The sequence below is a fragment of the Photobacterium sagamiensis genome, from assembly GCF_050337085.1.
In the GTDB taxonomy this organism is placed as follows: Bacteria; Pseudomonadota; Gammaproteobacteria; order Enterobacterales; family Vibrionaceae; genus Photobacterium; species Photobacterium sagamiensis.
In genome coordinates this window covers 1-57,671 of sequence record NZ_JAKJSP010000013.1, presented here as the reverse complement: position 1 = coordinate 57,671, position 57,671 = coordinate 1, and the positions used below count along the sequence as shown (strand labels likewise).

Annotated in this window: 50 protein-coding genes and 1 pseudogene (1 of these 51 running past the window's edge); 22 read left to right on the top strand and 29 right to left on the bottom strand. The window is 46.2% G+C overall.

Going from position 1 to position 57,671, the window contains the following annotated elements; translation table 11 throughout:
* Both L4D76_RS03885 and L4D76_RS03880 read right to left on the bottom strand, forming a co-directional pair.
* On the bottom strand, positions 1-2,495 hold the 5' portion of the coding sequence (locus tag L4D76_RS03885) for an NADH-ubiquinone oxidoreductase-F iron-sulfur binding region domain-containing protein (protein WP_428439626.1). 643 nt of this gene lie to the left of the window's left edge; the window shows 2,495 of its 3,138 coding nt (coding positions 1-2,495); the start codon lies at positions 2,493-2,495; its stop codon lies off the left edge, out of view.
* Positions 2,492-3,046 (bottom strand): NADH-quinone oxidoreductase subunit NuoE family protein, encoded by a 555-nt coding sequence (locus tag L4D76_RS03880; protein ID WP_428439625.1) that lies wholly within the window; start codon positions 3,044-3,046, stop codon positions 2,492-2,494. Before L4D76_RS03880 ends, L4D76_RS03885 begins: the two co-directional genes overlap by 4 nt.
* A gap of 204 nt (positions 3,047-3,250) precedes the next feature.
* On the opposite strand from L4D76_RS03880, the gene L4D76_RS03875 reads away from it, so the two are divergent.
* Genes L4D76_RS03875 through L4D76_RS03865 form a run of 3 tightly spaced genes read left to right on the top strand, consistent with a single transcriptional unit; the run spans position 3,251 to position 5,679 of the window.
* Positions 3,251-4,252 carry an ABC transporter substrate-binding protein gene (locus L4D76_RS03875; protein ID WP_428439624.1) on the top strand — a complete coding sequence of 334 codons (1,002 nt, stop codon included), beginning with the start codon at positions 3,251-3,253 and terminating at the stop codon, positions 4,250-4,252.
* A complete protein-coding gene (locus L4D76_RS03870; RefSeq protein WP_428439623.1) occupies positions 4,227-4,982 on the top strand; it encodes an ABC transporter permease in 756 nt (251 codons plus the stop codon). Before L4D76_RS03875 ends, L4D76_RS03870 begins: the two co-directional genes overlap by 26 nt.
* Entirely contained in the window at positions 4,963-5,679 is a 717-nt protein-coding gene (locus L4D76_RS03865; protein ID WP_428439622.1) for an ABC transporter ATP-binding protein, read from the top strand. Before L4D76_RS03870 ends, L4D76_RS03865 begins: the two co-directional genes overlap by 20 nt.
* Positions 5,680-5,895: 216 nt before the next feature.
* Here the strand turns inward: L4D76_RS03865 and L4D76_RS03860 are convergent.
* Positions 5,896-6,027 (bottom strand): annotated as a pseudogene (locus L4D76_RS03860) (ISL3 family transposase); the annotation flags it as partial.
* A gap of 148 nt (positions 6,028-6,175) precedes the next feature.
* Here L4D76_RS03860 and L4D76_RS03855 point away from each other — a divergent pair.
* On the top strand, positions 6,176-6,667 hold the full coding sequence (locus L4D76_RS03855; protein WP_428439621.1) for an AraC family transcriptional regulator: 492 nt from the start codon (positions 6,176-6,178) through the stop codon (positions 6,665-6,667).
* 286 nt (positions 6,668-6,953) lie between these two features.
* On the opposite strand, the gene L4D76_RS03850 is transcribed toward L4D76_RS03855, so the two are convergent.
* Together L4D76_RS03850 and L4D76_RS03845 are read right to left on the bottom strand one after the other, a co-directional pair.
* A complete protein-coding gene (locus L4D76_RS03850; protein ID WP_428439620.1) occupies positions 6,954-7,652 on the bottom strand; it encodes a hypothetical protein in 699 nt (232 codons plus the stop codon).
* A 530-nt stretch (positions 7,653-8,182) separates the two neighbouring features.
* On the bottom strand, positions 8,183-9,082 hold the full coding sequence (locus tag L4D76_RS03845; protein WP_428439619.1) for a LysR substrate-binding domain-containing protein: 900 nt from the start codon (positions 9,080-9,082) through the stop codon (positions 8,183-8,185).
* A gap of 210 nt (positions 9,083-9,292) precedes the next feature.
* On the opposite strand from L4D76_RS03845, the gene L4D76_RS03840 reads away from it, so the two are divergent.
* Positions 9,293-9,799, top strand: a complete 507-nt coding sequence (locus tag L4D76_RS03840) for a YgjV family protein (protein WP_428439618.1) — start codon at positions 9,293-9,295, stop codon at positions 9,797-9,799.
* A gap of 171 nt (positions 9,800-9,970) precedes the next feature.
* Here L4D76_RS03840 and L4D76_RS03835 read toward each other — a convergent pair whose 3' ends face one another.
* The 3 genes from L4D76_RS03835 to L4D76_RS03825 all read right to left on the bottom strand — a co-directional run bounded on the left by L4D76_RS03835 (position 9,971) and on the right by L4D76_RS03825 (position 15,537).
* The gene (locus L4D76_RS03835) at positions 9,971-13,045 is read right to left on the bottom strand and encodes an efflux RND transporter permease subunit (RefSeq protein WP_428439617.1); all 3,075 of its coding nucleotides are present in this window, start codon (positions 13,043-13,045) and stop codon (positions 9,971-9,973) included.
* 79 nt (positions 13,046-13,124) lie between these two features.
* On the bottom strand, positions 13,125-14,255 hold the full coding sequence (locus L4D76_RS03830) for an efflux RND transporter periplasmic adaptor subunit (protein WP_428439616.1): 1,131 nt from the start codon (positions 14,253-14,255) through the stop codon (positions 13,125-13,127).
* A gap of 352 nt (positions 14,256-14,607) precedes the next feature.
* Positions 14,608-15,537, bottom strand: coding sequence for a LysR family transcriptional regulator (locus L4D76_RS03825; RefSeq protein ID WP_428439615.1), 930 nt, complete (start codon positions 15,535-15,537; stop codon positions 14,608-14,610).
* A gap of 242 nt (positions 15,538-15,779) precedes the next feature.
* Here L4D76_RS03825 and L4D76_RS03820 point away from each other — a divergent pair, with 242 nt between their 5' ends.
* From L4D76_RS03820 to L4D76_RS03805, 4 genes are read left to right on the top strand one after another with little or no spacing between them, the layout of a single operon-like run.
* Positions 15,780-16,271 carry a TlpA family protein disulfide reductase gene (locus tag L4D76_RS03820; RefSeq protein WP_428439614.1) on the top strand — a complete coding sequence of 164 codons (492 nt, stop codon included), beginning with the start codon at positions 15,780-15,782 and terminating at the stop codon, positions 16,269-16,271.
* A gap of 32 nt (positions 16,272-16,303) precedes the next feature.
* Positions 16,304-16,525: a DUF4266 domain-containing protein gene (locus L4D76_RS03815; protein WP_428439613.1), complete on the top strand. Its 222-nt coding sequence runs from the start codon at positions 16,304-16,306 to the stop codon at positions 16,523-16,525.
* On the top strand, positions 16,516-17,814 hold the full coding sequence (locus L4D76_RS03810) for a DUF3570 domain-containing protein (protein ID WP_428439612.1): 1,299 nt from the start codon (positions 16,516-16,518) through the stop codon (positions 17,812-17,814). The genes L4D76_RS03815 and L4D76_RS03810 overlap by 10 nt, the downstream gene beginning before the upstream one ends.
* 9 nt (positions 17,815-17,823) lie before the next feature.
* Entirely contained in the window at positions 17,824-18,714 is an 891-nt protein-coding gene (locus tag L4D76_RS03805; protein WP_428439611.1) for an FAD:protein FMN transferase, read from the top strand.
* 179 nt (positions 18,715-18,893) lie between these two features.
* On the opposite strand, the gene L4D76_RS03800 is transcribed toward L4D76_RS03805, so the two are convergent.
* Positions 18,894-19,415, bottom strand: a complete 522-nt coding sequence (locus tag L4D76_RS03800; protein WP_428439610.1) for a MerR family transcriptional regulator — start codon at positions 19,413-19,415, stop codon at positions 18,894-18,896.
* A 177-nt stretch (positions 19,416-19,592) separates the two neighbouring features.
* On the opposite strand from L4D76_RS03800, the gene L4D76_RS03795 reads away from it, so the two are divergent.
* Positions 19,593-20,171, top strand: a complete 579-nt coding sequence (locus L4D76_RS03795) for a class I SAM-dependent methyltransferase (protein ID WP_428439609.1) — start codon at positions 19,593-19,595, stop codon at positions 20,169-20,171.
* Between the two features lie 705 nt (positions 20,172-20,876).
* Here L4D76_RS03795 and L4D76_RS03790 read toward each other — a convergent pair.
* Positions 20,877-21,626, bottom strand: coding sequence for a PHP domain-containing protein (locus tag L4D76_RS03790; RefSeq protein WP_428439608.1), 750 nt, complete (start codon positions 21,624-21,626; stop codon positions 20,877-20,879).
* Positions 21,627-21,757: 131 nt separating this feature from the next.
* Here L4D76_RS03790 and L4D76_RS03785 point away from each other — a divergent pair, with 131 nt between their 5' ends.
* Complete coding sequence (locus L4D76_RS03785) at positions 21,758-24,250, top strand: Lon protease family protein (RefSeq protein WP_428439607.1); 2,493 nt, start codon at positions 21,758-21,760, stop codon at positions 24,248-24,250.
* A 24-nt stretch (positions 24,251-24,274) separates the two neighbouring features.
* Here L4D76_RS03785 and L4D76_RS03780 read toward each other — a convergent pair whose 3' ends face one another.
* The 5 genes from L4D76_RS03780 to L4D76_RS03760 form a co-directional block, all read right to left on the bottom strand.
* A complete protein-coding gene (locus tag L4D76_RS03780) occupies positions 24,275-24,820 on the bottom strand; it encodes a 4Fe-4S binding protein (protein WP_428439606.1) in 546 nt (181 codons plus the stop codon).
* A complete protein-coding gene (locus L4D76_RS03775; protein WP_428439605.1) occupies positions 24,820-25,410 on the bottom strand; it encodes a molecular chaperone TorD family protein in 591 nt (196 codons plus the stop codon). The genes L4D76_RS03780 and L4D76_RS03775 overlap by 1 nt, the downstream gene beginning before the upstream one ends.
* 93 nt (positions 25,411-25,503) lie before the next feature.
* Positions 25,504-26,280, bottom strand: coding sequence for a dimethyl sulfoxide reductase anchor subunit family protein (locus tag L4D76_RS03770; RefSeq protein ID WP_428439604.1), 777 nt, complete (start codon positions 26,278-26,280; stop codon positions 25,504-25,506).
* Between the two features lies 1 nt (position 26,281).
* On the bottom strand, positions 26,282-26,899 hold the full coding sequence (locus L4D76_RS03765) for a DMSO/selenate family reductase complex B subunit (RefSeq protein WP_428439603.1): 618 nt from the start codon (positions 26,897-26,899) through the stop codon (positions 26,282-26,284).
* A 13-nt stretch (positions 26,900-26,912) separates the two neighbouring features.
* A complete protein-coding gene (locus tag L4D76_RS03760) occupies positions 26,913-29,357 on the bottom strand; it encodes a DMSO/selenate family reductase complex A subunit (protein ID WP_428439602.1) in 2,445 nt (814 codons plus the stop codon).
* A 385-nt stretch (positions 29,358-29,742) separates the two neighbouring features.
* Here L4D76_RS03760 and L4D76_RS03755 point away from each other — a divergent pair, with 385 nt between their 5' ends.
* Positions 29,743-30,372, top strand: a complete 630-nt coding sequence (locus tag L4D76_RS03755; protein WP_428439601.1) for a 3'-5' exonuclease — start codon at positions 29,743-29,745, stop codon at positions 30,370-30,372.
* A gap of 16 nt (positions 30,373-30,388) precedes the next feature.
* Here L4D76_RS03755 and L4D76_RS03750 read toward each other — a convergent pair whose 3' ends face one another.
* On the bottom strand, positions 30,389-31,705 hold the full coding sequence (locus L4D76_RS03750; RefSeq protein WP_428439600.1) for an esterase/lipase family protein: 1,317 nt from the start codon (positions 31,703-31,705) through the stop codon (positions 30,389-30,391).
* A gap of 275 nt (positions 31,706-31,980) precedes the next feature.
* Between L4D76_RS03750 and L4D76_RS03745 the strand changes: the two genes are divergently transcribed.
* Complete coding sequence (locus L4D76_RS03745; RefSeq protein ID WP_428439599.1) at positions 31,981-33,156, top strand: endonuclease/exonuclease/phosphatase family protein; 1,176 nt, start codon at positions 31,981-31,983, stop codon at positions 33,154-33,156.
* 22 nt (positions 33,157-33,178) lie between these two features.
* Here the strand turns inward: L4D76_RS03745 and L4D76_RS03740 are convergent, their stop codons facing one another.
* From L4D76_RS03740 to L4D76_RS03705, 8 genes are all read right to left on the bottom strand, one after another.
* Positions 33,179-34,459 (bottom strand): hypothetical protein, encoded by a 1,281-nt coding sequence (locus tag L4D76_RS03740; RefSeq protein WP_428439598.1) that lies wholly within the window; start codon positions 34,457-34,459, stop codon positions 33,179-33,181.
* Complete coding sequence (locus tag L4D76_RS03735; protein WP_428439597.1) at positions 34,456-35,175, bottom strand: ABC transporter ATP-binding protein; 720 nt, start codon at positions 35,173-35,175, stop codon at positions 34,456-34,458. The genes L4D76_RS03740 and L4D76_RS03735 overlap by 4 nt, the downstream gene beginning before the upstream one ends.
* Positions 35,176-35,188: 13 nt before the next feature.
* On the bottom strand, positions 35,189-36,424 hold the full coding sequence (locus tag L4D76_RS03730; protein ID WP_428439596.1) for an ABC transporter permease: 1,236 nt from the start codon (positions 36,422-36,424) through the stop codon (positions 35,189-35,191).
* On the bottom strand, positions 36,421-37,650 hold the full coding sequence (locus L4D76_RS03725; RefSeq protein ID WP_428439595.1) for an ABC transporter permease: 1,230 nt from the start codon (positions 37,648-37,650) through the stop codon (positions 36,421-36,423). The genes L4D76_RS03730 and L4D76_RS03725 overlap by 4 nt, the downstream gene beginning before the upstream one ends.
* Positions 37,647-38,426 (bottom strand): outer membrane lipoprotein-sorting protein, encoded by a 780-nt coding sequence (locus L4D76_RS03720; RefSeq protein ID WP_428439594.1) that lies wholly within the window; start codon positions 38,424-38,426, stop codon positions 37,647-37,649. Before L4D76_RS03720 ends, L4D76_RS03725 begins: the two co-directional genes overlap by 4 nt.
* A gap of 140 nt (positions 38,427-38,566) precedes the next feature.
* Positions 38,567-39,616: an HlyD family secretion protein gene (locus tag L4D76_RS03715; RefSeq protein ID WP_428439593.1), complete on the bottom strand. Its 1,050-nt coding sequence runs from the start codon at positions 39,614-39,616 to the stop codon at positions 38,567-38,569.
* Positions 39,616-40,953: a glycosyltransferase family 2 protein gene (locus tag L4D76_RS03710; protein WP_428439592.1), complete on the bottom strand. Its 1,338-nt coding sequence runs from the start codon at positions 40,951-40,953 to the stop codon at positions 39,616-39,618. Before L4D76_RS03710 ends, L4D76_RS03715 begins: the two co-directional genes overlap by 1 nt.
* Positions 40,946-42,289, bottom strand: coding sequence for a TackOD1 domain-containing metal-binding protein (locus L4D76_RS03705; RefSeq protein ID WP_428439591.1), 1,344 nt, complete (start codon positions 42,287-42,289; stop codon positions 40,946-40,948). The genes L4D76_RS03710 and L4D76_RS03705 overlap by 8 nt, the downstream gene beginning before the upstream one ends.
* 160 nt (positions 42,290-42,449) lie before the next feature.
* Here L4D76_RS03705 and L4D76_RS03700 point away from each other — a divergent pair, with 160 nt between their 5' ends.
* The 3 genes from L4D76_RS03700 to L4D76_RS03690 all read left to right on the top strand — a co-directional run bounded on the left by L4D76_RS03700 (position 42,450) and on the right by L4D76_RS03690 (position 46,221).
* Entirely contained in the window at positions 42,450-43,205 is a 756-nt protein-coding gene (locus tag L4D76_RS03700; RefSeq protein ID WP_428439590.1) for a VIT1/CCC1 transporter family protein, read from the top strand.
* A gap of 206 nt (positions 43,206-43,411) precedes the next feature.
* Positions 43,412-44,941 carry a phytoene desaturase family protein gene (locus L4D76_RS03695; protein ID WP_428439589.1) on the top strand — a complete coding sequence of 510 codons (1,530 nt, stop codon included), beginning with the start codon at positions 43,412-43,414 and terminating at the stop codon, positions 44,939-44,941.
* Between the two features lie 50 nt (positions 44,942-44,991).
* Entirely contained in the window at positions 44,992-46,221 is a 1,230-nt protein-coding gene (locus L4D76_RS03690) for an FAD-dependent oxidoreductase (protein WP_428439588.1), read from the top strand.
* A gap of 136 nt (positions 46,222-46,357) precedes the next feature.
* Here the strand turns inward: L4D76_RS03690 and L4D76_RS03685 are convergent, their stop codons facing one another.
* Positions 46,358-47,170, bottom strand: a complete 813-nt coding sequence (locus tag L4D76_RS03685; RefSeq protein ID WP_428439587.1) for an AraC family transcriptional regulator — start codon at positions 47,168-47,170, stop codon at positions 46,358-46,360.
* Between the two features lie 83 nt (positions 47,171-47,253).
* Here L4D76_RS03685 and L4D76_RS03680 point away from each other — a divergent pair, with 83 nt between their 5' ends.
* Positions 47,254-48,441 (top strand): MFS transporter, encoded by a 1,188-nt coding sequence (locus L4D76_RS03680; protein WP_428439586.1) that lies wholly within the window; start codon positions 47,254-47,256, stop codon positions 48,439-48,441.
* 71 nt (positions 48,442-48,512) lie between these two features.
* Here the strand turns inward: L4D76_RS03680 and L4D76_RS03675 are convergent, their stop codons facing one another.
* Positions 48,513-49,871, bottom strand: a complete 1,359-nt coding sequence (locus L4D76_RS03675; RefSeq protein WP_428439585.1) for a DEAD/DEAH box helicase — start codon at positions 49,869-49,871, stop codon at positions 48,513-48,515.
* A gap of 209 nt (positions 49,872-50,080) precedes the next feature.
* Entirely contained in the window at positions 50,081-50,389 is a 309-nt protein-coding gene (locus tag L4D76_RS03670) for a DUF2986 domain-containing protein (protein ID WP_428439584.1), read from the bottom strand.
* Between the two features lie 355 nt (positions 50,390-50,744).
* Here L4D76_RS03670 and L4D76_RS03665 point away from each other — a divergent pair, with 355 nt between their 5' ends.
* The 5 genes from L4D76_RS03665 to L4D76_RS03645 all read left to right on the top strand — a co-directional run bounded on the left by L4D76_RS03665 (position 50,745) and on the right by L4D76_RS03645 (position 56,395).
* Positions 50,745-52,652 (top strand): bifunctional metallophosphatase/5'-nucleotidase, encoded by a 1,908-nt coding sequence (locus L4D76_RS03665; protein ID WP_428439583.1) that lies wholly within the window; start codon positions 50,745-50,747, stop codon positions 52,650-52,652.
* Positions 52,653-52,953: 301 nt separating this feature from the next.
* On the top strand, positions 52,954-54,183 hold the full coding sequence (gene gltS / locus L4D76_RS03660; RefSeq protein ID WP_428439582.1) for a sodium/glutamate symporter: 1,230 nt from the start codon (positions 52,954-52,956) through the stop codon (positions 54,181-54,183).
* Positions 54,184-54,540: 357 nt separating this feature from the next.
* Entirely contained in the window at positions 54,541-55,137 is a 597-nt protein-coding gene (trmY, locus tag L4D76_RS03655) for a tRNA (pseudouridine(54)-N(1))-methyltransferase TrmY (RefSeq protein WP_428439581.1), read from the top strand.
* A 347-nt stretch (positions 55,138-55,484) separates the two neighbouring features.
* Positions 55,485-55,814: an EF-hand domain-containing protein gene (locus tag L4D76_RS03650; protein WP_428439580.1), complete on the top strand. Its 330-nt coding sequence runs from the start codon at positions 55,485-55,487 to the stop codon at positions 55,812-55,814.
* A gap of 275 nt (positions 55,815-56,089) precedes the next feature.
* Entirely contained in the window at positions 56,090-56,395 is a 306-nt protein-coding gene (locus tag L4D76_RS03645) for a panthothenate synthetase (protein WP_428439579.1), read from the top strand.
* Positions 56,396-56,673: 278 nt separating this feature from the next.
* Here the strand turns inward: L4D76_RS03645 and L4D76_RS03640 are convergent, their stop codons facing one another.
* Positions 56,674-56,841, bottom strand: coding sequence for a hypothetical protein (locus L4D76_RS03640; protein ID WP_428439578.1), 168 nt, complete (start codon positions 56,839-56,841; stop codon positions 56,674-56,676).
* A 590-nt stretch (positions 56,842-57,431) separates the two neighbouring features.
* A partial coding sequence (locus tag L4D76_RS03635; protein WP_428439577.1) for a DDE-type integrase/transposase/recombinase occupies positions 57,432-57,671 on the bottom strand: 240 nt, incomplete at its 5' end.

Sequence of the window (57,671 nt, the reverse complement as noted above, 5' to 3'; positions counted from 1 at the left end):
TCGACCTCCTCGGCGTAGGCTGGCATCTCCTCGCGGGTACGACGATAGAGCACGGTGACAGTTTCCGCTCCCAGTCGAATCGCTGTACGAGCAGCATCAATGGCAGCATTCCCCCCACCGATAACTGCAACGTTCCGGCCAACCGGAACTGAACCACGAATGTTGTATTCACGCAGGAATGCCAACCCATCGACGACAAATTCAGCATCGCGACCAGCAAGCTCCACGGTCACTCCTTGTGGCGCACCAATGCCTATGAATACCGCATCTGCGCCCTCTTCTTTCAGTTGCTTGATGGTGAAATCTCGCCCCAATGCCAAGCCAGTTTTTATGGTGACGCCCATATTTTCAATCATTCGGATCTCACGGGCGATGGTTTCTCTGGGCAGTCGGTAGGCGGGAATGGCCTGCACCAGCATCCCGCCAGGACGCGGCTCTTTCTCATAGATAACCGGTTTATAACCCAGTCGGGCAAGGAAGAAGGCGCAGGAGATGCCAGCGGGGCCACCACCAACGATGGCGATATTGCGACGTGCATTTTCTTCGTTATGCCGGAGCTCTGGTAGTTGTGGTTCCAGCTCCTGATCGACCATGAATCGCTTTACGCCACGGATAGATACTGGCTGGTCCAACGAGGAGCGGCGACACTTCTCTTCACAGGTGTGGAAGCAGACCCGGGCGCACACGCTGGCAAACGGATTGCGGCTGCGATGCAGTTGCAGTGCTTCATCGTAGCGCTGCTCACCCACCAGCGACACAAATCCCGGGATATCGACCCCGGCGGGGCAAGCGGTCTGGCAGGGAGCACGCACCAGTGACGGGCAGACACCCGCCCGGCAGTGGCGGTCCCTTATATGCTCAACATATTCTTCGCGGAAATGGCGGATGGTCGATAACACAGGGTTGGGCGCAGTCTGCCCTAGTCCGCACAGCGAGGTTTCCTGGATCAGCTCACCCAACTCCACCAACTGGTCGATATCCTCCATCCGGCCACGGCCTTCGCAGATTCGGGTCAGGATCTCCAGCATCCGCTTGGTGCCGACCCGACAGGGAACACACTTACCACAGGACTCCTCTTGGACAAACTCCAGAAAGAAGCGGGCAATATCAACCATACAGGCATCATCATCCATCACAATCAGCCCGCCTGAACCCATGATGGCACCCAGTTCACTAAGCGACTCATAGTCCAGCGGCACATTGAGGTGCTGTTTCGGCACACATCCACCTGAGGGGCCCCCCAGCTGTGCAGCCTTGAACGTCTTGTTGTTGACTATCCCACCGCCGATGTCATAGATCAGCTCACCCAGGCTGGTGCCGATCGGCACCTCAACCAGCCCTGTGTTGCGTACCGCTCCGGCTAGTGCAAACACCTTGGTTCCCTTACTCTTGCCGGTACCGAAGGCGGCGTACCAGCCGGCTCCACGGTTGATGATTTCGGGTACACTGGCAAAGGTTTCGACGTTGTTCAGACAGGAGGGTTTATCCCACAGTCCCTTCTGCGCCGGGAATGGCGGACGCGGACGCGGCTCCCCCCTGCGCCCCTCGATGGAAGCCATCAGCGCAGTTTCCTCGCCACAAACAAAAGCACCGGAACCCATCCGGATCTCAAGATTGAAGGAGAAACCGGAACCGAGAATATTCTCACCCAGCAGGCCATATTGCCTGGCTTCATCGATCGCTTTCTGCAACCTGTATACAGCCAGAGGATATTCTGCCCGCACGTAAACATAGCCCTGTGAGGCGCCAATGGCATAGGCACCGATGATCACCCCCTCAATCAGGCTATGCGGGTCGCCCTCCAGCACGCTGCGATCCATGTAGGCCCCCGGATCCCCTTCGTCGGCGTTACACAGCATGTAACGCTGATCCGCCGGGCTATTGCGGGTGGAATTCCATTTCATCCAGGTCGGAAAACCGGCACCACCACGGCCGCGCTGCCCAGAGATTTTCATCTGCTCAATAACATCATCGGCAGTCATGCCATCGAGCACCTTTCCAAGCGCCTGATAGACACCCACATTTAGCGCTTCGGTAATGCTTTCCGGGTCGATTTGCCCGCAATGTCGCAACACAATCTTTGTCTGCTTGCTGAAGAAATCGATATCGGAAATAGAAGGAATAGCCTTGTCGCCACTGCCGTCACGGGCAACCAGACGTTCAATCACCTGCCCGCCCAGTAGGTGCTGATTAACGATTTCCGCAGCATCTTCCGGCTTAACGCGTTGATAGAAAGTCATATCGTCGAGCATCAGCATTACCGGACCTTCCACACACAGTCCCATGCAACCCACAGCAATCACGTTCGCCCGGTCATTAAGTTGCTGTGCGGCTATCTGCTCCCGGAGAGCGGCAATCACCTTGTCTGAGCCGGAGGCCAGACAGCCGCCGCCGGCACAAACCAGCATCTGGCTGACACCCTCGGCCCGGTTGAGTTGTTCAGGAAGTCGGCGAAGCTCTTCAAATGAAGAGATGCGTTTTATTGGCAGGTTCATCCGGCATCCTCCATCTCGTCCGTTGTACAAGGCTCTTCAATCTGCCCATCAGCATAGGCTTTTAACAGCTCGCCCAATCTGGTTGGCTTAATCCGTTGATGAACATCGTCATTAATCATAACTACTGGTGCGAGGCCACAGGCACCAAAACAGCGACCAACATCCAGAGAAAACTGCCGGTCTTCGGTGGTTTCTCCCACATCAATACCCAGTTCCTTTTTCAGTGACGACAGAACCTCTTTTCCTCCCCGCACATAACAGGCGGTTCCCAGACATACCCGGACCACATACCGCCCTCGCGGCACTGTAGAGAAGAAGGAGTAGAAGCCGACAACGCTGGCAACCTCGCTGTAGGATTTGTTGAACCGGGAGCTGATCTGCTTCAGAATACTCTCGGAAAGATAGCCAAACCGACTTTGCGCAATCTGCAATGCGGGGATCAATCCACCAGGTTTATCCAGGTAATCCGCAATGAGCCCATCCAGTTGCTCAAGCATCTCCTGTTCGGTCAGCTCCTCGCAACAGTTACAACCAGTCACATTTCCCGTCATCAGAAATCTCCGTATCTCAGACATGAGATGCATCAGGCGTATTGCCTTATTCCTGCCCGCCCTGATACCCATATAGAAATTATGGACTAACTGTAGTCAGTTAGTGTTCGAAAAACGGTCAGCAGTCACATTATTTACAACCAAAAGGCTGAAATATAGAACGATAATTTGAATTTCACGATTTGGTCACGGAAGAACAATGTCATGAATAAAATCTTATTTTCAACAATTGCATTGTTAGGGGCGATATTTAGCTTATCTGCGCAAGGTGAACAGGTACAGGCGTCTGATATTAAGACTCAGAATTTGGTCAAGCCTGTTCACATCAGAATGGCAGCGTTGAAAGGACCTACAGCATTTGGGATGATCCGGATGATTGATCAGGTCAAATCACCTGGAAATGGTATCACTATTTCCTATGAACTGGTGGCAACACCTCAGGACATGGTGGCCCGTATATCTTCAGGACAGGTTGACATTGCAGCCATGCCGGTCAACCTTGCCGCAAAGTTATATAACAAGATGGGGGCAAAGGGATACGCTATCGGAGCCAGTGTTGGAGATGGTGTGATTTATGCCCTTACTACCAGCAAAGATAATATCACCTGGGAATCCTTTCGGGGTAAAACTATTAATAGCATTGCTAAAGGGTCGACACCTGATTATCTCACGCAATACGTTTTGAACGGCCGGGGTCTGAAGGAAGGTAAGGATGTTACTCTTCGTTTCACCTATTCTCATCAGCAGTTAGCCCAGATGATGGCTGCAGGTAAGATTGACAACGCGATTCTTCCTGAACCACTGGTTACCATGGTATTAAATAAAAATCCTCAAGCGCGGATTTTTTCAGATATGCAGAAAGAGTGGGGAGAGTTGAGTGGTACAGGACACAATTATCCCATTTCTCTGGCGGTTGTTTCTCCAAAAATAACGAATAAAAAAGCCCTTGATGCTATTTTTTCAGCATATGAAGAGTCTATTGAATGGGTATTGAATAATCCGGAAAAAGCTGCCTCTGCTATTGAACGTCAGGGTATCATGCCTGCAGCTATAGCATTGAAAGCGATTCCACGCTGTAACCTGAACTTCAGTAAACCTGCAGAGATTAAAAAAGAATTAGAGCTATTTTATGACGTTCTTTTTAGATTTGATCCCGCATCAATAGGCGGAAAGCTCCCAGATGACCAGTTTTACCTCGAATACTAGTTTGATCACTTTTATCAGCATTTTATTTATACTGCTGATCTGGAAATCCGGAGCGGTAGTGATCTCTTCTCCGCTTATTCTTCCTCCACCGGAAGAAGTCATTGAAGTCTTTGGTTCTCTGATGAAGAGTCCGGATTTTTTGCATCATTGGATAGCCACAATGTGGCGGGCAGTGGCTGCTTTTTTTCTTTCCATGACTGCCGGGCTGGTTATCGGAGTTTTTAGCGGGATCAGCCGTGAGTGCCGGGCATTTTTTCAGCCCTATATTATTGTTGTGAGAGCGGTTCCCGTTCTTGCAGTTATTCTTCTGGCTGTTATGTGGCTCGAATCGGACAGAGTGCCTGTGTTTGTGGCTTTCCTTATGGCCTTTCCTCTTTTTGAGCAGAATGTTCAGCAGGGCATACGCGAAACCGATCCAAAACTGCTTGAAGCCGCTCAGTTCTACAACTGGAGCAAAAGCGACATCATCCGGCATATTTACCTGCCTTCGTGTATACCATTCCTGTACAGTGCCGTTATTTCAAATGCCGGGCTGACATGGAAGGTGGTCATCGCCGCTGAAATATTAAGTCAGCCCCTTTATGCGATAGGAACCAAAATGCAATATGCCCAAATGAATCTGGCTACAGCTGAAGTTATGGCCTGGACATTATTGGCAGTAATTACAAGCGGAGGAGTTGATCGCCTGCTGCGTTTTTCCATGAGGTTCTATGTCCGGAATTATTCTTGATAGGGTAAGTTATTCAATTGGTGAACAAACTATATTCAGGGATATCGACTTGGAAATCCCGGATGGGGAGATCACCGTTATTCTTGGGCCTTCTGGTTGTGGGAAGACCTGTATGCTCAGGTGCATTGCTGGTTTGGCCGGTTTTTCTAAAGGAAACGTTACGAATCCCTATGAAAAATCCATGAGTTTTGTATTTCAGGAACCGCGCTTATTGCCCTGGTATACGGTTTGCAAAAATCTGGAAATTAACCTGAAGAAGAATTTCCCTGATAAGAAAGAGCGCCTTAGTCAGATTGCAGACTGGCTGGAAAAAACCGGACTGTCAGATAAAACCGCATCTTATCCGGAAGAGCTTTCAGGAGGCATGAAATTTCGTCTTTCTCTGGCGAGAGCGTTCTCGCGGGATTGCCGTTTGCTATTGCTGGATGAGCCTATGCAAGGGCAGGATATTAATACCAAGCAGACACTGATTCATCTAATCCGTGATATTTGGGAAGAACAGAAAACCACGGCGATATATGTTACTCACGATACGAGAGAAGCCGTTCTTCTTGGACATCGGATTGTTATCATGTCTTCTGCGCCTGGAAAAGTTATAAAAATACTAGACAACCCAGCTATAGCAGAAAAGCTATCTCTTGACGATTCCAGGGTCTTGGAACTGGAGAAAAAGCTGTACGAATTTTTACTGATCTGATCCATTCAGACTGTACTCCAAGCTACTCCACTTTATACTTGAATAGTCCCTGGACCAATATATGCGTCTTATCCACCTTTCGGAATAGATATTCAATTGTTAGATGGGAAGCGATTTGTTGCGAGATGCTCATTTTTGTCCAGACCTATCAAAACTGCCACCTGTCGAAATGGTGGCACTTTGCTATTTGGGATACGAAAAGTGGCTCTTCTCCGGTTATGTGTGCTTGATTTTTGGGTAAAAAATTGAATGCGTTTCTTTGGTCGATGTTTGCCTAATCTTTAACTTAAAATATTCGGTGTCTCTTATTCGACGCGTTCTTCGCCTTAGAAGACAAATTTTAAGTGATCACTACAATGATCGTTAACTCTATAATGGTATTCGTGCTTGTCGTGTTTGTTGCAGTCCTTACGAGCGTGATAGAGACTTGGAACCGCACAGGGCGTCAGACCTCAGTTCATGCCCATGCTGGATGTAAACAACAAAGGAGAAAATCATGAAAAATGAGCAACCGAATATTAAAGAGTTAGCAGAAAGACAAGTTGCGTTTATTTCGTTTACTGGTAATTATATTGGTAACCCTCAAGTTTTTGATAATTTATTTAATAAACTTTGCGGATGGGCTGGACCTAAAGGATTGATCTCCACCAAGACCGTATTCTTATCTTCGTATCAAGATGACCCTAAAATTACCCCAGCTGTTGAACTAACGTTAGATTTGTGTATGAGTATTCTTAAAGATACTAAGGTGAATGGTGAGATACGAAAAAAAGTGTTACCCGGTGGGAAATATGCGGTAATGCACACTGAATTGACAGGACCAGAAGAATATGGGCCAGCATGGAATGCTGTAGTTGAATGGATGGAAAGAAATAATTATGAAGTAGACATGTCACGACCTAGCTATGAGATTTATTTAAATAATCCCGAAGAACACCCAGAAAAACATCATATTATTGATATATGTATGAGCGTTAAAGCAAAATGATGTCATCCAGAAGCCTAGAAGAAGCGAGTGGCAATTCATTAATAATATTAGGGAATGGTGTTTAGATATTGATGGGTAGTTCACAATTATCTGTGCATTAATATTAAACATCTCATCTTTATTCAAGGTTTTGATTGATTGGTTAAGGATTGTTAGTGATTTATTTGATAATAAAACTATAAACTCTGGGTGATGAGCGATTAATTTACTAAGTTTTGACGGCATGTAAAGAGCACGCAGATCGTGCTCTTTTTTATCGCTACCACGGTGTTGAGACATTTTCCTCTTATGGCAAATTGTTTAGGTCTTCAAGAGCTGAGAGTATTCCGTTTATACCGGTATAGGTGGAAATGATTAAGCCAGGGAGCAGTGGAAAAGTTGGATTTGTCAGCGTTGGTATGGTAGAAATAATACCAGAAAGTGCCCCCAAACCAATACTTCCACAAGTCAGCAGGCCACCTGATAAAGCTTTATTCATTATTAAAAATGCAGCTTGTCTTCGATCATGTTGATCAGGAGTTAACTTACTTGCAACCGGAACATCGTCGTTAATATTTAAATATGATTCTAACTTGTTCTCATTAAGGCTATCTTTATTTATATCTAGTAACATCTTCGTTAAATCTTTTGATTCCGCAAACTCCACAAGCTTTTTGAGCTCATCTTTTGAAATGATTTGCGCATCAATTTCCGGGATAGAGTAGCCTTCGAGAACTTTCTTAATATTCTTTGATTGCTCAACTAGAATTGCGGCAATTTCTGACTCTTTGACAATGACAGCCAACTCTAGACATACCTTAAAGGCACCGAGAGTTCTTTTTATGTCAGATGGCGTGAGTTCAGGATCGTCTAATTTTTTGCTAGCACCTAGCTTTATTTTCTGACTTAGCTCAATTAACTGGCCATAGTTGATTTTCTTAAAAATATCGGGATGATGTTCTAGTCTGTATTCTAGCTCCCATAATGCCTGTTTGGTTTCACTCATGTTGTTTTTCTCCGGCATCTCGTTGATAAACTATTACCATTAAAACTAGCACGCCCCTTAGACTTGGCAAGAAATGGTTGGGTTTGTTTCCGCCGCTGAGAAATTACACCTCTATGATCGATCCTGAAGCCAGCGACTCAAGGCTCCATCATGGAAGACTTCAACTTTACGCAACTATTAGAGTCTATCCAACGACTTACACCTGAGCAAAAACAGAAACCAAGCTTATAGGACAGGCATACTTAAGAAGCCATCAATTCCGTTAATTACACTGCATCGCAATACTAATCCCTTCTGATCCTCCCCCCTTTTTAAGCTCTACTCAAAAGCTGTGGTCATTATTCAACCATCCGGGATATGACTCATGACCACCGCCAGAAAACAACAAATAAGCCTGGAATCAACGCCCTACTACCACTGTGTTTCACGTTGTGTGCGGCGCACCTTTCTCTGTGGCTACGATGAAGCAACAGTGTTAAATGTGCCTGTCCTGTTAAATTCTCATAGGTATAGCGTTATCTCATCGGCTCTCAATCGATATCCTGTTCATAGCATTGCTGTTTAAGCCAACGTCCGAGGGTCACTATTTCTGACTGATTAGCCCGTGCTTTCTTATAAACAAAATAAAAGTCATCGCCAGTGGGCAGATCATGCATGGGAATACGAACCAAGTTTTGCTGTCTATCCTGATCGGTCATCAGGTAATTATTGAGAAACGTAATACCTTGATCATAACGTGCAGCTTCAGCCGCCAGAAGCATATGGCTAAAGTAACTCATATTAGCTGTCGCAGGTAGCTCAAACCCACCCCGCTCACACCAGTGCTGCCAGTCTTTACCTTTCGCTTTTAAAATAGATTCAACTGACAACAGCGGATGCTGCCAAAGCGCCTCGGGCAAGGGTTTATCTTGGATTTGCTGCCACAGTTTGTGGCTACAGACGGGGTATAAGCGTTCGGTGTACAGAAACTCACTGACAAAATTTCGCTTCGGGGGCATCACGGTAATAAAGCAGTCAGCAACTTGATCGCTACATTCCGGTTCATCCGCCACCATATTCAGTGTTAACTCGATTTCAGGGTGCAACTGACGCAAGTTTTCTAAGCGTGGGATCAGCCATTTCACGGCCAATGCACTGTAAAGTGCAAGGCGGATCTTCCCTCCTTCTCCCTCTCGAATTTGCTGACTTGCCTGTGAAATATTAAGCAAAGAAGGGCTCACATCATCAAAATACCGCTCACCAATCGGTGTCAGTGATAATAGCCTTCCCTTACGAACAAACAGATTTTCGCCAAGGTATTCTTCTAACAATCGTACTTGATGGCTCACTGCACTTTGGGTCACGTTAAGTGCTTCTGCGGCTTTAGAAAAACTATTAAACCGAGCTACCGCTTCAAAATATTGGACGGCACGAAGTGGGGGTAATTTCATTATTAGTTAAACTCATACTAATAGAATATATATCATTATACTTCATCCTAAATTATACATTAAGCTTCGTTTATCGCATTAATTCGCTCACCACTGAATACGCTTCGGTCTTCGACAGGTACTTCACCATGCCTAAAATATCTGTTGGACTCGCCATGAGAAGAAAACACAGTCCATACCCGCAGAATAATAGAAAAGGAATCGACCATAATGAGTGCTTTTATTCTCTCTCAGATAGTCATAGGCTTCGCAGCTTGTTTCGATTTATTTTCTTTCCAGTTCAAAGAAAGGCATAAAATTGTCCGCTGTTTTGTGATTGCCGTGAGTTTAATCTCACTTCATTTTGTCCTGTTAGAACAGTGGACAGCTGCAGGGTTAATGGCCCTTGCTGCAATCCGCTATATTACGAGCCTTTTCACAACCTCGAAAAAAGTGGTTGTGCTATTTTCACTAAGCTCACTCATCGTCACATATGTCACTTATGCTGGCTATATCAGCTTGATTAGCTGTGCGGCATCTCTTTTCCAAAATGCAGCAGCCTTTTCCAAAGAAGACAAACAACTGCGCCAATTTATGATCCTGGCCACCAGTTGCTGGATTGTACATAACTGCCTAATCGCTTCCCCTACCGCGGTCCTCCTTGAGGTACTCTTTATTACCAGTAATTTGGTGGGCTACTATCGCTATTATCACAAGCCAAACTTAAAAACATGTTGATATTCTCATCATCTGCTCATCCAGGCCAACTGTACTTACGCAATATCCTCGAGCCGCAAATATCGCTATCAGTTCAACTTTGAGTTATTAGAATCAAACTATCTCAATCCAAGCTCATCAAACAAAATGGAAAATCAGAGGCAAGATATCACCTCTATGCAGGTGGCCAAATTAATCATGCCTCTCTCCTTTTGCTTGGTCCCGGGCAACCAACATGTAGATAGAGGGAATGACGAAGAGAGTAAAAAGAGTCCCGATAGCCATGCCTCCTACCAATACCAATCCAATAGAATTACGGGCTTCGGCGCCGGCGCCAGTCACCAAAATCAGGGGGAAGTGACCGGCGATGGTGGCAGCACTGGTCATCAGGATCGGCCGAAGTCTGATCAATGCGGCCTCGCGTACCGCATTGATTTTCGCCAGGCCTTGCTCTTGAAGCTTGTTGGCGAACTCGACGATCAAAATACCATTTTTCGAGACCAGCCCTACCAGGGTGACTAGACCAACCTGGGAATAGATGTTCATGGTGGTCGTCCAGCCCTGGGTCCAGAATGGGATGTTCGGATCTGGCATTTTCAGAAAGGTGAAGGTTAATGCTCCGAACATTGCCAGTGGCACCGAGCCGGCGAGAATAACAAAGGGATCGCGAAAGCTATTGAACTGAGCAGCAAGGACCAGAAAAATCAGGGTGATAGCAAGGATAAATGCAGGGAGAAACCGTTCCCCCTCAGTGCGCAACTGGCGTGACTCGCCCGTGTAGTCCAGCACATACCCGTCGGGAAGAATGTTGGCCGCCTCGTTTTCGAGAAAGCTCAGCGCCTCATTCAACGGCCGGACGGACACCCCGCTGAGCTTGACCGCGTTGAGCTGCTGGAAGCGATTGAGGGATCTGGGCACCGTAGAGTCTTTGATAGTGGCAATGGTGGACAGCGACACCAGCCCGCCATCGGGCCCGGTAATATATATATCTTGCAGCTGGGCGGGATTGAGTCGCTTCACACGCTGAATCTGTGGGATCACCTTATAACTGCGCCCGGCGATGTCAAAGCGGTTAACGAAATCGCCCCCCACCATCACGCCCAAGTCAGTACCAACCTGCTCGAGACTGAGACCGAGATCGGCCACCCTGTCTCGATCAATGACAAATTCAGACTGCGGCTGGTCGATCTTCACGTCGATCAGTGGCGGGAAGGCAAATATACCGCTTTGCATCGCCTTGAACTGAATCTGCTTGGCAAACTCAAGGATCTGTTCGGACTCAGCCGTTGAGGCAAGGACAAATTCTACCGGAAATTGCCCGCCTCCGGGCAACGCCGCCGGCGTTACCGGAAACATTTGGATACCGGGAATAGCCTGGAGTTTCTGCTGAATGTCGGGAAGAATTTCAAAGACTGTGCGCTGCCGGTCGTCCCAGGGACGGGTGACCATCCCCCCGAAGCCGGATGCCGGAAAAGTGATTTGAAAAGTGAAATCGGTCTCAGGCACACTGTGAAAAGCCTGGTTGGCTGCTGCTGCATAACGGCTGGTCTGATCGAGGGTTGCATTGGCCGAAGCATCGATAATGCCGAAGATAACCCCCTGATCCTCACTGGGTGCCAGCTCGACCGGAGACATCCTGAACATCGGTATGGTGAGCAGACTGACACTGAGCCATACGATATAAACGGCGGGACGGGTATTGAGAGTCACATCGAGAACGCGACCATAAAAATGACGAAGACGTTTGAAACCGCCAGCTATCTTGCCGGCCAACCCATGATCCTCAAGCCCCGGTTTAAGCAGCTTGGCCGACATCATCGGGGAAAGCGTCAGAGCCACGATACCGGAGATGGTCACAGCTCCCGCCAGGGTAAAGGCAAATTCACGGAACAGCGCACCGGTAAGTCCTCCCTGTAACCCGATGGGTACATACACGACGGCCAGAGTGACGGTCATCGCGATGATCGGCCCGACCAGCTCCCGTGCACCGAGAATGGCGGCATCAAAGGGGTTCTGTCCTTCGCTGAGGTGGCGTTCGACATTTTCGACCACCACGATGGCATCATCAACCACCAACCCTACCGAGAGGACAACAGCCAGCAGGGTGAGTAAATTGACGGTGAAACCGAAAGCCTGCATCAGGAAGACTGCACCGATCAGCGACAGAGGAATGGCCACCACCGGGATGAGCACAGAACGGAAGGAGCCGAGAAAGAGAAAGATGATCACCACCACAATGAGCAGGGTATCCGCCAGCGTCTCGAGAACCTCATGGATCGCACTGTCGATGTATGCCGTGGCATCATAGGCTATCCGGGCGGCCATACCGCTGGGCAGCCCCTTCTGGATGGCATCCATCTCGATCCGCACCCGTTTGATGACATCCAGAGAATTGGCATTGGGCAATGGCCAAATACCCATAAAAACGGCCGTCTGCCCTGAAAAACGCACCTCGGTATCGTAATCCTCAGCACCCAGCACCACCTCTGCGATATCCTCAATACGCACGATGGCACCGCCCTGCTGGCGGATAACGAGACGCTTGAACTCTTCCACCGAGTTCAAATTGGTATTGGCAGTAAGGTTAACCTGGATCAGCGCCCCTTTGGTCTGCCCGAGTGCGGAAAGGAAGTTGTTGGCGGCCAGAGCCCGGCGCACCTCGGCCGGACTGATATTGTGAGCTGCCATTTGCTCAGGGTTAAGCCAGATCCGCATGGCAAAGGTGCGAGCCCCAAGGATATCAGCTCTCTGTACCCCTTCGATGGCACTGAGGCGCGGTTGCACTACGCGCACAAGGTAGTCGGTGATCTCATTTTGCTGAAGAATGTCGGAGCTGAAACTCAGGTATGCCGAGGCAAATTCACTGTCCGCCGACTCAATATTGAGGATCGGGACTTCGGCTTCCGGGGGCAGATCATTTCGAACCTGATCCACCTTCGAACTGATCTCTGCCAGCGCCTTGGTCGCATCATAGTTGAGTTTGAGACGTACCTTGATGGTCGAAAGGCTATAGGCGCTTTGCGACTCGATGTATTCAATGCCGTCAGCGGCAGCGATGACCCGCTCCAGCGGGGTGGTGATAAAACCGCGAACCAGTTGGGCACTAGCGCCAATATAAACAGTACTGACAGTGATCGTGGCATTCTCGCTACGGGGATACTGGCGAACGTTGAGCGAACGCACTGCCTGTAGGCCGGAAATAATAATCACGAAACTGATCACCAGAGCAAGGACGGGACGACGTATGAAAAGATCGGTAAATTTCATAATGAAGCCGTTGCCACAGTCTTCGAAATAAGACAGTCAAGATCGGCCTCTCGCCTGCTCCCGAAGAATGAATCTGCCATCAGTTATTCTCTGGCTTGGGATCTAGCTTGAAATCAGGGGACAAGGTATTGTCCACCACCACCGCTTGGCCGTTACGCAGCTTGAACACCCCGCTACTCACCACGATCTCGTTTTCCTGCAGGCCGGATAGGACGGAAATGTAATCGCCGCGCTTCTCCCCGAGACGTACAAACTGCTGGCGCAGGATTTTGCCAGACGACGCCATTGCTTCATCCTTGTTGTTCTCTACCACAAAAGCCGAATCACTGTAGGGAGCGTACAGAATGGCAGTAGACGGGATAGCAAGGACATTTTTCCGAGTAGCAAGAACAACATCGACGTTGACATACATCCCGGGCCTCAGCAGCTCATCTGGATTTGGCACGGTGGCCTGCACCCGAACGTTCCGGGTTGTGGCATCAACCTCAGGATTGATAGCTGTAATGGTTCCTTCAATCACCGTATCCGGGCGCGAATCGGCGGTCACCCTCACCGTTGTGCCGGTGGTTATCTGTGAGATGTGTCGCTGTGGAAGGAAAAAATTGACCAAAATCGGACCAAACGCCTGCAGGGAAACAATCCCATCGCCCTCGCTCAGGACCTGGCCCAGATCAACCTGGCGAATGCCTAGGCGGCCGGCAAAAGGGGCGCGAATAGTTTTCTTGGCAATGACGGCACGAATGTTGTCGACCTCGGCAACTGCCTGACGAAGGGTGGCCCGGGCGGCGTCTAGTTCGGACTTAGAGACGATTTTTTGCTCATAGAGCTCAAGAATGCGATTATGATTGAGTTTGGCGAGTTCCACCCGGGCCTCCGCCCCGACAAACAGGGCCTGCTCCGAGGAGGTGTTCTGACGTACCAGCAATCCCCCCTTTTTGACCCCAGCTCCCGATTCAAAAGCTATCTGCACCACTTTACCCGGGAGCTCCGCGGCCACGGTAACCCCCTGAACAGCCTCCAGTGAACCAACAGCTGTCAGCAGGGATTCCCAGAATTCGGCGTGCACTTCGGCGGTGGTCACCGTCTCGGGCGGGGGAACAAACTCAGCATCAGTATCGATCATCCGACGGATTTGAAGCGCCTTTATACCGGCGATCACACCGACAACCATAATCAACCCGACAATAGTCAGGATCACTCTCTTGGCCATTGGCTTGCTTTTCCATATATAGAAAATTTTTGCCCAAGTTTTGAGTATAAGCCGGATCTATCAGTCCTGACTGAACCATAGAATATACATTTGATTATGGAGGGCTTTAGGGGATGCTTGATTACCTTAAGCCGCCCTGAAATCACAGTAATTCCAAGCACGACTCGTTACAATGAATTCAGGCGATTCCGTATATACCCAAGCTACCTCAAGATGCAGAGTTCAGCGAGAATTCATTGGCTTTTAGGCAAGGCAGCCATTTGAGTGAATAGTGGTTCTATTTAGAGAATGGCTAACACAGAATAAGCAATTTCGCATATCTTCATTTATGACTAAATCCGTATTTTTGTGGTTAAGAGATCGCCTTATTAACGCTGTTGACGATTAACTCCCGCAACCAGCAATGACTGGGATCTAGATTAAAATGTTTGTGCCAAAGCAAAACATATGCACCTGGCTCCAATCTAGTTGGAATATTTAGAGTATGGAGTTCATAGTGTTTTGCCATTTCTGATGCATATTTAGCTGGGGCACACAGAATTAAATCACTTTGCTCACATAATCGCATCGCACAATGAAAGTCTGTCATATTGACGGCAATGTCACGATACCGCTGTTGGATATTCAATACATCGTCAAGTAACCAGTGCTCTAACCCACCAAAGGTGACTTGTATATGGCGATATTTTAAAAATGTATCAAGGTTCCATTCCTCGTTGAGTAAGGGGTGATGCCTTCTTACCATACATATAGGATGGTCACGCACTAACTCAACATAACTCAGCTCTTCCGGGATATTACACATATGTACAGGAGAACGGTCATCCCACTCTCGGCAAGTGATCCCCATATCAATTTCACACTTAAGTAGCTTATCTAAACTTCCATCATTCCATGTTTGGCTATTCAGACTAACGTGAGGCGCTAGACGAAGCAAATCGGGCATAAACAATGGGTATGTCAGGGAATAAGCGGTTTCCACCAGCTGGATCCGAAACTTTCTTTGACTCAGTGAAGGTTCAAATATGCTAGGACGTGTAAGTTGCTCAAGTTGTTTCAAAACCTGGCGTAATTCGGGAACCAATTGCATTGCTCTAGGGGTTGCTCTCAACCCATGGGCTGTTCGTTCAAACAATTGATCGTCAAACGTTTCTCTAAGTCTAGCAAGCTGCTTACTTACCGCTGATTGGCTAAGGTGTAATCGCGATGCAGCAGCCGTTACGCTTTGCTCCTCCAGCAGCACCTCAAGCACTCTGAGTAAATTGAAATCAAAATGTTTCAATGCCTTACGAACTCCTAAACGCCATGTGAAGTAGTTCGTATATTAATTTGTTTCTTTTCATAAAGTAAGGAGGACACTGCCATTTCCTGCTCAAGTACTAAAATGAACTAACTCAACATATTTACCTGTATTGCCAACGAGAAAAGCTGAATTAAGCGTTGTGAATTTGTTGAATTCTTGGGCTTTTTGTAACAAGCTAATATTGTTACGCTTTGTTACAAGTTAACAGCAAGGATTGCCTTATGAACAAACTACCTTTTGGGTTGGTTGCATTAACCCTTGTCTTATCCAGTTTCTTTTCCTCAGCATCACCGAAATCAGCGCCTGATTTTGTTATCCCGGCATCAATGAATCAACCGGCAACATCATTGGTCGCGTTATCTAAGCAGGGCTGGGTTTATCTCGACTTTTGGGCAAGTTGGTGTACCCCTTGCCGCTACTCTTTCCCGTTTATGAACCAGTTGCAAACTGAATTTGGAAGTAAGGGACTGACAGTTGTCGCGGTCAACGTTGATGCAGACCGCAGTAAAGCCGAGCAATTTTTAGGGGATAATCCCGCAGACTTTACCGTTGTGTATGATCCCGATGGCAATATTGCTAGCGCCTATCAGGTGCCGGGAATGCCTACCAGTTATCTCATTAAAGATGGTGAAATTGTTGGTCAACATCTTGGCTTTAAAACAAGCCAGAGCGCAGAGCTAAAACAACAGATTTCACAACTTCTCAAGAATTAACATTACCAGCGATGGTTACACAAGGAGTGTTCATGCTTGTTATTAAGAGGCTGCTTCTGATCGGAAGCTTAGGGTTTCTTTGTTCGTGTAGTAACTTGGGAGTAAAACCTTGGGAGCGAGATCAGTTGGCAGATCCCCGAATGGAGCTGCAAGCCAATGAGATCGATAAAAGCTTTGATGATCATATTTATTTCAGTAAAGAAGCCAGCAGTGGCGGACGGGGAAGTGCTGCAGGAGGTTGCGGATGCAATTAAACAAACTGGGAAAGATCAGCGGAGCCTTAGCGGTTGCTAGCCAAGTTTTACTCAATCCCACCGTGCAAGCAGAAGAAGATAACACGGCAGCTGAGTGGGATTATGATACCGCAATTATGTATTACGGTGAGGGAGACAACCGTGTTAGCGCTCTCGAAGGGATGTTTGGCGCTACCCAAACCAATGGTGATGATCAGATATTGAGTCTGAAACTGACGGTGGATTCACTCACTGGTGCGTCGCCAAACGGCGCTGTACCACAGAATGAAGCGCAAACTTTTACCCGTCCTTCCGGCAATGGTAGCTATACGGTCGCCCCCGGTGATACGCCGCTAGATGATACTTTCCAGGATACGCGGGTACAGTTAAATGCAGGCTGGACGTCACCAATCAACAGAGATTGGGATTGGTCTACCGGAGTTCATATCAGTAAAGAGTATGACTACTTATCACTGGGAGCCAATATTGGATTTAGTCGTTCATTAAATCAAAATAACACCGTACTCACGATGGGGCTCGGCGGATACTTCGATACCATTGAGCCGGAGGGGGGGATCCCTGAACCACTGACTGCAATGGTGTTACGAGAAGACTTTGCTTCTGAAGCGGCGTATCGAGAAGCTTTTAATGCCACGCGAGGCGAAACTAGCGATACCAAAACTACCACAGAGCTCAACTTTGGTGTCAGTCAGGTAATTAATCGCGGGTTAATTACTTCATTGAACTATAGCTTTGCTCAGGTCGATGGTTACCTAACCGATCCATTCAAACTTATCAGTGTGGTTGATGATGAAGGCGCAGCACAACGGCACCTTTATGAAAATCGACCCGACTCACGAACCAAACACGCTCTGTTTTGGCAAACCAAAGCTTATTTGAATGGACAGGTATTAGATATTGGTTATCGCTATATGTTTGATGATTGGGAAATACAATCTCATACCATCGATTTCCGGTATAACTATCAGTTTGGATCGGGACATTATCTGGAACCACATCTGCGTTTTTATCGCCAATCAGAGGCGGATTTTTATGCGCCGTTCCTGATGGAAGGTGAATCAGTACCAACTTACGCAAGTGCCGATTATCGCTTAGGTAAAATGAACACCTATACCGTTGGGCTAAAATACGGCATGTTGCTTAATAATAGCCAGGAAGTGTCGGTGCGGCTTGAGTACTACATGCAGCAGCCTGAAGATGCTGGCTTTAGTGCGCCAGGGCAACTTTCTGGACTTGATCTGTATCCGGATGTGCAAGCTGTTATTCTTCAGCTAAATTATCACTTTTAAGCGAATAGCATGGATACTCTCATAAACCGACTGGAACGGAAAAATGGCCATTGGCACGGAACTTTCACCGCGATGGCCAGTTTATGTGAAGTTCTGATTGAACCTTGCGAATACTCCTTTGCAAAAGAGCTGCTTGATTGTGCCCAGCAAATAACAGCAGATATTGAAACTAAGTTCAGCCGATACCGGTCGGATAATTTGTGTTATCAGATCAACCACAGTAACGGAAAACCGGTGTCGATAGATCCCGAAACATTCAGTTTGCTGAGTTTTGCCGATACCTGTTTTGAGATTAGCGGTGGATTGTTTGACCTTACTTCTGGCGTGCTTAGAAACGCTTGGAAGTTTGATGGTAGTGACAATGTGCCATCACAGCAGCAAATTGATCGGCTTCTTCCCAATATCGGGTGGGAGAAAATATCTTTTGACGCCAATACGATTATCGTACCGGGTGGAATGGAGATCGATTTTGGCGGTATTGGAAAAGAGTACGCCGTCGATCGCGTTGCCACCGAACTTGCCAGGTTAGCCCCTGCTCTTTCGGTGCTGGTAAATTTTGGTGGTGATCTTGCAGTGAGTAAACCTAAAGTTTCGGGCGAAAGCTGGTCAGTTGGATTTGAGTCAACAAAAGGCTCAGCTAAACGTGGCTTTTTAATATTGCGTCAGGGCGGCCTTGCCACCAGCGGCGATGCTCACCGTTATTTATTGAAAGATAATATTCGCTATAGCCATATTTTGAACCCGCGCACGGGTTGGCCGGTCTCCGGTGGACCGGCTCAGGTGACGGTAGCTGGCAGTAATTGCGTGCAAGCGGGGATTTTAAGCACGATTGCGATGTTGCACGGTAACAATGCTAAAGCCTTTCTTGATATGCAAGAAGTACGCTACTGGATCAGATAAAACCGACTATTTATTGTCATGCCGTTGTCGTGTTCTAAGAACAAAAACAGCATCATCTTTTTTGTGGTTGAACTTCTAATTATGTGTGGTGCTGCATCGCGGTGTGATGTACTAACTCAGATTGTTCAATACAATGTTACGCGTGCGACCCAACAATTGAGTCGCACGACTAACTTAACTCATGCTTGTGACCAGCCTCGAATTTTTCTGATCTCCTCAGCATCAATACTTAGTGATTCTAGGAATTCTTGATGAGCATCTGGCTCCATTTTCTCGAATTGTTTGTGCCAATTCTTCATATCTTGCTCATTAAGACCCGCAGCTTTCATAATCTCGACCCAGCGTGCTTTATTTACCATGTTTTGCTCCAGTAATGTTGGTTGCTCTAATAGCATGACAATAGCTTTTTGTTGTTGACGTAATTTCTGTATCTCTTGTTCAAGAGAATTAAATTGGTCACGCAAAATCTGCTCTTGTGCCATATCATCTTGTCGGTCAAGGAGAGGTGCTATGTTTGTAATTGGCACACCAAAAGAACGATAAGCAAGTATTGCTTCGAGTCTTTTAATTTCCTTATCACCGTACCATCGATAACCATTCTCTGAGCGACAGGTTGGTGAAAATATTCCAGCTCGTTCGTAATAGAGGATAGTGGTTCGTGATACATGATAGTTTTTTGCCAATTGACTGACAGTTAGCATAGGTCGCTCTCTTTCTTTAACCGAGACAAGATTATCAAGCCTAGACCTGTAGACGGGTCAACACTAAGTTAGTACAAATCTGTCCGATTGTTAATGAGACTTGTATGCTTACAAGCAATCAAGGTGGTGCTAACGCACACCTTATTGTGGGTGTTAGATGAACATAAGGGGAAAAAGATGAAAGTCGAAGACAGCGGGATGCCAGAAGAAATCTACTGGAACAGCCTATTCAATATAGGAAGCATTATTGAGTGGCTGGCTCTCCCTAAAAAAGCTGCCACAATCGTCGAGATTGGTTGCGGCTATGGCACATTTACCGTGCCACTCGCAAAGAGATCAGCCAGTGATATTTATACTTTTGATATTGAGCCATCAATGATTGAAATTGCACAAAGAAATGCTCGAAAGGCTGGTTTATTAAATATAACGTTCGGCTTGCGAGATATTCTTGAACAAGGCACGGGGCTTGAATCTAATAGTGCCGATATGGTGTTACTTTTTAATATCCTTCACTGCAGTGAGAAAAGAAAGTTTCTTGAAGAAGCATCACGCATCCTCATAGATGGTGGCATTGTTGCAATTATTCACTGGAGAAAGGACATTCCTACCCCACGTGGCCCCGCTATTGATACTCGGCCAGATGAAGACCAGATACTCAGTGCATCAGATGGGTTAAATTTAGATTTTCGTGGTAACAGTAAAATTCTGAAGCCATACCATTGGGGTATTCAATTAGTCAAAGAGGTGAATGTATGAGGCTGATTATGATAATTGAAAGAAATGAGCCGGAAACAGCATGGAATGGGGTGCGCTTAAAGCAAGGACATGAGGTGAAAATGGTCGAATGGGCTGATAAGGTTGTTTCATTTTAAGTTCTGAGCGCCTATCAATAGTGCCATGCTATAAACGAACTTTCATCTCTATTGCTACTCTAATGATGAGTACGTTTTGATTAGTTAATTAGGAAGTATCTTGAAAGAAATGAATACTGATAAGTGGTATCAAAAAAAGTCGTTTGTCATATTGGTCATCTTTATTGTCGGGCCTTTTGCACTACCTTTGGTTTGGATGTCCCCGAACATAACGCTGAGATGGAAAATTGTAGTGACGATAGGACTCACGGTATTGACTTACTTCACGTATCAATCTTATCTTGAAGTGAAGTTTATGGCTGACGATTATATGCAATTATTACAGTAGACTCCGCACGATATTCTAAGTGCCAGGATTTATAGGTTCTAATGTAATGAACCAAAAATACGAACAATAAAAAAGAGATTAAGTCTTTGCTTAGGCAAGTCAGTAAACACAGAAAGGTTAGCCATAAAACCTTTAGAAAAGAGCCGGAAACCCTGCCCGACCTATTCAGCCCAAAAACGAGAAAGTATAAAAACAGGTAAAACGCAAAGGCGAACCATCTGGTTCGCCCTCAGCCCGACATGCAGATATACCCAAACCAGCTTACTCCCTCTTTTTTATCATGTGTACCAGGTGCTTATGTGCCAGCCCTGAAATCATCGGCAACTTGTAAAGGTTATCCATCAATCGCTGATGTAGTTTTTCCTCCCGGTTAAGCACGCGGAAGAAAGAGAGCAGCTCACGGTTAATATGGGCATCGCTGCCAAAAGTTGCCTCCAGTTCATATCGATTCCTTATGATCTGAGCATTAATGTTCCTTCTCTTTGGCAGTGCATGATTATAGGTCTCCACAGCATCGACCCTTTTGAGAACACTTTTAATATACGTCTTGTTCTTGAGGTAATTTTTCTGCGCAAGACCGTTGATGTGGGGAATTGAGATATGACACTCCCTTTCTTCCAGCAAATCGAGAAAATAGTGAATATCTTTGTTGGTTCTGGCCATTCTGTAGGGATGCTTACTGCCCTCGACCTCCTGAATATAGAATTCTTCAAGATCCTTGATCTGTCTGAAGTAAACCAGGATCTCAAAACCATCCTCACAGCCCAATTCGATACCAGGTACATTTTTGATTCCGGCATCAGAAACCGCCACCGCTCCCCTGATCTCATTATGATCGGTGATAGAAATGAGATGTTTTTTATCCTTCAAGAATTCAAGAAAAAATGGCGTGGTATTAAAACCGTCCGATGCCGTGGTATGAAGGTGAAAATCCAGGTAAATAATCTCATCATTGGGTTTAAAGTCATAAAAAACAGAGAAAAAATCGGATAGCTTGTCAAATTCAATCATATTGGCCTCCTAATAAAGGATAGGAGAAACTGACGAATTTTAAACTCTTAATTAAACTCAGAAAAAAATACTATCGATTAGTATACTTAGCGATATACACCATAATCCCTATTAGCCGATGGCGCACGCCAATGAAAGAGATACCGCCAACAGTCAATCAGCAGAATAAGGTGGTTGGTAGCTGTCATAGCGGCAACCCTGCCCCGCTGACGGAAGCAAAAAAGCTCAATGCCACCGAGCTCTTTCATGCCTGTGATCCCGAGATCTTTGATTTTGAAACCACGGATGAAATCGAACCGATCACCAGTCCTCTCGGGCTCGACCGCGCGATTGAAGCCGTAAAATTAGGAATTGGTATCCCATCAAGCGGATTCAATATCTATGTCATGGGCTCAACCGGGTTGGGTAAACACGCCATGACACAACAGCTTCTTGCCGAGCATCACGATAAGGATAAGGCGCTTTTTGACTGGTGTTATGTCAATAATTTCCGCGAACCCAATAAACCTACGGCTCTGCAATTACCTGCAGGTATGGGAAAACGGCTGCGGCGTAAAATAAAACAACTGATTGAGGAGCTGAGAAATACCATTCCTTCGCAGTTGCAAAGTGAAGATTTTACCCGTCGTACCGATCAGCTGCAAAATGAATTAAATGCAAGGGAGATTGCCGCATTCCAAGCCATCGAACATAAAGCAAACAAACAGGGCTGCGTGTTAAAAAAATCTAAAACTGGCTACCTTATCCAACCGGAAAGAGACGGTAAAGTAATCACTAAAAGTGAGTTTACCGTACTGCCAGTCAAAGAGCAGAAAGCGATTGATAAATCGATCGAAGAGCTGCGAATGCTTCTGGTCAATCTGCTCAACCAGGTTCCGTTATGGGATCAGGACATGAGGGACAAAAAAGAGCAGCTAGAGCGTGAATTTGTCGGTATGACGCTCGACTACCTTACCGGGCATTTACCAGAAGATATGCTGGCAATTAAAACCGTAAACGACTACATCACCAGCCTTAAGGAACATGTCCTCGATAACATTAAGCTCTTTAGCGGCACCCTTGAAACAGAAGTCGAAGTCTATAGTGGTCATAAGGTCACCTTTGACCCCTTCACCGCCTATGAAATCAACATCATTGTCGATAACAGTAAGGCTGAGCGGACACCCATTATTTATGAAGACAACCCCAGCTATGTGAATTTAGTGGGAAGCATCGAACATCGGGGCGAGTTCGGTACCTTTGTTACTAACTTCACATTGATCAAGCCCGGCGCATTCCACCGAGCCAACGGTGGCTACCTGCTTATCGATATTATTCAGCTATTGAACAAGCCTTTTGTCTGGGACGTGTTTAAACGCACCTTACTTTCTAAAGAGCTCAGGATCCAACCTCTCGAACAGTTCCTCAGTATCAACACCATCGCTTCTCTGGAGCCGGAGATCATTCCGCTAGATGTGAAAGTGATCCTGATGGGGGATCGGATGATGTATTACCTGCTCAAACAATATGATCCGGACTTTTCTCAGCTGTTTAAAGTACAGGCCGACTGCTCAGAAGAGATCAATCGTGATCCCCAATCATGCCAACTCTATAGTCAATTTATCAAGTTGCTGCAAACCGAAGAAAATACCCGGCCACTGGACCGCACCGCAATCGCAAAAGTGATCGAGTTTTCCGCCCGGCAAATGGAAGATGGCGAAAAGCTGACCCTGCATCGAGGCAATCTAAAGAGTTTATTACTGGAAGCCAACTACTGGGCCGAGCAGCAAAACCATAACCAGATCGACGCTCAGGCAGTACAGCAGGCCGTTAAAGCAAGGCAATACCGAACGGGTTACCTTAAAGAACGCATTACGGAAAATATTCATCGCGGGATCAGTGTAATAGAAACCAGCGGCAATAAAGTGGGTCAGGTTAACGGACTCGCGGTGGTAAGCGTGGATGAAAACATGTTTGGTCGCCCCTGCCGGATCACGGCCACCGTACACCTGGGGCAAGGCAAAGTGATTAATATTGAGCGCGAAGTCGATTTAAGTGGTCCGAGCCACTCCAAGGGAGTGATGATCTTAACGGCTTTCTTGCGCGAACGGTATGAGCAAATGCTGCCCCTCTCTTTTACCGCCACCCTGACCTTTGAGCAGTCTTACGGCATGATTGATGGTGACAGTGCTTCGGCTGCAGAGCTCTGTGCCTTGTTGTCCGCCATCGCCCAGATCCCGCTGAAACAGAATATCTCTCTCACTGGTGCCATCGACCAGCAAGGTAATATCGAGGCCATCGGCGGGGTCAATGAAAAAATCGAAGGCTTCTTTGAGATCTGCAACGCCAGCGGATTAACGGGGGAACAAGGTGTGATCATCCCCAAAACCAATCTTGTCCACCTGATGGTTGATGAAGAGATACGTCAGGCCGTCGCTGAGGGAACCTTTCATATTTGGGCCGTCGAGCATGTCGATCAGGTCATGACGCTACTTACCGGGCTGGAAATGGGCGAACAGGATTCAAAGCAGCGATACCCGTTTAAAAGCATCAACGGGGCGATCACCTCACGCATCAAGGCAATGAATAAAGCCCAGAAACAGTTTCTCAATGAATCAAAACCCGCCAACAGAAGGGATAAATAGCCTCACCTTGCGGTAAGTCGACAACTAGCCAGGCAGTTGAAGTGCCATCGTGATGGCTTTCGGCTGGCATTCAAAGGCGCATTCTCCACACCCATCACACTTATCAGGATCGACGATCGGTGATTGCTGCCCCCGCCACTCTATCGCTGATCGCTGACAGCTGTCGGCACAACTGGCGCAGTATGCAAAAGTATTATGGCAGCGTGCTGAAACTACAGGGCGTGCCATAATCTTGGCTTCACCGGTTTGCAACGCCCCCGTAGGGCAAGCATGAGCACATGCTTCACAACGTGAACAATAACTAGCCGTAAAATCAAGCTCAGGCTTATTATCTTGCATAATAATAAGCCCTTCCGGGCATGACCGTTCACAGTCGCCACACCCTGTACAGCGGTGTAAAAACAACGCCGGGTCCGTCATTCCCGGTGGCCGCACCCGATCATCAACAGGCTGGTATTGATCCGCAAGCTGATGGCTTTTATTCATACCCTTCAGCAAACCACGGAATAGCCCCCGCCTGCTGATAGTATTATGATCAAGATAGGCTTGATAATATTTTTCTTTCTTCATCAACGGTATAACTGAACAGTCGGCGGCGTCAGCGCTAGCAGCTGCTGAATATCACAGAGATAATGACGGGTGATTTTAGCCAGCATTGGATAAAACGGGCTTTCTACCGGTGCTTGCTCAACTAAATCAAGATAACGAAAAGCCCAAGGCAGCAAATGGTGCTCTATCAGTTCGGCGGCTGCGTCCGACTTCTCAGCTTCCAGCAATGCCGCCAGCGCTAACAACATCAATCCGAACTGATCTTCAGGCTCGTTCATTCCGGTATCCATCGCCAGCGATTCTCTGGCCAATATGGTTCGGTAGGCCTGGGTCGACTCTCCCATCACCATGTTTTCACTATTCAGGTACACAGAGCCCCAGGGTGGTGCAGGCATGTCACCTAAACCTTCAAACAGTACTGAATAATCATGAATTAACGCAGCAGGAGCAATATTCCCTGCTAACTGGCAAAGTGGTTGTACGGTTTCAATCTGTTGCCAGCTAAAAAATTCGGGTAATTCTGCCACGGCAGGTAACATCTGGCTTGCAGGCTCTTTGTCTGGCGAATAATAAAATAGCGTGCCTAAGATCCGGGGAACTACAGCTATCATCAGGGTCTCACTCATTCTGAATTTGAAAGTAAATGTGATTCAGCCAACCCGCGGCTGGCTGAATCATATTGATGGACACGATACCAATCGGTATTACATAGGAATTGCCCACAGGTTGTAGAAAGCAATTCGGCCAATCAACTCCCCGACAAGTACCGCAGCTGCACCGCACATAAGAGCCGGTTTCATTGTGTTGCTACGAACAAGTGCAATCAGACAAATAGCCATGCCAATGACCAGCGTCACTGCCTGAATACCCCACAATGTATGCTGCTGGGCCGCTAAAGCTGGCACTTGCTCTGTCACAAAACCAATGTAATCCGGTTTTGACGCGATCGATATCAGTACCCCGACGGATGCTGCCACAGCACCGATTTTCTTCGCGCCAAACAGCACCGCAAACATACCGCCAGTCACCAGTACCGTCAGCCACATTTGTAACGAGGTATGTGCTGTATCCCAACTAGCAACCGTTGTCAGCTGATAGACCTGAGTAATCGACCACGCAAACAAAAGGCCGCTGATAACCGTTAAGGCATTACATAATTTGCGTAGCTTTTCCTGTTCGCTTTTCAGTGAAAGCAATACAGTTGCACCCGCACATGCAAAGAAAACACCGCTGAGAACGATTTCGTTACTCATTGGCGATCGCCCTAGGCCTGCCAGTAGGTTTAACGCTCGTAAAGGCTGGCCCATATGCAGACCACCAATCGCCGAACCGATTGCAAGTAGCACTGTCGCACTCAGGTTGGCAACTTTAAGTTGGGCAGACGTGATATGCCCCATGCTGAAAGTCAGGAATGACAGCAGGAAAATACCCACCGCAGCCTGGCCAAAAACAGTAAAAAAGACTAATGGTAGTTCGTGCATCTTATACCTCTTCCGGGTTTTGGATTTCACCGGACTCATCGCCGGTTGGCCTTGCATTTGAGTGAGGCTTAATAACAAAGCTTGGGCGTGTCAGAGCCGGATCCGGTAGTGGTGCAATGGCATTCTCGTTACCATAACGCTCACGTATGATTTCGATATCGTCAAAATCCAATGCGCGTTGTGGACAAGAATCAACACAAACGGGCTTTAGTCCTTCAGCAACTCGCTCATAACAACCATCGCACTTGGTCATCACTTTCTTCTCGGTATCAAACTGAGGTGCGCCGTACGGGCAACGCATTTCACAATAACGACACCCGACACACGCATCCTGATCAACAACGACCAGACCATCTTCTTTGCGCTTATGCATTGCGCCTGTCGGACAACCTGATACACAGGCTGGCTCTGCACAATGGTTACAAGAAATAGAAAGGTAATAGTTAAAGACATCCGGCACCCATGCATTGCCCTGCTTTTGCCAGATACCACCACCATATTCATAGACGCGGCGGAATTTAGGCCCCACATCCAGATCTTTTTCATCCTTACAACTTACCTGACAGGTTTTACAGCCAGTGCACTTAGAGGAGTCAACATAAAAACCATACTGCTTCATTTATTTCATCTCCTTAGACACGCTTGATCTCAACCAGATTGGTATGTTGCGGGTTACCTTTCGCCAAAGCGGTTGGTCGTTGAGTGGTAAGGCGATTTATACAGCCACCAACATCAACCCCTTCTTTATTTGTTTTTGCCCATGCACCTTCAGGCGCAGCGACAGTACCGGGCATAATACGAGCCGTGACTTTTGCCGGCATCCGCATACGACCACGATCATTGTAAAGCTCGACAATATCGCCGTTTTTGATGTTTCGACTTTGAGCATCAAGCGAATTCATCCAGACTGCATCTGGCGCAGCTTCTCGTAGCTGAGCAACTGACGAATACGTTGAGTGACAGTGACCTTTGGTATGGAAGCCTGTCAGCTGCAGTGGATATTTCTCCAGCATGGCATGGTCTTCAATACCTTCAATGGCAGGGTGATATTCTGGAATTGGGGTGATCTTATCCCCCGGCATGATTTCTCTTTCTTTCGCGACCTGAGCCAATGCCTCAGAGTAGATTTCGATTTTTCCCGAAGGAGTATTCAACGGATTGCCAGTCGGGTTATCACGGAAATCTTTCAAGGCAATATGTTTACTGCTATCTGCGATACGGCGGTCAATAATGCCCATGCCATCGGTTTCAGCAAATGACGGTAGCTGTGGCTCACGCTTACGTACTTCGTTGTATGCATGCTCAACCCACTGCTGGTACGTGCGTCCTTCAGTGAATTGTTCTTTCAAGCCCATTTTGTCTGCAATCTCGGCCAGAACATCATAGGTCGCTCTGTTTTCCCACATTGGTTCAACAGCTTGTTGTAAACGAACCAGATAGTGATAAGAGCCCGATTGGTAAGAGTTGTTGATTAAATCATCAGATTCTAACGTCGACACGTCAGGCAACAGTAAATCGGCATATTTTGCCGATGCTGTCATATGGTTATCCCATACTAGATTGAACTCACACAGTGATTCATCGGTCAGGATTTCATGGGTACGGTTAAGATCTGAATGTTGGTTACCCGAGATATTACTTGCATAGTTCCAAAGGAATTTAATATTAGAACTAAGGCGATCTTTACCTTTAATGTAGTCGGCTGCCGCAGTCATCTCTGTGCCGCGTACAATCGCGTCTGTCCATAGGAAGCATGGAATAGACACCTTAACCGGATTTGGGATCGCCAGGCCTGACAGTGGGTAGCCTACGCTTCCCCCCCAAGTACCAATGTTCGTACCTGGACGACCAAACTGACCCGTCATGATAGGTAACATCATGATGGCACGAGCGGCATGCTCACCGGTTTGGGTACGCTGAACACCCCAGCCTTGTGAAATCCAGGCGGCTTTCGCATTGGCAATTTCACGCGCTAGCTGCTTAATGCGATTGGCCGGAATGCCGGTCAGTTCACTGGCCCACTCGGGTGTTTTGGCTGTGTTATCACTGCCATGACCAAGAATATATGATTTGTATGAAGCATTGGTTGAAGCGCTTGCCGGCAAGGTTTTTTCATCCCAGCCGACGGTATATTGCTTCAACATCTCGTCATCGATTAAATCTTCTTTAATCAGGGTATAACCGATTGCTGCAACCAGCGCCGCATCTGTACCCGGGCGAATTGGCAGCCATTCGCTGTCGAATGCTGTCACACTGTCGGTACGACGGGGATCAATGATGATCACTTTCGCGTTGCTTTGCGCTAATGCATCGTAGATTTCAGCGATTTGCCCGCCACCCGACATGCGTGTTTCTGCCAGGTTCTGACCAAACATAACCACTAAATCAGAGTTTTTAATTTCAGCAAACAAGGTTTGTTGTTCGGTGCCGTAAATGTTTTTTGCTTGTCCAAACACGTATGGCTGAATAGTGTTCAGCTGAGCTTCTGAATAGGTGTTGTGCATATCCAGAAAACCACCGGCAAGGTTTAGCAGGCGTTTACAGGTATTTCGTCCCTGCAAGTTTGCGCCCGTTGTTCCTGAACCATATTGGTAATAGATAGCTTCATTACCATGAGTATCGATGACACTACGCAGCTCTTTCGCCACAATAGTGGTTGCTTCATCCCAGCTGATACGCTTGAATTTTCCTTCCCCTCGTTTTCCTACACGTAACATCGGGTATTTCAAACGATCAGGGTTATAGGTACGCCAGCGTGCCGAGCGTCCACGTAAACACGGGCGGATCTGATGTTGGCCAAAAATAGCCTCATTAACACCATCTTCAGGCGAAATTTTCACGGCAACGCCGTCTTTCACATGCACTTTAAATGGGCAACGACTGCCACAGTTAACCAAACAGGCACTGTACTTAATAGATTCTTCCTTAGACAGGCTTGCTTCTGCAGACTCCGCTTGAGCTTTAAATGGGAGAGTCAATGAGCTTGCGGCAGCCGCCGCGCCTGTGACTGCTGCCGAAGTTTTCATAAACTTTCGACGAGTCAATAGCTGTGATACCAATGAATTTTTTATTGTCATGTATAACGCCTCTAGGTTACTGCGCGGCAGTATTACCCACCCAGAAGCACAGATGCATGATCACAATCAACATACCCCGTCACACTTTGAAATATACAGCATAAAATATGTAAATAAATATTAACTCATTATTTAGCTCCAACACGGCAAGTGTCAGCCATATATAATATGAATTTAATTCACGCAAGGAATGTTTAACGCATCAACAATAGAGCGATAAATACCACCAACACATATAACACCATGCATATCTGGCGCTATATAACTGGCTTCATATCACTGCCATCGCATAGATCCCCAAACCGCTTCAAGATACGTGAACTCTGCATTTCGACGTTATACAATACGTACTTCTAAAGAACTTAAGACAAACAGGCTTTCTATCGTGACAACATCCCAAACTGCAAACACCGTCATCGTGCTCGATTTTGAAACCACCGGCTTATCGCCAAATCAAGGGGATCGCGCAATTGAGATTGGTGCGGTATTGATAGAACAGGGAGAAGTGGTTGATCGCTTTCAACAGCTAATGAATCCAGGCTTTCGGGTAAGCAGTTTTATTGAACGCTATACCGGCATTACCAATAACATGCTACGAACGGCCCCGCCTTGTGATGAAGTCATGGATCAGTTTGCTGATTTTATCGGTGATTACAATTTAGTCGCTCATAACGCTTCGTTTGACCAGCGCTTTCTTGATGCCGAGCTGAATAATATTCAGCGTAATTATGGTGGTGAGTTTGCTTGTTCGATGCTGATTGCGAGACGTCTTTACCCGCACGCGCCTAATCATAAACTTGGCAGTTTAGTTGAATACAAGAACATCGATAATGATGGCGTCTTTCACCGGGCATTGGCCGATTCAGAGGTGACGGCAAAACTGTGGCTACTGATGTTAGAGGATATGGATAAGCAGTATCAACTATCTGCCCCTTCTTTCTCTTTGATGCAAGAAGTCTCACGCAAGGCAAAAGCTGCTGTGCCCGGTTTTTTGCAACGCCAAGCAAAGTGCTAAACCATATACCCAAACCTTAGTCTTGTATCGGTGTCAGCCACTGCACCAGCTGACGGGTCACCTCGGGTCTGCTCAATAACTCCATGTGGTTCATGCTGTAGAAAATCCACTGCGATGCTTCTTCAAACTCCAGGTTTCGCTGGGTATCGTTATGCATACCCAACGCACTGTGTAGCGGCACCAGGCCATCGCCAATCAGGCGATCGGCCAATGTACTGCGTTTGGCTGCCGTGGTCGCTGCAACGGTATAGCAAGCCACTCCCTCAGGCAAAGGTATAATTTGACGGTTATCCGGTTTACGGTGAAAACGGTCGTGACCATGCCAGTCTTCGTCCACGACATGACCATGCCTCAGATCGGTAATGCCGGCACTTCGCAGCCCGCTAAGCGCGGAAAAAGGCGCAGTGTAAGGCGTACTGCCCAAAATCACGTCCACCCAATTTCCAGCCCGCTCCAGCGGAGCACCATGATGTGGTGTGCCAAGAAACACGATATTTTTCAGGCACTCAGGCCAGTGTAAAGACGCTTGATTCGCATAGTGAACCGCACTGCGGGTCAACAAACCGCCCATGCTATGGGCCACCACGGTCAGCTCTTCAATCGGCGTGGGCCAGTGTGTGATCAGCTGTTCCAGCTGTGCCGAAAGTTCACGCCCATTTTGCGACGTATGTAAGCCGGTATTATAGCGCAGATAAACCGGGGTATAACCCAGAGCCGAAGCGAGGGCTTCACCATGGTCGACCATCTGCTCTTCATGCTGCACGCACCACTGCAGATCATTCATACACAAACCATGAATAATCAGCACGATCTTGCCCGTCGCTTCAGGCATTAGCGACTCAGCCTCACACTTTGATGACTTAACTTCTGAGCTTGACAACACCGCATCTGATCTTGACAACATAGACTGCCAATTCAACGCTTTGCGCTGATAGCGCAAGGTCATGGGCGTTGCAAACGGATTGTTACTGGCAACCAGTCGATCACCGACCAGGCCATTAAGTGCCGCGAGTACAGCTTCGCGCTGGGGTGTTCCGGGTTTGTCGCTATCAAGTGATTCTAGCTGGGGTTGTAGCTTTACCAGTACCGCATCGCCCCCTTTTCCCAGTAACTGCGTGATATTGAGGATACTCTTGTAGACCAAACCTGTAATGCCGCGGGTCTGCCCCTGTGCTTTACCACCGGGAACGCCCAATGTACTCAATACCGACTGGTGCACGCCTTCTGCAACACGAGTCACGCCCATCGTGGCTTGAGTTGCCAATTGGGCAATCCCTCTAATGTCCGTAGTGCGAATATGTTTGAATGGCTTTTTAGGATCAGGTTTAGTCATGGGTGCAAACTCCATCTTCGCGATAGCGGGTTCAGAAAGTATATTCCTTCACCACAATATACTCCACTACGCACATATCAAGCTGTAAATAAAACGTTGTAAATAATAATCTGAAATAGAAGCACTATTCCTGGTACCCAATTACGATCAAATTTGAAGGGCTTACATACTAGCAATGTTCTTCATAACAGAATAATTCCGTGCATAATGGATCCCTGGTCTATTACCTTCTGTGGGGCGATAGATTGATTATTTCAAGCTGACTTTATCTCTCGATGTCAGTCTCAAGCCAGCCAGGGATGACGGATCTTGACCATTTCAGTTATAATACCAATCAGTATAATAACCCTCAGTTTCATACTGCTACCGAGACTTCTGATTTGCTACAAGATAATACGCCCAGCTCAAATCCAGCCTGCACCATTAAGGTCGCAACTTTTAACTTATTTAATTATCTCGAGCCACCTTCGGCTTTTTATGAGTTTGATAGGATCTACAGCCAGGAGCAATGGCAGAAAAAGCAGGGATGGATCAGTCGTTACCTAGCAGAGCATCAGCCCGATGTGATTGGTTTTCAGGAGGTATTCAGCCCCGAGTCACTGCAGCAGTTAGTTCATAAACAGGGGTATGAGCATTTTGCCGTGATCGACGAGGCAGAAATCATTAGCGATTATATTTATCAAAGCCCTGTGGTGGCGATAGCTTCCCGCTACCCTATTGCTGAATTATCAGCCGTCACTCCCGACACCGAGCTTGCTGTTGCGATGGGCCTGAAGGAAGATTTTGCTTTCAGCCGCCAGCCGCTGCGCGCAACCATTGAGCTTCCTTATATTGGCCGATGTGATTGCTACGTTGTGCATTTCAAATCAAAGCGTCCGATGCTGGAGCAAGACAGTGCAGATGATAACTCTGCTAAATCTACCCTCATCGCTCAGGCGCTGAAAACGGAAATATCCGGTAACTGGGGATCCGCGATGCAGCGCGGTACCGAGGCCGCATTACTTTTTACCAATATGATCGAGCGCCGCGAACGTACCGGATACCCCATGATATTGATGGGTGACTTTAATGACAGTCTGGATGGTGGTGTATTATCTCATTTGTTAACGCGATCTTTGCGACAGAAATCTGATGCCGAAAGCGAATTATTGTTAGCCAAATATCGTCTGAAGGATGCATGGGACCTTTACCGGGCGACTGATTATTTTCAAGCAACCGACTCTTTCCAAGCAGAGACTGGCCGTCCCGCAAGCTACTATTACTATGCTAAAGGTTCCGTGCTGGATTACATCCTGCTCTCATGTGAATTTGATGCAGAGCACCATTCAAGCCTGTTCGAAGTCAGCGATTACCATTGCTATGATCGCCATTTGATTAATCCTATTTATGAACGAGACAGCGAGAGTACTGATCACGGCATCGTGATGGTTAAGCTTTCGTTACGGCCTTAATCATACCCATCGTAGTAAGCCACTAAAAATACCAGGCTATCTGGGCTTGTAAACTCAGATCGGTCGCCAGGTTACAGGTCTGACTATCGCCTGCAAGTTCGCAGCTAACCTCAACACCGCCAAACTCGGTGCCTTTAGCCCCCACTGGCAGATTAAAAGCAAGCAACAGCTGCAAATCCTGCTCGATATCATGTTGGCTAATAACTTGAAATAACGCTGATGTGTCAGAGACATTAACAAAGGCGCTGGGGAGCAGCAACCAGAGCGGTGACATCTCAATGGTCAGCGAAGACGCCAGGTAATGCCTTCCTAACGTATACAGCTCGCCGCGTTCAAGCCGGCTTAATAATGCAGGGTTATTTGCCAGCGCGGCGGCTGAGTAATTGCCTCCGGTCTGACCAAAGCCGTTATAGTAATATTCCGCAATAGCGCTCATGTTCTTATCTGCCCACATCCAGGAATAAGACCAGTTGCTGACAAAGCTCCAGACATTTTTATCTGTCGTTCTGGTCAGTGTTACATCGCTGCGCCAGACAGCGCTACCTATGTTAGAAACAAAACCCAGCCCGGCCACATCATCTTCAAAGTGCTCAGCCAGCAGGAAATCCCATTCAGACTCTTCACCAAAGCTATGATACTTAACAGCTAAAGAATCAACATTCGATGAGACGTTGCCCTGCTCATCCCTTCTGCCAACCCAGACAAATTGCACATCATCACCACTCTCTGTCAGGTATTGGCCATACAATAGATCGTCCCCTGATTTATATTCTTTATCTACTGACGCGGGGGAAAACGGATTGAAAAAGTCCATCGGGGCATAGATAAGTCCGTTGCCCCAACTGATGGCTTGTCGGCCTGCTTTGAGTACCAGGTTATCAAAATGGTAACTTACGTTGAGCCGATCGAGTCGCTGAACGAGTGCATGGCGATCTTGTGTTGTGATGACATGGGTGAGGTCGAATAAACGATGGTCATCATTGATTTCTCTGGCTGGTAACAGTGGATTAGTGGGTAAACGTTGGGCAAGCTCATAGCTATCACCTGCCAGAGTGATGAACTGATAATCCACATTCAGTTTCCAGGCTCCCATACTGCTGTCTAAGCCAAGACGAGTATCACTATTAATATCCAGTGTATCGTTATAACCCAATTGATTTATCAAACTGTCACTAGGGTAAGTCTGATAATTAAGCTGACCTTTGAGGTGACCGTGCCAGGAAAAATCCAGCTCCTCGGCAGAGGCAACTGAACATAGTAGCGCCATGGAAGTGACAATGTAACCCACCCCGCCAGGTTTCATGATTGCGCGGCCATCGGTTCGTCGGGTGCCATACTGGTCGGATAGTCGGCAATGATCTTGCCGTCTTCCATTTTTATCTGCCTGCGAGCATAGTTCATTATACGAGGATCATGCGTGGCTAACACCAGGGTAATTTGATGTTTATGGTTTAGCGTTTCTAACAACCCCATTAAATTTTCCGCTGTATGGGAATCCAGATTTGCCGTCGGCTCATCGGCCAGAATTAACGCCGGATTACTGACAATTGCACGAGCGACCGCCACTCGCTGTTGCTGTCCTCCAGAAAGTTCAGAGGGCCGACGGTTCTCCATCCCTTCAAGCCCGACTTCTTTGAGCATAGCTATAGCCTTTTGTTGCCGCTCGTTCGCTGCTATGCCCTGCACTTGCATAACAAACTCTACATTCTCTCGGGCTGATAACACCGGGATCAAATTATAAGACTGAAAGACAAAACCAATCCGATGTAATCGCATATCCGCTAAGGCGTCTTTATTAAGGCTGGTCATATTTTCATTGCCGATGGAGATCTCCCCCTGATCGGGCGAAAGCAAGCCACCCAAGGTATTGAGTAACGTTGTTTTGCCAGAGCCCGACGGGCCGGAGAGGCAGACAAACTCGCCTTTATCTATGGTCAGGCTAACGTTATCCAGACCTTTTATTTGAGCATCACCCTGAATAAAGGTTTTACTGACATTGCTACAGGTAATTTCACTCATTCGTTTTTCCTGATTAATGCTTATTCAAAGCGACAATAGGATCATAGCGAGACGCCCGCCAGGCAGGATATAAGCAGGTTAATAATCCCAGAATAATCACCACAACATTAGCCAGCACCAAATCAGATAACTCCAATGCCGGATACAGTACCGTGCCAGCTCCAAACATGGCCATCCCTTCCGCCACCGCTGACACATCAATGCCGTCTTTAATCAAAAATATGCTCGCCAACGCGGTCAAATTACCTACCGCTAAGCCCAGCAACAACAATAGCAAGGACTCCAGTAAGATAATCAGCAATACACTTGAACCCCGCATCCCCAAGGCTCGCATCAGTCCAATTTCCCGCACGCGCTCAAATACCGCCATGATCAGGGTGTTGATTAAGCCAAACGAAAGCGCCAGAAAAATAACGATAATCCACACCAGAATGAAACCATCCATCACATCCACCATGGTCGCCAGGTAATTGTCTCGTTCTTTCCATGTTTGAACTTGCAAATTTGCGGGCGCTGATGCGCTAATAGCCTCTTTAAGGCGAGTATTGTCCCGATAATCTGTTCCTGTGATGGCAATTTCAGAGATCTTCTGTTCAATAGCCAACATTTTCTGTATTAACCGCCTGTCAGCATAAACATAGAGTTCTTCATAACCGGGAATATCGGATCGGTATACACCAGAAATAACAAAGCCTCTGTCGACAATGTTGTTATCCGGATCCTGAGTCATGATGACAATGCGTTTACCCAGTCTGGTTTCCAATTTTTCAACCAGCTTGGCCCCGACAACAACACCTCGACTATTCTCTTCATGGAGAAACTCACCTGCGACCATGTCCTGAATATCAAAGCTTATCTGCAATTCAGATTTAGCATCAACACCTAACAAGGTGATACCACGAGTATCTCGTTCGCTGGAAATGACGGCAGGAACCTTTACCCGCATCGCCCAGCCTGTCACTTCGGGGGCTTGCAGTGCCTTAAGAAAGCGGGCATCGGGCTCGGCAAAACTATTAACGACACTGGGATCATCCAGATAATCAGGATGGTGAACCTGCACGTGCCCGGGCAGATTGCGGATACCATCTCGAACCATGCCATCAACCATCCCCCTGGACAGTGCGGTCATAAAAATCATGGCCCACACACCCAAACAGATGGCAAATAACATGATCAGAGTCCGACGGTAGTTACGCCAGAGATTTCGCCAGGCCAGAGTAAACGCAACATGTGCAGAGAACATCATCATACCGATCTCATCGCCTCAATCGGATCCATGCGACGGATCCTGAATGCCGGATAAATCGCGGCCAGTATTGATCCCACCATCACCAGAACCGGACCGGCTAGAACCGAAATGAAGCTTAAGCTGGGATACATGCGATCAGGCAAATTGAATTTTGCCGACATCTCCTCCATGCCCGGATAGGAAAGCCCCGTATATTGAAAATAGAATGTCAGTGCCATGCCAAGGGCTACACCAATGATCAGCCCCAATACCGCCATCAGAGATGTTTCAATAAGAATAAGACGAGTCAGCTTGCCAGGGCGCAACCCTAACGCCATTACCGTACCGAATTCCCTGGTGCGCTCAAGTACCGACATTAATTGCGTGTTCATCACAGAAAAAGCGACCAGCAGAATTAACACGCCATACATAAAGACAGCTCCGGAGATATCGGCCAGTATTGCCTGGCGGATCCCCGGTTGTATTTCATCCCATTCTCGTACTAGCAATTGTGCCTTATCGGTCAGCAAGCTTTGGATTTGTTGTTTCCAGTGACTAAGTGCCAGCGCATCAGGCGTGTTAATAACAATATAGTTAGCACGCTCCGCACTGCTGTACAAAGACTGAAAATAGCCCAGAGGCACTTGCACCACGCTGCGATCTAATTCCGCCATTGAGGTATGGAAGATACCGGCAACGGTTACGATCCCTGCCGCAAATGAACCATCGCGCCCAGAGCCAAGTATCGTAATCTCATCCCCGATCCCGACCTTGAGGTTACGTGCTAACGTACTGCCCAAAATCAACTCTTCACTGTCGTTGCCCGAAAGATAACGGCCCTGTTTGATCAAACCCGCAAGATTAGAAGTATAAATATCGTACTCAGGCTCGACACCGATCACCTGAACGCCGAAAGAACGCTCGTCACTGGAAACTAAAGAGAAAGTAGCCGCTCGACTGGCAATGGCATCAGTACCTAACTGAGTTCGCAATTGTTTGGTTAACTGCTGCGGGTTTTCAATATCGTATCTTAACTTTGGGGTGTCGAGGTATTGGCTATGCTGGATCTGTAAATGGCCACTGAACAGGCTTAATGAGTTATCTATCATCATTTGATAGGTCCCGACTTGCAGCGACAGCATAAACACCAGCAGAATATTGGAAAACACCATCGCCGAAACCGTTATCCAGGTCCGTCTTTTGTGTCGCCATAGATTCCGCCAGGCAAGGCGTAGCTCAATACTCATCTTGGATTACGCAGGTTAGAGAGGGTAAAGACATGAGCATTTAACGCGATATCAAACTCTGCACTTTTTGTCGCCATTTCGGTCCATTCATCTGGCTTTTCATGATTATTCATGCGTAATCGCGTTGCCAGCATTCTGCCGCCAAGCTTAGCCACCTCCAGCGCTTTCATGGTCTTAACCAGTTTTCCGTCCTGATCCCAAAACTGCTCCTCAAGCAGTACAAAATCGTCACGCACATAGAGGATTTCTTTGCCCCAGACGACAGCGGCATCTTCATTGGGAATGGCGATGATCACATAGACGGTATGACCATCCTGCTTAAACACTTGCTTTAACTGATGTTCATATTGCTCAAGGATCTCGGTTGATTTACTGATGTCCTTATTAGAGAAGTCACTGCCCATCCAGCTTTGGTTCATCATCGATGAGGGGATTTTGATCACCCGGTTAACCTTGGGCGAGAAGGTCCACATATTATTGTCTTTGAGTAGCGTCGCATTACCAGCGTCTTTTTTGGGCTCAATGACACGAACCAGAGAGTGTTTATCGCCCTGAGTCCAGGCCTGCATTGTCATAACGCGTTGCCAACCGGGCCGATGGATAGTCATGCTCATTTGCGAGTACGAACTGATCCCCCGCCAGTGGTTCATCGCCTGACGAATGATCTCTTTCGCTGTTATGTTTGCAGGACTTTTACCAGCATCAATAACCTCATTGGCAAAGGTATGCAGAGGAAATAAGGTAAACACAATAAATAGTAAGCTCATCCTGAACATAACTTTCACCTTAATACGTGGGCTATCACTCAGACTAAAAAAGTAATACTCATGTTATCTATAGAAAAGATTAACGGGATTTATAGTCTTGAGTTTCATTAATGTGAACTGAGTTTAATAGTAGGTTAAATGGACGACACTTAATTAAAAACAACGGTTACCGGAAGGCCTTCTACTTTCAATTTTTCCGGTAACTCTTCCTCCAGTGTTAATTTCACTTTCAACATACTTTTTTGCCCTTCAAAAGGCCCCGCTAATTGAGGTGGGATCTTATCTGCAAGTTCAACTTCCCTGCCGACAATGGCATCAAACGTTTCTCCGCTGGAGAATTTGATGACAGCATGCTCCCCTTGCTGCACTTCTTCGATATATTGAGGCATAACATAAGCGTTGATATGGGGGGTATCTGAATTAGAAAGTAGAGATAAAGGTGTACCTTCAAATACCCAGTCTCCGGGCTTGACCAGAATATCTACAATTCTTCCCGCAGAAAAAGCAACGGGTTGTAGCTGAGTAATGCGACTTTCCATTTCTGCAAGTTCACGCTTCAGCGCATTACGGGCCATTTCCTGCGGCCCCGTCAACGCACTCTCTTCCAGTTTCCTCAATTCGTCGATTTTACGTTCCTTCGCCTGCTGATAGTTTATCTGCGCCTGGGTTCTTGTTAGCAACACCGTCGCATAATCAGCACTTGAAACCATGTTTTTCTTTTTATACTTACGATATTCATCAAAAATACCTTCTTGTAAGCGCTCTCCTTCCCCGGCAATACGAATTCCTTCATTTAATGCCGTCATCTTTTCCGTGTTATATTTTTTCTTGTCTAATTTCAGTTGTGATAACTGATACCGACGCTCGGCAACGGCAGCCCGAAGCGATGGCGAGTGAACCGTCATTAACGGAGTCCCCTCTTCAATACTCTCTCCAATACTGACATAAAGCTTGTCGACCTGGCCCTCGCCAGTGGCGACAATTAACTGCGGATCTGTCGTAACAATACCCGGCGCCGTCGTGATGAACCAGTCACGGCCTAAAAACCAGAGCAAGAACAGAACCGGGCTAAAAGTAAGTATCAAAATCAAATACCAGCGTGCGCGAAAAGCAGCACGTTTAGCCGGTGCATACAACACCCTTATCCCTTCATCTTTTGTTGCATCCTGCTTTTTAGGGGAGTTGAAAGTGATTTTCATTAAAATCGCTTACCTCGTTTAAGTACCCACCATGGTGCCATCCCGCTCTCTTCATGTGCTCGCCTGAAGATTTCATTCAACAATGCAACAGCAGCCCACATTCGTATAATCAGCGTGTAAATCGGGAACAGCGCAAGCCAGAAAAACAGTTTAACGTCTTGCCCCGGTCGCTCAGATACGGCCAGAATAAATACCAAGAAATTGACCACTGATAAGAGTAAATAAATCAGATAAAGACCGAAGAAAAGTGCCGATACAACTTCATAGGGATAACTGAAAATAAGCCACCATGTATAGATCGTTACCAGTAATGGCAATACGACATTTTGTCCGACACCAAATAACATGGTGTAAATAAATGTTTTCCAGCCCAGTATTCTGGGGGTTAGCGAAAAAATATGCTTACGAAGATATAGAAACAATAAATCGCCGTCCCAGCGTAATCTCTGGTTTGCCAGAGAAATAACCGTATCAGGGGCATCGGTATGACCAATCGCATGAGGAGCGAAGCCGATCCTCAGTTCAGGGTGTCGTTTTAAATAGTGTTTAATACGAATGGTCAGGTCCAGATCTTCTGCTGTATGGGTGTCCCAACCGCCGATATTGCGTAGAAAATCACTACGAAAAGCACCGAATGCCCCGGAAATGTTATTAATAAGGTTCCACTCACTGAGCCCGGTTTTTCCGCCATGCATTGAGATCATATACTCAATACCCTGCATTCGAGTTAATATCCCATTTTTCAGATTTCGTACTCTGAGCGCCCCTCCGACAGCGGGTACATGCGGATCATCAAAACACGCAACAATCTCATCCACCATATTGTTATCAAATGAGGTGTCCCCATCGACATTAATAATGATGTCGCCTGTCGCTACCGCGAGACCGGAATTCAATGTCGATACCCGGCCACCGCGTTGCCATTTTGGTAGCAGTACCAACCTCCGATTAGCATAACCATTGAAACCCTCCACACAAGCCAGCGCAGCCTGGTAAGTATTGGCGTTTTGCTTTGCCCCGTCGATAACCGCAATGATCTCTATCTGCCCTGAATACAACTGCTCCTTTAACGTTTCGATGGTTGAATAAATAGCTTCCCCCTCGGCATAACAGGTAATAATACATGAAACGTTCGGCAGCCGGCGTCGCTCAACTTTGGGTCGAACCTGATTCTGGCGTGAAAACCATTTCAAAATTCCCGCCAGAGTCAACATCATCAAAGGGACTTCAAAAACCAGTAACATTGGCAGCAACATAGCCAGAACTGAAGGAGCTTGTCGCACACTCCGTTCAACGTCCATCAGAATGTAGATTACTGTTTGCCACCAGTCATACATGCAACACTGCCTCAGACAACCATTCTTTTAGCCATTCTCCGGTATCATCCTCAGCCTGAAGCGGCAATGATTTCACGTACACGTCTAATTGCAGGCTATCGAGCCCTTCTATGGTCGTTAGTTCAAGAATACGTTGTTTCAATACCGTCCAGACGCCAGTCGTTGTATTGGGCAGTAACAATAGCAATAAATCATCTGCATACTGGCATACAACATCCGTATCTCTGAAGATGTTCTGCAGCCGTTTTATCAACTCCCGGATCCGCTCCTGGACTTGTAACAAGCCTAGCTCTACTTTTATTTCAGGTAAATTACCTAGCAAGATGGCCATTACCGTGTGCTCTCCACCATGACGGCTCAGTAAGGCACTGTTCCATTGTAACAACCAGGGGAAGTTATCCGGTGAAACCGGATTTCCCCAGGTCAGAGGCAGGTGAAGTAAATGTGAACCTTCCAGGGCGATCTGCCGAGCCAAATTGCCAGTTCGATATATATGGATAGGCGTCGCAGCAAGCTCATCCGGAGTTTGCAGACTGCCACAATCATGACAACGCACTTTTACATCAGCCTCAATAAAACGAGTATGGCATGCATGGCAACTGAAACGCTCCAGAGGACGATCGTAGTCGACACCAATATGCCGCAAGGTGGTTGAGCATTTTGGGCATTTCATGATGCCCTGAGGCACAAAGGCCTCCTGATCATCAACATAACCACAGACGAAGCAATGTACCCCGGGTTTAAGCACAATATCGATATCACTGCATTCCGGGCAGACATCGACATAATTCAGCCGTTCGCTATGGCAATGACGACAAAGGCGGATGCGATCGAGGAGTGAATCAATTTCAAGCAATTGATGCTCAACAGATCGAGCCAGTACGCTACCGGCATCTGCGCCGGCTAAGCAATCCAGTAACGGGTAACGATAACCTTTCTGATAAACGGCAGACCAGACAGGAATTAACTTGAAATGTGTACGGGGCCAGCTGAACCAGGCCAGCATATCTAGCGGTTCTGAATGGGTCTGAACGGTGAGTAAAGCGAGCCTTTCCAGCATGGTCGGTAAACGGCGAAAGATGTCATCCTGCATGCCATCAGCCAGCACATCTGATAACTTACTTTTGCTGACACAAAACACAGGCTGAAGATAGCGGCTCAAATCACTACGAATGGATAACAACACCTCATCTTGATGATCAGGTTCTACATTTACTAATAATGATGGCCTTACAGTGGCATCCCATTGTTCAAGGGATTCAATGCAATTATCAAAGCCAGGGACAGGGATACCCAGCACCACAACTTTTTCGCATGATTCAAGATTATCACCCATCGCACTTCTCATCTGACGCTTGTGCTATTAATTCTAGCTAAAGTGGCGATTTACCATGAAAAAGAAATAAGACTCGAAACTGTGGCAGCTATACCTGAATAACCAGACTATTGTCCCGATTGGTATAAGCTATTAATAACTCATTGTTGGGAATTTCAGAATGAAGAAGACCACTAATGAAGATCTTGTACGAGAACATCACCCGGACGCTATAGAACAACGCCTGAAACAGGCTCCAAAATCGCAGAATATCTCTGATGCGGTGCTTGGCGGAATTGACGGGTGCGTCACCACCTTTGCCGTTGTATCGGGGGCCGTTGGCGCGGGGTTTTCTTCATCGGTGGCTTTAGTGCTGGGGTTTGCCAATCTCTTTGCGGACGGATTCAGCATGGCTATAAGCAATTATGAATCCATCAAGGCACAACAGGAATTTACCGAAGATATACGAAGATCAGAAGAAAGTCATATCGATGAAATCCCCGAGGGAGAGCGAGAGGAAATTCGCCAAATTTTTAAAAAGAAAGGCTTTAACGGCAAAATTCTTGAAGAGATTGTGGAGACAATTAGCCAGGATCGACATCTGTGGGTAGAAACCATGCTCACGGAAGAGCACGGAATACAGAAAACCACGCCAAATCCTTGGAAGTCGGCCATAACAACCTTTGCGGCATTCCTAATTGTAGGGGCGATGCCATTAATACCATTTCTTATCCCGGCATTGGACATGCAACAACAATTTATTCTCAGCGCCTGTTTTGCCGCAATCATGTTTTTTTCTATCGGCATGCTAAAAAGTCTCGTCTTTGCTAAGCCCGTACTTATTTCCGGATTACGTACGCTACTGACAGGCGGGACAGCGGCAAGTATTGCTTTCCTTACGGGTTATCTGCTGCGGGAGATCTTTGGCATTGGGTGATACGGCCAGCGAACACAATCCCCTGTATGGTCTTGTGTTGTGCGAGATATGTCCAAAAAAAATTTCGCTCACACTGATTTGCCGCCTGATCCATTGCGCACTACACTAGATATACAATCAGTCTAAACATAAAAAAATCAAATAAAAAGGGCAGAATAAAAGCTCTAACCTTTGACATTGCCCTCTCTACCAGAATGGAGTCGATAATGGATGCGGACTACTTGATTGTCGGTAGTGGTTTATCAGCATTGGTGTTCGGAGCACTGAGCGCTAAAGCTGGCAGCAAGGTGCTTGTTCTTGAGGCACATGAATACCCCGGAGGTTTCGGCCATACCTTTCCCATGGGCAAACGTTACAAATTCAATGCCCAGCTTCACTATGTCTGGAACTGTGGTGAGGGGCAAACGGTTAACCGCGTTCTCAAGAAACTCGAACTTGAAAAACAGGTCACCTTTGAATCTTTTGATGCGAACGGCTTCGATCATATGCGTATGCCGGGTTATGCCCTGGATATTCCCTACGACGCAGATCTGCTGGTCAGTCGGCTAGCCGCGCTTTTTCCTAGCCATGCTAACAATTGTGCTGCGTTTATCGATGAGGTATGGCGTACCGCACATGGCTTGGAGGCGCTATCCTCCAGTGAAGCACATACACAAATTATCAGAAATATTGGCAAAACAGTTTCTGCGCTTAAAAATATGCAATGTACATTGCAGGAGGTTTTTGATCGACATCAATTACCGCAAGAGGCACAAACATTGCTGGCCCTGCAATGGCCTGATTTTTTACTTCCACCCAATCAGCTTTCTTTTTATGCCTGGGTTTTGCTATTTACCGGCTATCAAAAGGGCGCTTATTATCCCACCAGACACTACGAGCATGTGATTAACTCACTGGTAAAAACCATTGAGAACAACGGCGGTGAGATTATCTATAACCAGCAAGTGGATAACTTCATTCTCAATAAAAAGAGCGTAGTGGCGGTTGAAGCAAAAGACCTGCTTTCGGGTGAGACAAAACGCTATCAGGGCAAACGCACCATTTGCAATATGGACCCGAAAAAAGCAGCGGCAATAATCGGTATGGAAAAATTTTCTTCTTTGCTTCGTAAACGGCTGGATTATCCCTACTCCCCCTCAAATTTTATGGCTTACTGCGTGGTAAAGGATATTGATTTGCAAGACTACGGTTTTGGCAAGTGGAATATCTTCCATGCTGGCAGTCGAGATCTGAATGCCGCCTTTGATGCAATGTATAAACAGCACGACTATTCCGCCCTCAGCTTTGCGATTTCAACGCCCGGATTTTTAACATCAGACAGTTCGGACCGACCGCAAGGGCAACAGATAATTGAGTTTCTGACCGTTGCTGACTACAGCTATTTCAAACAATTGAAAGCAACTGATAAGCGCGCTTATAGAAGAAAGAAAAATGAAATTTTAGATGCGATGATTCTTACCGTCGAAGAAAATTATGTACCTGACTTTAGAAAACACCTGGCCTTTAAAGTAACCGGTAGCCCGACAACCAATGAGCGTTTTTGTTGGTGCCCCCAGGGAAACTCCTATGGTTCCTCCATGACGCCCGGTAATTTCAACCTAGGCAGGTTGAACCATAACAGTTCGCTAAAGAATTTCTATTTTTGTAATGCCTCATCCGGTTATGCCGGTTTTGCCGGTACTTTTTGGACTGGGGCGAAACTTTATCAAAGACTGTCGGGTGATCGGATACTTTAGAAAGAGCATAGAACGAGTTAAAAAGGGGCTTATAGGGAGAATATATTACGATGAAGATAGCGATCGTTGGAGGCGGTGCGAGTGGCATGGTTGCGGCGTATTATCTGAGCAAATATGGCTATTCGGTAACTGTCTATGAAAAACAGGCCATACTGGGGGGGAATATCCGCACCCTAAACAGAAATGTTAACGTGGAAAATCTTGATCCTTCCGTTGTACTGGAGGGCGGTGTGGTAGAGTTTTCCAGTAAATTCACTCATTTTCTTGCGTTAATGGAAGAGCTTGACATAGAACTCGAGCCTCTGAAAGTAGGCTCGGCCCTGTTCCATCGTGATGCTAAACGTTATCTTTCTACCACAGTGATTGCCGGAAATACCCACGGCTTAGCCTCCTTACTGGAGTTGCTTAAAGTTGCTTCTGTTTATCTGTCGGCTACGTGGTTATGGTTGAGGGTCTATTTCAAGCCGTCCTCACAGCTTCATGACAAACCCTTTTCAGACTATGTGAAGGAAAAGCGGGTTAAAAATACCTGGCTAAAACTTCTTACCATGTATTGTTACTCTATTCCCTACAAACAAATAAAGAAAGTGCCGGCAGAGCTGGCTATTTACATCTTACGTAGCTACATGTGGGCCGACTGGAAACGAATCAAAGGTGGTGTTTATCGTTACATCGAAAAGATTGAAAGCGTATTAAAGGGCGAAGTTGTACTCAACGCAAACATAAGCGGTATAACCCGCGATAATGAGGGTGTAACAGTCTCTTTGACGGATAACAAAGAGGAACACTTTGATAAACTTGTTTTTGCGGTTCCTCCTGATCAGGTTCTAAAACTGTTGTCAGATCCCACGGAGGAGGAATTGCGTTATTTTGGCCCGTGGCGGGAAAATATTGCCAAGACCGTTGTGCATAGCGACCCTCTGGTCTACAAACGTTATGGCATAAGAAAGCCTTCGGAATTTGATTTTTTCCAGACCGAAGAGGGTTGGGGTTATAACGCCTGCTTAAACCGAATCTGTGGATTGTCCTCCGGGCAACAATACCACCTGGCGTACAATATCGACGGTTTGATCGCGGAAGAAAATATCGTCCAAACCTTTGAGCACCATACGCCCCTGTATACTGTCGATGCACTTCATTACCGTAATGATGTTATTGCAAACAATGGCAAAAACCACACCTACCATGCCGGTGCTTATCTCTATGATGGTTTACATGAAGGTGCAGTGATTTCGGGAAAGCGCGTGGCTGAACTGATTAAACGCAGCGCTAGCATTTAATATACTATTTACTCTGCTCTGGAAGCTCTGGCCATCAAAGCCAACCCTGAGCGACCTGATGGTATGAACACAGCTGTGAACATACCAAGTCTTATTACTTTGTTTATAGCTTTGACATTAGCTAGAGTGATACTTTTCACTGAACGAAATAATCCCTGGGTGAGCAGTTGAAAAACTTCTGGAAAGCGTGAGTAAAAGCAGAGGGGGAAGTATAGCCCACATCCAATGCCACCTGAGTCACTGGCATGCCTTGATCGAGCAAAGTCAGTGAATGCAGCAACCTTAACTTTTGACGCCATTCTCTAAAGCCCATGCCTGTATCAGATACAAAGATCCTGGTTAAAGTCCGGCTAGACACCCCCAGTTTGGCCGCCCACTCTTGCATATCCAGATCGTTTTCCGGGTTATGTTGCAACGTTTTCACCAACACACTTAACCTGGAGTCTTTCGGCATCAGCAAAGAAAGTGAGGTCTGAGGTCGAGCACTGAGCTGATCTAAAAGTACAGCCAACAAATTAAAGTCTTCTTGCTGCCATTGAACATCGATATCACAACGTTCAACCACTGCCAATATCAGCTCACGGATCAAATTCGTGATACTAAATACCTGGCAGGAATAACCTAGACATTCAGCTTGATCCGGTCGAAAGTACAAACTTCTAAATTTTGCCCCTGCCGGTGCAAACGCCCTGTGTACACATTCTGGTGGTAACCAAACGGCTCTTTGTGGCGGCACCACCATAGTCTGACCATTAGCTTCTACGTGTAAGACTCCTTCAGATGCATACATAAGCTGATACCAGATGTGGCTATGAAATTCTCCTTGGTGCCCGGATAACATATCCACTTGCCGAGCCAATACACGTTTGTCGCCCGCTTCAGCTATCTGCGAATTAGAGCTTCTCTGCGAGAGGCCAGCTTTTACTTCAGGTTGTCTTCTTTGCGACATAATTTGGCCTTTTATCGAAAGCACGCCACAAACATACTTGATAGTCTAAAGATCATCAAATCTATAGCTGTTTAGGACACCCCATGAATACGGCAGTGCAGAATAAATCCTGGCAAACGCCACAAACATTTCTGATCCTTATCTCTATCGTCGTACCTATCGCCTTTGCCAGCTGGCAGGCTTTGCTCAATAACTTTGTAGTTGATAAAGCGGCTTTTACCGGTGCAGAAATAGGACTATTACAAAGCGTGCGGGAAATCCCTGGCTTTCTGGCGTTTACTGCAGTATTTGTGCTGTTGTTTATCAGGGAGCAGAAGTTCATTGCGCTCTCGTTAGCTATGTTAGCCATAGGCGTTGCAATCACAGGGTTTTTCCCCTCAGTTGCAGGGCTGCTTTGCACAACCTTGCTTATGTCAGTTGGCTTTCATTACTTCGAAACCCTGAAACAGTCCCTGTCATTGCAGTGGCTATCAAAAGAACAAGCGCCCGAAGTTCTGGGCAACCTGATTTCAATCGGTGCCTTAGCCTCACTCATCACCTATGCCAGCCTTTGGGTTCTATTAGAACAGTTGGCATTGGACTTTAAGTGGGTTTACCTGATAGCCGGATCCGTATCCTTCGGCTTAGTTATCTTCATCTGGTTAGGCTTTCCATCATTTGAAGCTAAAACCGTACAACATAAGAAGCTTATTTTACGTAAAAGGTATTGGCTCTATTACGCTCTCACTTTTATGAGTGGTGCCAGAAGACAAATATTTACCGTGTTTGCTGGCTTTCTAATGGTTGAGAAGTTTGGTTATTCTGCCGCTGATATTACGCTTTTGTTTTTGATTAACTATCTGTTTAACTGGTTATTTGCAAAGAAAATCGGACGAATCATAGGCAAAGTTGGCGAGCGAAAAGCACTTATATTTGAATATGTTGGATTAATACTGGTTTTTGTAGGATATGCCGTTGTAGATTCCGCGCAATGGGCTGCCGGGTTATACGTTATCGACCATCTGTTTTTTGCTCTGGCACTAGCCATCAAGACCTATTTTCAGAAAATTGCTGATCCGGCAGATATTGCCTCTACCGCTGGTGTCGCATTTACCATTAATCATATTGCCGCGGTTGTGATACCCGTAACTTTTGGTTTGCTCTGGCTGGCCTCACCCGCAAGTGTATTTTTTGCAGGCGCTGTGATGGCTGGCATATCTCTGATATTGGCCTGCAATATCCCCTGTCAGCCTGAACTAGGTAACGAAGTGAGAAAATTAAGGTGGGCATAAACCGCTAAGCTAATATCAAACCAGATCAAAAAAGCCGACTCAAGGTCGGCTTTTTAAAATAATTCAGGTTATTACCCGTTGGTCTGAGGACGAGAGCGTCTCTGCGCAGGCTTCGCACCATCACCAGATTGACCCGCAGGCTTATTCTGACCGCCCGTATGACGCCTGTTTTTGCCCTGAGGCTTGTGGCCTTTTGCATTTTCGCCAGAGCGCTGACCATCGCGATGATCAACTTTTGGTTTCTTCGGTTTATTCGGCTTAATCGAACGCGTATCTAAACGTGACTCAGGTAACTTGTTCACTGGCTGAAAGCCATCAACAAGTTCACGAGGCAGTACTTGTTTGATCAAACGTTCAATTGCAGCCAGATCTTTGAATTCATCAGCACAGACAAGAGAAACGGCCTGACCTTCACAACCCGCACGACCTGTACGACCAATACGGTGAACATAATCTTCAGCTACATGCGGTAATTCGAAGTTAACCACTTGTGGTAGTTGATCGATATCCAGACCGCGCGCCGCAATATCAGTCGCAACCAATACTTGAATCTCGCCACTCTTGAAGTTAGCCAGTGCTTTAGTACGTGCACCCTGGCTCTTATTACCATGGATTGCAGCAGATTTAATACCGCGACCTTCAAGGTGAGTCGCCAGACGGTTAGCACCGTGCTTGGTTTTGGTAAATACCAGTACCTGACCCCAGTTATTCTCTTTTAATAACTTGGTTAATAGGTTTGGTTTTTTGTTCTTATCTACCGGGCAAATCCACTGTTTTACTGTTGGTGCCGTTGCATTACGCGGGCTAACAGAAATTTCAACCGGGTTATTAACCAGGCCTTTCGCCAGCTGACGAATTTCATCAGAGAATGTCGCAGAGAAAAGCAGGTTCTGACGCTGCTTAGGCAGTACCGCTAAGATTTTACGGATATCACGGATAAAGCCCATGTCTAACATGCGGTCAGCTTCATCCAAAACCAGTACTTCTAACTGGCTAAATTTCACTGCATTCTGGTTATACAGATCAAGTAAGCGACCTGGTGTTGCCACCAGTACATCAGCACCTTTACGCAATCTCGTCATTTGAGGGTTAATTTTAACGCCACCAAATACAACTGCAGAGCTTAAAGGCAGATTCTTCCCGTATAAAGCAACACTTTCAGCGACCTGAGCTGCCAGTTCACGCGTTGGAGTAAGAATTAGCGCACGCACCTGATTCGGTTTAACACGTTGACCGTTTGATAAACGCTCTAAAACAGGAAGTGTGAAACCTGCTGTCTTACCAGTGCCGGTTTGGGCCGCTGCCATTACATCCTTACCTTCGATCACAGCAGGAATCGCCTGAGCCTGGATAGGCGAAGGTGTGTCGTAGCCTTGTTTAGCTACAGCTTCAAGGATTGGGGCAGATAGGCCCAGAGAGGCAAAGCTCATAAGATCATCTCTTGTCATTATTTTTCACAGTTTAGACCGCCTCGACGGCGGGAGGGCGTGTAGCCTACAGGATATCGCTGCTAAGTACCATCAATACTCAGTTTCATCCCTTATTAAAGCTACTGAAAACCCATAAAAAAAGACGTTATCTAACGCCTTTTCATGGTGTTTACTATTAATATGCGCTCTTAATTCAGAGGACATGATTATCACTCTTTAGCGTCAGACTCTTCGGCAACCACATCCGCAGTCGCTTGCTCTTCTGTAGCAGCAACACCATGCTCTGGCGCTTGTTGTGCTGCTTCTAATTCCATTTTTGCTCGTTCAGCTTTAGAAATGTAACGCGGTTTATTACTGCTATGTAATTTCGCATTGGATTTTTTTAATCTTTTGTTAAGGATCTCGTTTACTTTTTTCTTTCTATTCATCGTATTCTGTCGGTCACATTCTAAAGGTTCATAAAAGAACGGGATTTTTGATGTGCTGATTGTAAAGCCTCTCATACCAATAACAAGCACGATTTAGTACCGCAACGATTTCATTATGTCAGGAAGCACAATAAAAAGAGTATTAAAGAAGGAAAATGCCGATGATATTAATCTGTGATCTTCCCTTCATATCAGATGAAGAAACCTTATACCAATCGGTACAAAAATGAGTAGATTCAGCATCCACCTCCACCACAACACATTGATAAGGCAAATAATCAAATCTAATTACCCTTGCTCGAACTATATCAATCTTGCGGTACCTCTCACAATTCACTAAATAGATCAGCCTTATTACATATAACCGTGATCATGGCTGGATAAGTGTCTGTTTATAATGCCTAATATGCCCGAATAATTAACCTATTAGAAAAGAGAGTCTCCGATGAAAAAACGAATTTTAGCCTCCGCTATTTTTCTTGCGATGGCCGGCCCAACAATAGCCGCTGATGGCGATATTGTTGATGTCACTGTTCTCGGAACCTCTGACATTCACGGTCACTTCATGCCTTGGGACTACGCCAGTGACAAACTCAATATGCGCGGCAGCCTGAGCCAGATTGCCACTAAAGTGAAAAATATCCGTACCGAGCAATCTAACGTCATATTGGTTGATGCAGGTGACACCATTCAGGGTAACTTTGTTGAAACCTTCAAAGATGAACCTGTCGACCCGATGATGCAGGGCTTTAACGAAATGGCCTATGACGTTTGGGTGCTGGGTAACCATGAATTCGACTTCGGGTTAAAAGTGCTTAACCGTTCACTCTCACAGTTTAACGGCCAGTCTCTGGCGGGAAATATCACGCGCGCCGATGGCAATCCATTTCTGCCCTCTCACACTATTATTGAAAGAAATGGCGTGAAAATTGGTGTGATTGGTATGGATACCCCGATGACCCAAGTCTTTGCTGAAGGCACAAACCGCCTAGAAGGCATGACTTTCACTAACCCGTCACTGGAAGTGAAGAAAGTCATCAAGCAAATTGACAGCAAAGTGGATGCCATCGTGCTCGTCGCACACATGGGATTAGATAATGAAAACAACATTGAAGCAACTGGTGTTCGTGACATTGCCGAAGCCAACCCAGAGCTGGATGCCATTGTCGCAGGTCACATGCATACCCGCATCGATAAGGCTGTTGTGAATGGCGTGATCATTACAGAACCCGACAAATATGCCCGTGCCCTTTCCCGAATCGATCTGCAGTTTGAAGAGAAAGCAGGCAAATTCACCCTCGTGAACAAAGATAGCTACACCTACAAGATCAAGGGCGTGACCTCTGATGAAAAAATGGAAGAGCTGTATGCGCCTTACCATAAACGCTTGCGTGAAAATGCCAATCGTGTTGTTGCTGAGCTGAAAGGTGTCGATCTGGTACCAGAAAATGAAATCAAAGGCATTCCGCAGGTACACATTCAAGACACTGGGATCAGTGCTTTGTTCCAGGAAGCCAGCATGTACTACGCGCCAATGGCGAATGTGATTGCCCTGCAAATCGACAACAACAAAGCGGAGCTGGATGTTGGTCAAATCAAGGCTAAAGATATTGCCTACAACTACCAATATGCTGGCGGTGAAATCACTGTATATGAACTGACGGGTAAAGAGCTGAAGACCTACATGGAATGGTCGGCGGGTTACTTCAACAGCGTGAAAGACGGCGACGTGACTTACAGCTTCAACCCGGAGCGTCGCTCGTCAAAATACTCAACGAACGACTTCTTTGCCGGCGTTACCTACACCATTGATTTAACCGAGCCTGCAGGCAAACGTATTAAAGAGCTAAAATTTGCCGATGGGAAGATGATCACCGACAGCACACCGATTAAAATTGGTATGAACAGCTACCGCATGGGTCACCTGACTAAAAATGGCGGTGTACTGGAAGGTCGTAAATTCCCGGTGCTCTTTGATACCGAAGAAAAATTCGGCGAAGAAGCCGGCACCATTCGTAATCTGACTATCCGCTACCTGTCAGAAGTAAAGGGCGGTGTTTACCAGGGTAAACCAATGAATCGCTGGCATTTGAGTGGCCTGGAAGGCTATGAAAAACAGCGTGAAATCATAAAAGGCCTGATTAACACCGGGGAAATCTCTGTTCCCGTCAGTATAGACGGCCGCTACACCAACATTGCGTCTATCAACGTGAAAGACAAAGTGTTCAGCGATAAAGCCGTATTCAATGCTTATGTGGCCAAGCTAGAAGCTCAGTTAATGGCAGCGACTAACGATGACGATAAGCGCCTAATCGAGCAAGATATTATTATCACTAAGGCACTGAATAAGTAAATATAATCATTCAAAGCCTCCGCATGTCGGAGGCTTTCTTCATCACTTTTACGCCTATCCATCAGTAACACACTGACACATAATCAAAAATCACGTAACGCCTCTTTACAAAACCATAATGCCCACAGCTATTTTTCCGGTCATAAAGCGTAATCTGCCCCTTAACATGCAGAAATTACTTGATATCTGAGATTTTTGAGCCAAGTTTAGTGGGGACAACAACCAATTTTGACCGTAGATTACCTGATCGATAACACAGAATTGTAACATCTCTTAATAACAGGATGTTTAGGGAGCACGAATGGGATTAGTTCTAAGTGAGGGTGTGTTGCACTTCAATGCTTTTTTTGCCGTCACCATTGGTATTCTGGTGTTGTTCATTGGCCGCCGCCTCAATAACCTCTTTGCCCCCTTACGAGAATTCAGTATTCCCGAGCCAGTAACCGGTGGAATTTTATTTTCCCTGATCATTGCACTGGTCTACTCCACCACCTCAGTCGAAATAGAATTTGACCTCGCCGCCCGCGATTTGTTGCTGGTGTATTTCTTTACCACCATTGGTATTAACGCCAGTTTGAGCGATCTCGTAAAAGGCGGAAGGCCGCTGATCATATTACTGGTTATAACCATCGCCTACATGATACTGCAGAACCTGACTGGCATTAGCGTCGCTAGACTGTTTGGCCTCGACACTCCAGTTGGATTACTGGGCGGCAGCGTCTCACTGATAGGCGGTCACGGTACAGCCATAGCCTGGGCACCGCGCATCGCAGAAGATTTCGGACTACCCAACGCCATGGAAATCGGTATTGCCAGTGCGACCTTTGGGCTGATCCTCGCCAGTTTGATGGGCGGTCCGATTGCCAAGTTCCTGGTCACTCGACATCAATTGAAACCAAAGGAGCATGAACAATTAGACGTCGGTGTGTCTGATGATCAACAAGAGAACAAAATAAACGGATTTGATTTTCTCGATGCCATTTTTTCTATTCATACCTGTATTATTTTTGGTTTTCTCTTAAATGAAGCGATATCTCAATTTGGTTTGCAGCTTCCCCTATTTGTCACCTGCTTGTTTGCCGGAATAGTCATCACCAACCTTGTTCCTGACTCATTCCCTCGCCTGACGGGTACCAAGTGGCCCTCACGCAAACCTGCCGTTGCACTAATTGCAGAGATTTCCCTCGGCACGTTTCTCGCCATGTCTCTAATGAGTATGCAACTATGGACACTGGTCGATCTGGCTGGCCCTATCTTTGCCATTCTGGCCGCACAGTTCATTGTTGCCATATCGGTAAACATCTTTATAGTCTTCCCGATGATGGGAAAAAACTATGATGCTGCGGTGGTTTGTGCTGGTTTTGGCGGTATCTCACTAGGCTCTACCCCAACAGCCATGGCAAACATGTCTGCAGTTTCTCAGCGCTACGGTAATTCCCACCAGGCCTTTATCATCGTGCCGCTGGTTTGCGCCTTCTTTATCGACTTAGTAAATGCCCTGATGATCCCGTATTTTCTGGCAAACTTCTAATATGACAGAGTAAAAGTGCGCCAAAAATTTATCGTAGGCTAATTTTGGCGCTGCTCCCTTTCTTCTTTAAATTAGTGTAAAGGAGAAACCACTCAGCAAGTAATTCCCAGCCCCCCCTAGTGACCATCAATTATATTGATAAATATAAAGGCCTAATGACGAAGAAATGGGATAGCTTCTGATCCGCTATAAGGAATTTTCAAGGATACCTTTTGCTTTTATTTGGTGAAATTGGGATATCACAGTTACATAACCCGCTAAAGCTGTGATAATGGCCCGCCGAGATACGTGGTGACTAAAACCACAAGCATAAGCACTTATACAAGTGCAAGACTCTAACATGTAGGACATTCATCTATGCGCGCCTTTGTATTACGAGCCAGATCCGCTCCTACTGACAGTCAGCAATTATTGGCGTCAGTTGGTCAAGAGGCCCACACCGAAATTTTGGCTCACACCCTGATGAACACTATCTTTGTGGCGCAATCACACCGCGATGATGTCATTGTTCACTTGGTACTGGAAAGCACTCAGGACTTTTCCCGCACCATTAGCTTTAGCTCTAATGAGATCAGTAATATCGGCGGTTTTCACGAGCAAGCACTGTTGAATAAGGTCGCCAGGGCATTAGACATCTCTAAGGGGATGAGCAAAGAGCAAGAGCGTAACATAGAGCCCGGTATCACCGTACGTACCATCAGCTTTGAAAAACTCGTACAAGAGCTGGCAGAAGACTATCAGCTATATATGATGGACAAAAAAGGCACCTCTATTCGCGAACAGGAATTCGAAGGCAATCCCTGCTTTTTACTTACAGATCATATCCCTATGCCAAAAAAGAGCTTTAACAGTTTGAAGCGACTGGGAGCAAAAAAGATCAGCTTGGGGCCAAAGATGCTGTTTGCCTCACAGTGTGTGGTACTGATCCACAATGAATTGGATCTCTGTCAATAAGCCAGGGCCCTTTCACATAAATTATGAATAGTTGAAACACCTAAACATGTCATCCCGGAATTGAGGAACGAAATATCCGGGATCCAGTTCTTACTGTGTGCGCTTTAGATTCCGTATAAGTTCGTGCCTCACTTTACGGAATGACGAAGTGTGGTGATTGAACTCATCAAAACTTCTGTGATGAAGTACTAGGGCCTGTTTAAATCACTGTCCTAGCGTAATAATACCTACCAAACATGGGGGGATTATGAGCTCCCCCTATCGCTTTTACATAACATTACATAGCCTGACACCAGTATACCTATAAAGTAGTACTCTATAGATGAGCAAGAACGAAGGAGGCTACCATGATGAACACAAAAATCACCATTATTGCTTTTATTGGTCTTAGCCTGATATCTGGTGCAAGTTTGGCAGCGAAGAACAGCGGTATGCAATTGAACAGCAATATGCCTCAGTTCAGCCAAATTGACCTCAACCAGGACCAAGCCATTAGCCCAACAGAGTTCGAACAATTCCGTCAACAAAGGATAAGCGAACGAAAAGCTGAAGGGCGTATGATGAAGAATCAAAATCAAACCAACAAGTTCGATGTAATTGACCAAAATAATGACGGTTTGGTTGATCCTGATGAATTCAATACCCATCAGGTCAATAATCGTATGGCTAAGTGGTAAACAAGCCTATTTTACATCACACCCGTAACGCGATCCGAACATATAAGCCCATTTCTGATGGGCTTTTTATGCACTCATGTAAATCCCATCGTCAAGTGAACGATATACAGCATTTTCAATGCATGAACTTCCTATTTTTACCACCCTATCAGTCATAGTCACTATAGTCGGTCAAATTTCGTCTAATATAATACCAATCGGCAGACGTTGATCAGCCTCGTGAATAATCGAGCATTGATGTTCGCATACATTAATTCATCAATGAGCTTAACTATATGAAAATGCTATTGAATGTAGACTTTCCTCATGAACCTTTCAACTCTTTAGTGCGTGATGGAAAAGCTGGAGAAATCCTTAACCAGATACTGGAAAACTTAAAGCCGGAATGTGCATACTTTACAGAACAAAATGGTACCCGTAGCGCTGTACTTATCATAAATATCAGTGAGTCATCCGAGATCCCGAACTACGCAGAACCCTTTTTCCTGATGTTTAATGCAGACTGCAAATTTCGAATTGCTATGACACCCGATGATCTGGGAGCCGCGGGCCTGGATGAACTTGGTAAAAAATGGAGATAGATCAGATATCTATTCGGAACGGTATTTAAAAGAGTATTAACAACGCAAACAATGCACTTGATCGCCTCGAGTGAGTCGATATCGAGGGAACAAGAAAATCAACATCGTTTAATAATCCCATCATTTTTATCACTAAACATTAATATCAAACATAAATGAACATTGTATCCAATAACATCATAGTCGTGTTTAGAAAATACAAATCCGTGTGTTTTATTTAGAGCCATAACTCGACGTATTTTTAACCACTGCAATGTATAAATAGATTATTTACTTTATTACTGATTACGTAATCCATTTATCACCCCGCCGATAAACATGCCAAACAATATATTACATTGAATGTAAGTACATGATACCAAAGCAATCACCGTCACGGCGGACACTGAAATAACATCAAAAATCAACGACTTAAGCACGACACATTTGTGATGAATTATTTCCATGGAATTGAACCTTCCATTTATTTAGAGTTAAATGTCTATTTAATCAGTATTAACAAATATATCCACACGTCAATAAAATGACATGCCAGGTTATTATTTTGACGATCAATTAAAAAGGTATTTATATTTCATTTTTTGTGAACAAGCTTTAAATATTCACTCGAAAATATCGAGATTTTATTTTATTGGCTGTCTATAATGCGGATAAGTTTTATATATAGATCAGATTGATTTTATACGTATGCATATGAAATCAATCACCACCGAAAGACTCATAATTATTAATTAAGAAAGATTGCGCTTAGTTATATACAACCAAGCGAATGTTTGACGTGTTTTACAGAGGAAGTGTCATGAGATTAATAAAGCGCCTGTTATGTTTAGTCACGATTAGTTTTGCACTAACTGCCTGTAATAGTGGAGGTGGAAGTTCGAGTGCAGTTGAAGCATCTCAAGATGTAAGTGGGATCAGCACACCTTCAACAGTTAGCGTAGTTAACTAAAACTAAATAAGAAAAGGATTTGATATGAATAAGGGGAGTGTTGCAAATAATCAGATAAGGCAGATCTAGCCAGTCATTGGCTTAAAGTTACGAGTAAATCACTTCAACATTGAATAAACGATTCATGAAGGCGGATCTCTCCCGCACAAGGGTTTCACGTTCATCATGACGTAACCAAAAATCAAACTGACCTTTGTTCAACATCCGTAATGATTCGAATCCCTGGATGGTTGACCAGGCCCGCTTTCGTATTTTGAAACCGCCGGTGGCTACAACAAGCTTCTTGATGGGGGCGTGATCGGACTCAATACCATTATTGAGATACTT

Bases quoted from the DNA above. Each gene is read 5' to 3' on its own strand.
- L4D76_RS03880 (WP_428439625.1), bottom strand. From the start codon at position 3,046: ATGACGGGAAATGTGACTGGTTGTAACTGTTGCGAGGAGCTGACCGAA.
- L4D76_RS03875 (WP_428439624.1), top strand. From the start codon at position 3,251: ATGAATAAAATCTTATTTTCAACAATTGCATTGTTAGGGGCGATATTT.
- L4D76_RS03870 (WP_428439623.1), top strand. From the start codon at position 4,227: ATGACCAGTTTTACCTCGAATACTAGTTTGATCACTTTTATCAGCATT.
- L4D76_RS03865 (WP_428439622.1), top strand. From the start codon at position 4,963: ATGTCCGGAATTATTCTTGATAGGGTAAGTTATTCAATTGGTGAACAA.
- L4D76_RS03855 (WP_428439621.1), top strand. From the start codon at position 6,176: ATGAAAAATGAGCAACCGAATATTAAAGAGTTAGCAGAAAGACAAGTT.
- L4D76_RS03850 (WP_428439620.1), bottom strand. From the start codon at position 7,652: ATGAGTGAAACCAAACAGGCATTATGGGAGCTAGAATACAGACTAGAA.
- L4D76_RS03845 (WP_428439619.1), bottom strand. From the start codon at position 9,082: ATGAAATTACCCCCACTTCGTGCCGTCCAATATTTTGAAGCGGTAGCT.
- L4D76_RS03840 (WP_428439618.1), top strand. From the start codon at position 9,293: ATGAGTGCTTTTATTCTCTCTCAGATAGTCATAGGCTTCGCAGCTTGT.
- L4D76_RS03835 (WP_428439617.1), bottom strand. From the start codon at position 13,045: ATGAAATTTACCGATCTTTTCATACGTCGTCCCGTCCTTGCTCTGGTG.
- L4D76_RS03830 (WP_428439616.1), bottom strand. From the start codon at position 14,255: ATGGCCAAGAGAGTGATCCTGACTATTGTCGGGTTGATTATGGTTGTC.
- L4D76_RS03820 (WP_428439614.1), top strand. From the start codon at position 15,780: ATGAACAAACTACCTTTTGGGTTGGTTGCATTAACCCTTGTCTTATCC.
- L4D76_RS03815 (WP_428439613.1), top strand. From the start codon at position 16,304: ATGCTTGTTATTAAGAGGCTGCTTCTGATCGGAAGCTTAGGGTTTCTT.
- L4D76_RS03810 (WP_428439612.1), top strand. From the start codon at position 16,516: ATGCAATTAAACAAACTGGGAAAGATCAGCGGAGCCTTAGCGGTTGCT.
- L4D76_RS03805 (WP_428439611.1), top strand. From the start codon at position 17,824: ATGGATACTCTCATAAACCGACTGGAACGGAAAAATGGCCATTGGCAC.
- L4D76_RS03800 (WP_428439610.1), bottom strand. From the start codon at position 19,415: ATGCTAACTGTCAGTCAATTGGCAAAAAACTATCATGTATCACGAACC.
- L4D76_RS03795 (WP_428439609.1), top strand. From the start codon at position 19,593: ATGAAAGTCGAAGACAGCGGGATGCCAGAAGAAATCTACTGGAACAGC.
- L4D76_RS03790 (WP_428439608.1), bottom strand. From the start codon at position 21,626: ATGATTGAATTTGACAAGCTATCCGATTTTTTCTCTGTTTTTTATGAC.
- L4D76_RS03785 (WP_428439607.1), top strand. From the start codon at position 21,758: ATGAAAGAGATACCGCCAACAGTCAATCAGCAGAATAAGGTGGTTGGT.
- L4D76_RS03780 (WP_428439606.1), bottom strand. From the start codon at position 24,820: ATGAAGAAAGAAAAATATTATCAAGCCTATCTTGATCATAATACTATC.
- L4D76_RS03775 (WP_428439605.1), bottom strand. From the start codon at position 25,410: ATGATAGCTGTAGTTCCCCGGATCTTAGGCACGCTATTTTATTATTCG.
- L4D76_RS03770 (WP_428439604.1), bottom strand. From the start codon at position 26,280: ATGCACGAACTACCATTAGTCTTTTTTACTGTTTTTGGCCAGGCTGCG.
- L4D76_RS03765 (WP_428439603.1), bottom strand. From the start codon at position 26,899: ATGAAGCAGTATGGTTTTTATGTTGACTCCTCTAAGTGCACTGGCTGT.
- L4D76_RS03760 (WP_428439602.1), bottom strand. From the start codon at position 29,357: ATGACAATAAAAAATTCATTGGTATCACAGCTATTGACTCGTCGAAAG.
- L4D76_RS03750 (WP_428439600.1), bottom strand. From the start codon at position 31,705: ATGACTAAACCTGATCCTAAAAAGCCATTCAAACATATTCGCACTACG.
- L4D76_RS03745 (WP_428439599.1), top strand. From the start codon at position 31,981: ATGTCAGTCTCAAGCCAGCCAGGGATGACGGATCTTGACCATTTCAGT.
- L4D76_RS03740 (WP_428439598.1), bottom strand. From the start codon at position 34,459: ATGAAACCTGGCGGGGTGGGTTACATTGTCACTTCCATGGCGCTACTA.
- L4D76_RS03735 (WP_428439597.1), bottom strand. From the start codon at position 35,175: ATGAGTGAAATTACCTGTAGCAATGTCAGTAAAACCTTTATTCAGGGT.
- L4D76_RS03730 (WP_428439596.1), bottom strand. From the start codon at position 36,424: ATGATGATGTTCTCTGCACATGTTGCGTTTACTCTGGCCTGGCGAAAT.
- L4D76_RS03725 (WP_428439595.1), bottom strand. From the start codon at position 37,650: ATGAGTATTGAGCTACGCCTTGCCTGGCGGAATCTATGGCGACACAAA.
- L4D76_RS03720 (WP_428439594.1), bottom strand. From the start codon at position 38,426: ATGTTCAGGATGAGCTTACTATTTATTGTGTTTACCTTATTTCCTCTG.
- L4D76_RS03715 (WP_428439593.1), bottom strand. From the start codon at position 39,616: ATGAAAATCACTTTCAACTCCCCTAAAAAGCAGGATGCAACAAAAGAT.
- L4D76_RS03710 (WP_428439592.1), bottom strand. From the start codon at position 40,953: ATGTATGACTGGTGGCAAACAGTAATCTACATTCTGATGGACGTTGAA.
- L4D76_RS03705 (WP_428439591.1), bottom strand. From the start codon at position 42,289: ATGGGTGATAATCTTGAATCATGCGAAAAAGTTGTGGTGCTGGGTATC.
- L4D76_RS03700 (WP_428439590.1), top strand. From the start codon at position 42,450: ATGAAGAAGACCACTAATGAAGATCTTGTACGAGAACATCACCCGGAC.
- L4D76_RS03695 (WP_428439589.1), top strand. From the start codon at position 43,412: ATGGATGCGGACTACTTGATTGTCGGTAGTGGTTTATCAGCATTGGTG.
- L4D76_RS03690 (WP_428439588.1), top strand. From the start codon at position 44,992: ATGAAGATAGCGATCGTTGGAGGCGGTGCGAGTGGCATGGTTGCGGCG.
- L4D76_RS03685 (WP_428439587.1), bottom strand. From the start codon at position 47,170: ATGTCGCAAAGAAGACAACCTGAAGTAAAAGCTGGCCTCTCGCAGAGA.
- L4D76_RS03680 (WP_428439586.1), top strand. From the start codon at position 47,254: ATGAATACGGCAGTGCAGAATAAATCCTGGCAAACGCCACAAACATTT.
- L4D76_RS03675 (WP_428439585.1), bottom strand. From the start codon at position 49,871: ATGAGCTTTGCCTCTCTGGGCCTATCTGCCCCAATCCTTGAAGCTGTA.
- L4D76_RS03665 (WP_428439583.1), top strand. From the start codon at position 50,745: ATGAAAAAACGAATTTTAGCCTCCGCTATTTTTCTTGCGATGGCCGGC.
- gltS (WP_428439582.1), top strand. From the start codon at position 52,954: ATGGGATTAGTTCTAAGTGAGGGTGTGTTGCACTTCAATGCTTTTTTT.
- trmY (WP_428439581.1), top strand. From the start codon at position 54,541: ATGCGCGCCTTTGTATTACGAGCCAGATCCGCTCCTACTGACAGTCAG.
- L4D76_RS03650 (WP_428439580.1), top strand. From the start codon at position 55,485: ATGATGAACACAAAAATCACCATTATTGCTTTTATTGGTCTTAGCCTG.
- L4D76_RS03645 (WP_428439579.1), top strand. From the start codon at position 56,090: ATGAAAATGCTATTGAATGTAGACTTTCCTCATGAACCTTTCAACTCT.
- L4D76_RS03640 (WP_428439578.1), bottom strand. From the start codon at position 56,841: ATGGAAATAATTCATCACAAATGTGTCGTGCTTAAGTCGTTGATTTTT.